Annotated in this window: 51 protein-coding genes and 2 pseudogenes (2 of these 53 cut by a window edge); 25 read left to right on the top strand and 28 right to left on the bottom strand. The window is 71.4% G+C overall.

All coding sequences use genetic code 11. The features are described from left to right. Together abc-f and ACZ49J_RS34210 are read left to right on the top strand one after the other, a co-directional pair. A protein-coding gene (gene abc-f, locus ACZ49J_RS34215; RefSeq protein WP_467454404.1) for a ribosomal protection-like ABC-F family protein crosses the window boundary here: on the top strand, positions 1-1,564 show its 3' portion. The gene continues 176 nt to the left of window position 1, outside the view; 1,564 of the gene's 1,740 nt are visible here — the last part of the coding sequence; its start codon lies beyond the left edge, outside the window; the stop codon is at positions 1,562-1,564. Beyond that, positions 1,557-2,507 (top strand): phosphotransferase, encoded by a 951-nt coding sequence (locus tag ACZ49J_RS34210; RefSeq protein WP_467454402.1) that lies wholly within the window; start codon positions 1,557-1,559, stop codon positions 2,505-2,507. The genes abc-f and ACZ49J_RS34210 overlap by 8 nt, the downstream gene beginning before the upstream one ends. Positions 2,508-2,638: 131 nt before the next feature. On the opposite strand, the gene ACZ49J_RS34205 is transcribed toward ACZ49J_RS34210, so the two are convergent. Beyond that, a complete protein-coding gene (locus ACZ49J_RS34205; protein ID WP_467454401.1) occupies positions 2,639-2,845 on the bottom strand; it encodes a hypothetical protein in 207 nt (68 codons plus the stop codon). Between the two features lie 40 nt (positions 2,846-2,885). Continuing rightward, positions 2,886-3,212: a hypothetical protein gene (locus tag ACZ49J_RS34200; RefSeq protein ID WP_467454475.1), complete on the bottom strand. Its 327-nt coding sequence runs from the start codon at positions 3,210-3,212 to the stop codon at positions 2,886-2,888. A gap of 146 nt (positions 3,213-3,358) precedes the next feature. Here ACZ49J_RS34200 and ACZ49J_RS34195 point away from each other — a divergent pair, with 146 nt between their 5' ends. The 7 genes from ACZ49J_RS34195 (at position 3,359) to ACZ49J_RS34165 (ending at position 10,485) form a co-directional block, all read left to right on the top strand. Continuing rightward, the gene (locus tag ACZ49J_RS34195; protein ID WP_467454400.1) at positions 3,359-3,592 is read left to right on the top strand and encodes a GntR family transcriptional regulator; all 234 of its coding nucleotides are present in this window, start codon (positions 3,359-3,361) and stop codon (positions 3,590-3,592) included. Between the two features lie 181 nt (positions 3,593-3,773). After that, the gene (locus tag ACZ49J_RS34190) at positions 3,774-4,784 is read left to right on the top strand and encodes a questin oxidase family protein (RefSeq protein WP_467454399.1); all 1,011 of its coding nucleotides are present in this window, start codon (positions 3,774-3,776) and stop codon (positions 4,782-4,784) included. A gap of 105 nt (positions 4,785-4,889) precedes the next feature. Then, positions 4,890-5,666, top strand: a complete 777-nt coding sequence (locus ACZ49J_RS34185) for an SDR family NAD(P)-dependent oxidoreductase (protein ID WP_467454398.1) — start codon at positions 4,890-4,892, stop codon at positions 5,664-5,666. Between the two features lie 124 nt (positions 5,667-5,790). Then, positions 5,791-6,909 carry an LLM class flavin-dependent oxidoreductase gene (locus tag ACZ49J_RS34180; RefSeq protein WP_467454396.1) on the top strand — a complete coding sequence of 373 codons (1,119 nt, stop codon included), beginning with the start codon at positions 5,791-5,793 and terminating at the stop codon, positions 6,907-6,909. A 135-nt stretch (positions 6,910-7,044) separates the two neighbouring features. Beyond that, positions 7,045-8,778 (top strand): N-acyl-D-amino-acid deacylase family protein, encoded by a 1,734-nt coding sequence (locus ACZ49J_RS34175; protein ID WP_467454394.1) that lies wholly within the window; start codon positions 7,045-7,047, stop codon positions 8,776-8,778. Further along, positions 8,775-10,232, top strand: coding sequence for an aldehyde dehydrogenase family protein (locus ACZ49J_RS34170; RefSeq protein ID WP_467454393.1), 1,458 nt, complete (start codon positions 8,775-8,777; stop codon positions 10,230-10,232). Before ACZ49J_RS34175 ends, ACZ49J_RS34170 begins: the two co-directional genes overlap by 4 nt. A gap of 49 nt (positions 10,233-10,281) precedes the next feature. Next, complete coding sequence (locus tag ACZ49J_RS34165) at positions 10,282-10,485, top strand: DUF1737 domain-containing protein (RefSeq protein WP_467454392.1); 204 nt, start codon at positions 10,282-10,284, stop codon at positions 10,483-10,485. Positions 10,486-10,515: 30 nt separating this feature from the next. Here ACZ49J_RS34165 and ACZ49J_RS34160 read toward each other — a convergent pair whose 3' ends face one another. Beyond that, positions 10,516-11,271 carry an SAM-dependent methyltransferase gene (locus ACZ49J_RS34160; protein ID WP_467454391.1) on the bottom strand — a complete coding sequence of 252 codons (756 nt, stop codon included), beginning with the start codon at positions 11,269-11,271 and terminating at the stop codon, positions 10,516-10,518. Between the two features lie 100 nt (positions 11,272-11,371). Here ACZ49J_RS34160 and ACZ49J_RS34155 point away from each other — a divergent pair, with 100 nt between their 5' ends. Then, positions 11,372-11,917, top strand: a complete 546-nt coding sequence (locus tag ACZ49J_RS34155; protein WP_467454473.1) for a P-loop nucleotide/nucleoside kinase family protein — start codon at positions 11,372-11,374, stop codon at positions 11,915-11,917. A 23-nt stretch (positions 11,918-11,940) separates the two neighbouring features. Here ACZ49J_RS34155 and ACZ49J_RS34150 read toward each other — a convergent pair whose 3' ends face one another. Genes ACZ49J_RS34150 through ACZ49J_RS34140 form a run of 3 tightly spaced genes read right to left on the bottom strand, consistent with a single transcriptional unit; the run spans position 11,941 to position 12,992 of the window. Continuing rightward, positions 11,941-12,123 (bottom strand): DUF397 domain-containing protein, encoded by a 183-nt coding sequence (locus ACZ49J_RS34150; protein WP_467454390.1) that lies wholly within the window; start codon positions 12,121-12,123, stop codon positions 11,941-11,943. A 10-nt stretch (positions 12,124-12,133) separates the two neighbouring features. After that, a complete protein-coding gene (locus ACZ49J_RS34145; RefSeq protein ID WP_467454472.1) occupies positions 12,134-12,409 on the bottom strand; it encodes a Scr1 family TA system antitoxin-like transcriptional regulator in 276 nt (91 codons plus the stop codon). Then, positions 12,354-12,992 (bottom strand): TetR/AcrR family transcriptional regulator, encoded by a 639-nt coding sequence (locus ACZ49J_RS34140; protein ID WP_468351386.1) that lies wholly within the window; start codon positions 12,990-12,992, stop codon positions 12,354-12,356. The genes ACZ49J_RS34145 and ACZ49J_RS34140 overlap by 56 nt, the downstream gene beginning before the upstream one ends. A gap of 64 nt (positions 12,993-13,056) precedes the next feature. Here ACZ49J_RS34140 and ACZ49J_RS34135 point away from each other — a divergent pair, with 64 nt between their 5' ends. The 3 genes and pseudogenes from ACZ49J_RS34135 to ACZ49J_RS34125 all read left to right on the top strand — a co-directional run bounded on the left by ACZ49J_RS34135 (position 13,057) and on the right by ACZ49J_RS34125 (position 14,336). Beyond that, positions 13,057-13,803, top strand: a complete 747-nt coding sequence (locus ACZ49J_RS34135; RefSeq protein ID WP_467454388.1) for an SDR family NAD(P)-dependent oxidoreductase — start codon at positions 13,057-13,059, stop codon at positions 13,801-13,803. A 162-nt stretch (positions 13,804-13,965) separates the two neighbouring features. Next, positions 13,966-14,195 (top strand): annotated as a pseudogene (locus ACZ49J_RS34130) (GntR family transcriptional regulator); the annotation flags it as partial. Further along, positions 14,196-14,336, top strand: a complete 141-nt coding sequence (locus ACZ49J_RS34125; protein ID WP_467454481.1) for a hypothetical protein — start codon at positions 14,196-14,198, stop codon at positions 14,334-14,336. Here the strand turns inward: ACZ49J_RS34125 and ACZ49J_RS34120 are convergent. After that, positions 14,337-14,683: pseudogene (locus ACZ49J_RS34120) on the bottom strand (CGNR zinc finger domain-containing protein); the annotation flags it as partial. It abuts the gene before it with no gap. Positions 14,684-14,714: 31 nt separating this feature from the next. Continuing rightward, positions 14,715-15,110: a nitroreductase/quinone reductase family protein gene (locus ACZ49J_RS34115; protein ID WP_467454387.1), complete on the bottom strand. Its 396-nt coding sequence runs from the start codon at positions 15,108-15,110 to the stop codon at positions 14,715-14,717. 105 nt (positions 15,111-15,215) lie between these two features. On the opposite strand from ACZ49J_RS34115, the gene ACZ49J_RS34110 reads away from it, so the two are divergent. Then, a complete protein-coding gene (locus ACZ49J_RS34110) occupies positions 15,216-16,037 on the top strand; it encodes an endonuclease/exonuclease/phosphatase family protein (protein WP_467454386.1) in 822 nt (273 codons plus the stop codon). Positions 16,038-16,052: 15 nt separating this feature from the next. On the opposite strand, the gene ACZ49J_RS34105 is transcribed toward ACZ49J_RS34110, so the two are convergent. Continuing rightward, positions 16,053-17,594, bottom strand: coding sequence for a CehA/McbA family metallohydrolase (locus tag ACZ49J_RS34105; RefSeq protein WP_467454385.1), 1,542 nt, complete (start codon positions 17,592-17,594; stop codon positions 16,053-16,055). A 409-nt stretch (positions 17,595-18,003) separates the two neighbouring features. Here ACZ49J_RS34105 and ACZ49J_RS34100 point away from each other — a divergent pair, with 409 nt between their 5' ends. After that, positions 18,004-20,589 carry a bifunctional FO biosynthesis protein CofGH gene (locus ACZ49J_RS34100; protein WP_467454384.1) on the top strand — a complete coding sequence of 862 codons (2,586 nt, stop codon included), beginning with the start codon at positions 18,004-18,006 and terminating at the stop codon, positions 20,587-20,589. Between the two features lie 212 nt (positions 20,590-20,801). Here the strand turns inward: ACZ49J_RS34100 and ACZ49J_RS34095 are convergent, their stop codons facing one another. Next, positions 20,802-21,347 carry a DUF2165 domain-containing protein gene (locus ACZ49J_RS34095; RefSeq protein ID WP_467454383.1) on the bottom strand — a complete coding sequence of 182 codons (546 nt, stop codon included), beginning with the start codon at positions 21,345-21,347 and terminating at the stop codon, positions 20,802-20,804. A gap of 122 nt (positions 21,348-21,469) precedes the next feature. Here ACZ49J_RS34095 and ACZ49J_RS34090 point away from each other — a divergent pair, with 122 nt between their 5' ends. Continuing rightward, the gene (locus tag ACZ49J_RS34090) at positions 21,470-24,076 is read left to right on the top strand and encodes a tetratricopeptide repeat protein (protein ID WP_467454382.1); all 2,607 of its coding nucleotides are present in this window, start codon (positions 21,470-21,472) and stop codon (positions 24,074-24,076) included. A gap of 42 nt (positions 24,077-24,118) precedes the next feature. On the opposite strand, the gene ACZ49J_RS34085 is transcribed toward ACZ49J_RS34090, so the two are convergent. The 3 genes from ACZ49J_RS34085 to ACZ49J_RS34075 all read right to left on the bottom strand — a co-directional run bounded on the left by ACZ49J_RS34085 (position 24,119) and on the right by ACZ49J_RS34075 (position 27,374). Next, entirely contained in the window at positions 24,119-25,420 is a 1,302-nt protein-coding gene (locus ACZ49J_RS34085) for a GNAT family N-acetyltransferase (protein WP_467454380.1), read from the bottom strand. Between the two features lie 119 nt (positions 25,421-25,539). Beyond that, positions 25,540-26,394, bottom strand: a complete 855-nt coding sequence (locus tag ACZ49J_RS34080; RefSeq protein WP_467454379.1) for an alpha/beta hydrolase — start codon at positions 26,392-26,394, stop codon at positions 25,540-25,542. Between the two features lie 140 nt (positions 26,395-26,534). Continuing rightward, positions 26,535-27,374 (bottom strand): hypothetical protein, encoded by an 840-nt coding sequence (locus ACZ49J_RS34075; protein WP_467454378.1) that lies wholly within the window; start codon positions 27,372-27,374, stop codon positions 26,535-26,537. Between the two features lie 94 nt (positions 27,375-27,468). On the opposite strand from ACZ49J_RS34075, the gene ACZ49J_RS34070 reads away from it, so the two are divergent. The 3 genes from ACZ49J_RS34070 to ACZ49J_RS34060 all read left to right on the top strand — a co-directional run bounded on the left by ACZ49J_RS34070 (position 27,469) and on the right by ACZ49J_RS34060 (position 32,775). Next, on the top strand, positions 27,469-28,254 hold the full coding sequence (locus ACZ49J_RS34070; RefSeq protein WP_467454377.1) for an SDR family oxidoreductase: 786 nt from the start codon (positions 27,469-27,471) through the stop codon (positions 28,252-28,254). A 278-nt stretch (positions 28,255-28,532) separates the two neighbouring features. Beyond that, a complete protein-coding gene (locus tag ACZ49J_RS34065; RefSeq protein ID WP_467454376.1) occupies positions 28,533-30,107 on the top strand; it encodes a sodium:solute symporter family protein in 1,575 nt (524 codons plus the stop codon). 106 nt (positions 30,108-30,213) lie between these two features. Beyond that, a complete protein-coding gene (locus ACZ49J_RS34060; protein ID WP_467454375.1) occupies positions 30,214-32,775 on the top strand; it encodes a hypothetical protein in 2,562 nt (853 codons plus the stop codon). Positions 32,776-32,792: 17 nt separating this feature from the next. Here ACZ49J_RS34060 and ACZ49J_RS34055 read toward each other — a convergent pair whose 3' ends face one another. The 4 genes from ACZ49J_RS34055 to ACZ49J_RS34040 form a co-directional block, all read right to left on the bottom strand. Next, positions 32,793-33,911, bottom strand: coding sequence for an ADP-ribosylglycohydrolase family protein (locus tag ACZ49J_RS34055; RefSeq protein WP_467454374.1), 1,119 nt, complete (start codon positions 33,909-33,911; stop codon positions 32,793-32,795). Between the two features lie 183 nt (positions 33,912-34,094). Then, positions 34,095-34,295 (bottom strand): DUF397 domain-containing protein, encoded by a 201-nt coding sequence (locus ACZ49J_RS34050; RefSeq protein ID WP_467454373.1) that lies wholly within the window; start codon positions 34,293-34,295, stop codon positions 34,095-34,097. 257 nt (positions 34,296-34,552) lie between these two features. Further along, positions 34,553-35,407 (bottom strand): helix-turn-helix domain-containing protein, encoded by an 855-nt coding sequence (locus ACZ49J_RS34045; protein ID WP_467454372.1) that lies wholly within the window; start codon positions 35,405-35,407, stop codon positions 34,553-34,555. A gap of 514 nt (positions 35,408-35,921) precedes the next feature. Further along, positions 35,922-36,677: a GOLPH3/VPS74 family protein gene (locus ACZ49J_RS34040; RefSeq protein ID WP_467454370.1), complete on the bottom strand. Its 756-nt coding sequence runs from the start codon at positions 36,675-36,677 to the stop codon at positions 35,922-35,924. A 240-nt stretch (positions 36,678-36,917) separates the two neighbouring features. Between ACZ49J_RS34040 and ACZ49J_RS34035 the strand changes: the two genes are divergently transcribed. Together ACZ49J_RS34035 and ACZ49J_RS34030 are read left to right on the top strand one after the other, a co-directional pair. After that, positions 36,918-39,293, top strand: a complete 2,376-nt coding sequence (locus ACZ49J_RS34035; RefSeq protein WP_467454369.1) for a serine hydrolase — start codon at positions 36,918-36,920, stop codon at positions 39,291-39,293. Between the two features lie 173 nt (positions 39,294-39,466). Then, positions 39,467-41,299 carry an MFS transporter gene (locus ACZ49J_RS34030; protein WP_467454368.1) on the top strand — a complete coding sequence of 611 codons (1,833 nt, stop codon included), beginning with the start codon at positions 39,467-39,469 and terminating at the stop codon, positions 41,297-41,299. Positions 41,300-41,609: 310 nt separating this feature from the next. Here the strand turns inward: ACZ49J_RS34030 and ACZ49J_RS34025 are convergent, their stop codons facing one another. The 3 genes from ACZ49J_RS34025 to ACZ49J_RS34015 form a co-directional block, all read right to left on the bottom strand. After that, the gene (locus ACZ49J_RS34025; RefSeq protein WP_467454367.1) at positions 41,610-42,503 is read right to left on the bottom strand and encodes a MerR family transcriptional regulator; all 894 of its coding nucleotides are present in this window, start codon (positions 42,501-42,503) and stop codon (positions 41,610-41,612) included. A 149-nt stretch (positions 42,504-42,652) separates the two neighbouring features. Beyond that, complete coding sequence (locus ACZ49J_RS34020; protein ID WP_467454365.1) at positions 42,653-43,180, bottom strand: glutathione peroxidase; 528 nt, start codon at positions 43,178-43,180, stop codon at positions 42,653-42,655. A 46-nt stretch (positions 43,181-43,226) separates the two neighbouring features. Beyond that, positions 43,227-44,198: an ArsR family transcriptional regulator gene (locus tag ACZ49J_RS34015; RefSeq protein WP_467454363.1), complete on the bottom strand. Its 972-nt coding sequence runs from the start codon at positions 44,196-44,198 to the stop codon at positions 43,227-43,229. A 77-nt stretch (positions 44,199-44,275) separates the two neighbouring features. Here ACZ49J_RS34015 and ACZ49J_RS34010 point away from each other — a divergent pair, with 77 nt between their 5' ends. Then, a complete protein-coding gene (locus ACZ49J_RS34010) occupies positions 44,276-45,481 on the top strand; it encodes an MFS transporter (RefSeq protein ID WP_467454362.1) in 1,206 nt (401 codons plus the stop codon). Positions 45,482-45,485: 4 nt separating this feature from the next. Here ACZ49J_RS34010 and ACZ49J_RS34005 read toward each other — a convergent pair whose 3' ends face one another. Then, a complete protein-coding gene (locus ACZ49J_RS34005; RefSeq protein ID WP_467454360.1) occupies positions 45,486-46,763 on the bottom strand; it encodes a DUF2235 domain-containing protein in 1,278 nt (425 codons plus the stop codon). Positions 46,764-46,980: 217 nt separating this feature from the next. Beyond that, positions 46,981-47,412 (bottom strand): SRPBCC family protein, encoded by a 432-nt coding sequence (locus ACZ49J_RS34000; protein ID WP_467454359.1) that lies wholly within the window; start codon positions 47,410-47,412, stop codon positions 46,981-46,983. Between the two features lie 242 nt (positions 47,413-47,654). On the opposite strand from ACZ49J_RS34000, the gene ACZ49J_RS33995 reads away from it, so the two are divergent. From ACZ49J_RS33995 to ACZ49J_RS33985, 3 genes are all read left to right on the top strand, one after another. Beyond that, entirely contained in the window at positions 47,655-47,939 is a 285-nt protein-coding gene (locus ACZ49J_RS33995) for a hypothetical protein (protein WP_467454358.1), read from the top strand. A 193-nt stretch (positions 47,940-48,132) separates the two neighbouring features. Next, the gene (locus tag ACZ49J_RS33990; RefSeq protein ID WP_467454357.1) at positions 48,133-48,534 is read left to right on the top strand and encodes a DUF4234 domain-containing protein; all 402 of its coding nucleotides are present in this window, start codon (positions 48,133-48,135) and stop codon (positions 48,532-48,534) included. 104 nt (positions 48,535-48,638) lie between these two features. Then, positions 48,639-48,776 (top strand): hypothetical protein, encoded by a 138-nt coding sequence (locus ACZ49J_RS33985; protein WP_467454356.1) that lies wholly within the window; start codon positions 48,639-48,641, stop codon positions 48,774-48,776. Positions 48,777-48,926: 150 nt separating this feature from the next. Here ACZ49J_RS33985 and ACZ49J_RS33980 read toward each other — a convergent pair whose 3' ends face one another. The 6 genes from ACZ49J_RS33980 to ACZ49J_RS33955 all read right to left on the bottom strand — a co-directional run. Further along, positions 48,927-49,820 (bottom strand): Vgb family protein, encoded by an 894-nt coding sequence (locus tag ACZ49J_RS33980; RefSeq protein WP_467454355.1) that lies wholly within the window; start codon positions 49,818-49,820, stop codon positions 48,927-48,929. 32 nt (positions 49,821-49,852) lie between these two features. Continuing rightward, complete coding sequence (locus tag ACZ49J_RS33975; protein WP_467454354.1) at positions 49,853-50,761, bottom strand: alpha/beta fold hydrolase; 909 nt, start codon at positions 50,759-50,761, stop codon at positions 49,853-49,855. A gap of 794 nt (positions 50,762-51,555) precedes the next feature. Further along, a complete protein-coding gene (locus ACZ49J_RS33970) occupies positions 51,556-54,129 on the bottom strand; it encodes an ABC transporter permease (RefSeq protein ID WP_467454353.1) in 2,574 nt (857 codons plus the stop codon). Beyond that, positions 54,126-54,905 (bottom strand): ABC transporter ATP-binding protein, encoded by a 780-nt coding sequence (locus ACZ49J_RS33965; protein WP_467454352.1) that lies wholly within the window; start codon positions 54,903-54,905, stop codon positions 54,126-54,128. Before ACZ49J_RS33965 ends, ACZ49J_RS33970 begins: the two co-directional genes overlap by 4 nt. Positions 54,906-54,956: 51 nt before the next feature. Beyond that, positions 54,957-55,376 carry a hypothetical protein gene (locus tag ACZ49J_RS33960; protein ID WP_467454351.1) on the bottom strand — a complete coding sequence of 140 codons (420 nt, stop codon included), beginning with the start codon at positions 55,374-55,376 and terminating at the stop codon, positions 54,957-54,959. 178 nt (positions 55,377-55,554) lie between these two features. Continuing rightward, positions 55,555-56,090: the 3' portion of a response regulator gene (locus ACZ49J_RS33955; RefSeq protein ID WP_467454350.1), read on the bottom strand. Its footprint extends 139 nt past the window's final position; the window shows 536 of its 675 coding nt (coding positions 140-675); its start codon lies off the right edge, out of view; its stop codon occupies positions 55,555-55,557.

Here is a 56,090-nt window from a genome sequence, read left to right as displayed (position 1 = left end):
GCTGCTGGCGGGAGTCGAGGTGCCGGACGCCGGGGACATCGCCGTCCGTTTCCCCGGTGGCGTCGGTCACCTCACCCAGACCCTCGACCTCGACCCGGACCGCACCGTGCAGGACGCAGTCGACCTCGCCCTCACCGAACTGCGCGACATGGAGCGACGGCTGCGTACGGCCGAGGAGCGCCTCGGTGAGGTGTCGGAGCACGAACTCGCCGCGTACGGCGAGCTGCTGACCGCGTACGAGGAACGCGGCGGGTACGAGGCGGACGCCCGCGTCGACGCCGCCCTGCACGGGCTCGGACTCGCAGGGATCACCCGCGACCGGGTGCTCGGCTCGCTCTCCGGCGGCGAGCAGGGGCGGCTCGCGCTCGCCTGTGTGCTGGCCGCCGCCCCCGAGCTGCTGCTCCTCGACGAGCCGACGAACCACCTCGACGCGGCGGCCGTGCGCTGGCTGGAGGAGCACCTGCGTGCGCACCGTGGCACCGTCGTCGCCGTCACCCACGACCGCGGCTTCCTGGAGCGCGTCGCCACCACGATCCTCGAAGTGGACCGGGATACGCGCACGGTACACCGGTACGGCGACGGCTGGGCCGGATACCGCACGGCGAAGGCCACTGCCCGGCGCCGCGCGGAGCAGCGGTACGCGGACTGGCTCGAGGAGGTGGCCCGTACCGAGGCACTGGTCGAGGCCGCCGGGAAACGACTGGCCACCACCGGCAAGGACCCGCGGCAGGGCTTCGGCAAGCACCGCCGCTCGCACGAGGCGAAACTCGGCGGGCAGGTGCGGGCGGCCCGGGAGCGGATGGCCCACCTGCGGCGCAACCCGGTGGCGGCGCCGCCGGAGCCGCTGCGGTTCACAGCGGCGCTGTCGGCGGCGGGCGGCGAGCATCCTGTCGGGCTCCCGCTCGCTGAACTCGACGGCGTGGCGGTCGGCGAACGGCTGCGTCTGGACGGGCTGCTGGCCGTCACGCCGGGTCAGCGTCTGCTGGTCACGGGCGAGAACGGGGCGGGCAAGACGACGCTGCTGCGCGTCGTGGCGGGCGACCTGGAGCCGGATGCGGGGACGGTGCGCCGTCCTGTCCGGGATCGCATCGGGTACCTGGCGCAGGAGCTGCCCGCGCGTTCCACGCGGCTACCGCTGCTGGCCGCCTTCGCGGACGGCAGGCCGGGGTCACCGGAGGAGTACGCCGAACAGCTGCTGGCGCTCGGCCTGTTCCGTGAAGAGGATCTACAGGTCCCGGTGGCGGCGCTGTCGGCGGGACAGCAGCGGCGGCTGCAGATCGCGCGCCTGGTGACCCGGCCCGCGGACCTTCTCGTCCTCGACGAGCCGACGAACCACATCGCGCTCGACCTGGTCGAGGACCTGGAGGCGGCGCTCGCGGCGTACCCGGGAGCGGTGGTCGTGGTCTCCCACGACCGCGGCTTCCGTGAGCGGTTCGAGGGGGAACGGCTGGAGCTGCGCGGGGGCCGCAGTGCTGACCGGTTCATTCCCTCGACGACACCCACTCGACGAGACCTCTCGACGACACCCGACCACGACGTGGAACGAAAGGCGAGCCATGACTGATTTCCTCACACCGCGACATATCGCCCGCCGCACCTCCGCCGCAGTTGACGCGGCTGTCGGAGCGGGGCGCGAGCTCGGGCTCACGGTGACGGACGCCAGGGTGCTCTATGAGCTGTTCTCCGTCGTCGTTCACCTCGCGCCCTCACCGGTCGTGGCCCGGATCCCCACCGTCCTGCCGCCCTCCGCGGACCTCGATTCCCAGGCGCGCCGCCAACGGGCGGAACTGGACGTGACACGGTGGCTCGCGGACCAGGGAACCCCTGTGATCCCTCCGAGCCCTCTCGTGCCGCGGGAACCCGTTCAACGCGACGGATTCTCGATGACTTTCTGGCCGTACGTCGAGTTGGAACGGGGCAAGGAGGCCGACTACGTGGCGAACTCCGAAAGCGTTGCCGACCTGCACGCCGCGATGCGCGCGTACCCGGGCCGGCTGTCGTTTCTGTCCGCAGCCGAACCGCGGTTCGTCACGGAGAGCCTCGCTCTCCTCGAACAGCGCCCCGACCTCATCGGTCCGGGCGACCTGGACCGCGCACGCCGCGAGTGGCAGGTCCTGGAGCCTCTCGTGCGCTCACGCGGGGCGTTCGAAGCAGCCTTCCCGGGGATCGATCTCCAGCCCATCCACGGCGACTCCCCGCCCGCGAACATCTTCTCCGGGGCGGACGGGGACCTCTACGCCGACTTCGAGCTGGTCACGTTGGGGCCCGTCGAGTGGGACCTGGCCGCTCTCGGGCCCGACCTCGAATCCGCCTACAACCGCGGCGCGCGGCGCAACGGCATGCGGCCGTTGAACGAGGAGGTCCTGAGCTTCGTGAACGCCGTGGGGATGCTGCGGGCCATCGCCTCCCTCACGCTCGTACCGCAACTGCCCGTGCTGATGGAGTACTTGAAGCCGGCCCTCGACCAATGGCGGACGATGCCGTTCGCCGGCGGATCGGGGGACTGACAACCGGGGAGTGGAGAGCGAGAGCCAAGTGGGCGCTGAGTCCCGGCGACACGCCGAATTCACGGTGTGTCGCCGGGACTGCGGAGCCACTTGGGGCTCTGGCGGGGGAGGGGGCGGCGGTCGTGGGTGGTTCAGTTGGGCGCCGGGCCCTGTCCGGTCCGGCAGCGGGGGCAGCGGCACGGCGGCCACGGGAGTGACTGGGGCAGCCGCTCGGGGTCGTGCTCGCTGGTGACGGTGCGGTCCCGTGCGTGGCCGAGGCGTTCGCCGTCGGGGCCGACGCGGTAGGTGCGGATGGTCAGCTGCGACACCCCGGCCTCGGGGTACCGTCCGGCCCTCACCGACCACCTCGCGTCACGGGCCCGGCCGGGCGCGGCCCCCTCACGCCGCGGCCTCCGCGCCGACGACGTGGCGGTCGAGGTCGACACCGAAGTCGGCGGCGAGCACCAGGGCGAGCCGCCGCCGGTACTGCCGCCCTCGCTCCCGCTCGACGGCGACGAGGTACGGGCGGACCAGGGCGGACGCGGTTCCGTCGAGGGGGCCGTCGAGGCCGTACGGGGAACGGGGCGCGGGGCGCCACGGTGCGGCAGCGGTACCGGGCGTCTCCGGCGCGGGTGCGGCGGCGGGTGCGGCGGCGCGGGAAACGGCCCGCCGCTTGCCGGTGCCGGGCACGCACATGTCCAGGGCCCAGCGCAGTAGCGCGTGGATAATGCTCACTGTCGTCAGCTCCTCTTCAGCTGGTGGCCACGCCCCGGGGCCGGTCGCACGGTCGCCGGGGCCCTTCACAAACTGAGCATGCGCGTATTCGCGCATTCGCGGTCGCCCGATTACGCGAAGACGCATACGTTCGAGCCATGGACCTTGACCGTGGCAAGCCTGTGTGGCCCCAGATTGCGGACGAGCTGCGCCGTCGCATGAGGACGGGCGCTTATCCCCCAGGCTCTCGGTTTCCCGCCGTGGTGGATCTCGCGTCGGAGTTCGACGTAGCCGCGTCAACGATCCAGAAGGCCGTGGCCGCTCTCCGCGCGGAGGGCAAGCTCCGTACCGTCCTGGGGCAAGGCTCGTTCGTCGCTGATCAGGAGAAGTGACGCGAGGGTTTTTCGGTGCCGCAACCGGGTCGTGGAGTGACATGAGCCCCCGGCCTGCAGCCACGGCGAGAGGCGCGTCCCCCGGGCATCAACTCGATCGCAGGACCTAGGTCCGATGCAGGTCGGGTCCTGAGTCCGTGGCCCGTTACGCCGCCGTGGCGCCCCGCCTACCGTCCTGGTCATGGATAGGACCGGGACTCTGGAGGAGGCACTGCAGCGACTGCACGGCTCGGGGCCCGAGCGGCTCGGGCGGCTGACCAATCACGCGCCGATGGCCGTCGAGGCGCTCGCCGCGCACGGGCAGGGACGTTCGGTGCATCGCTGGCTCGACTTGTACGCACGCAAGCTCGAGGAGTTCCCGTCCGGCGTCGAGCCGGTCACGGACGCCAACTGGCGCTCAGCACTCGGTGATCCGCGCCGCGTCGCCGACTGGATCGGCTACTTCGAGCGTGAGATCGCCGAACGTCCCTGGCGCGAGGTGCTCACGCAGTGGTGGCCCCGTCTTCTGCCCGGTATGTACGGCGGCTCGACGCACCCGGTGATCCGCGTGGGTCATGCCGTGCGCACCCTTCTGGCCGGCGAGAGCACCGAACCCCGTCTGGTCGAACTCGCCCACGGCCTCGGCTACTGGGCCGCCCGTCACCGGCCCCTCGCGGACCTCGACCCGCTGCCCGGCGCCGACAGCGCGGCCGCCGCTCTCGACGCGGTGACGCCCGTCGCCGTGCGGGACGGTGGCTTCCCCACCCGGCTCGGCCGCGTCACGGGCCTGCCGGTGTGGGCGGCCACGGCCACGGATCCGAGCGCGGCGCGCCGCCGCCTCACCGAACTGGTGCGGGCGGCCACCCACCGGTACGCCACCCACGGCCACGGCGAGGAGACCATGCTGGTCCACGCGGCAACGGCGCCCAATGCCGTCCTGCGCACCCTGCCCGCACTCCCGCACGCCCTGTGGGTACCGAGTCTGCGGGCCGCCTGGACGGCCTCCGCGGCGGTGACCGCGATGTACGCACCGGACGCCCCGATCATCTACACCGCACCGGGCACCTTCACCGCCGACGAGGTCTTCGAACGGGCTCTGGCGCACGGCGACGAACACGTCATCAAGCTGACCGACACGGCCCTCGACGTCGCTGACGAACCGGCCCTGGCGGCGGCTCCGCGCTCCATCGAGCTGAGCGAACCACTGGCGTAGGCGACTGTCCCCATCCGCTACCTGACGACCTGTCAGATATGGCGCTACGATACCGGCTCACTCATCCGAAGGGCTCGCCCGCCGGGCCCGTGCGAAGGGGGCCCCATGGGCAAGCTGGACGGGCGTGTCGTCATCGTCACCGGGGCGGCCCGCGGGCAGGGCGAGCAGGAGGCGAGGCTGTTCGCCGAGGAAGGCGCCAAGGTCGTCGTGGCCGACGTGCTCGACGACCAGGGGGAGGCGCTCGCGAAGGAGCTGGGCGCGCTCTACGCGCACCTGGACGTGAGCCGTGAGGACGACTGGCGGGCCGCCGTGGCCGCCGCGAAGAGTGCGTACGGGCGGATCGACGGGCTCGTCAACAACGCCGGCATCCTGCGCTTCAACAAGCTGGTCAACACGCCCCTGGAGGAGTTCCAGCAGGTCGTGCAGGTGAACCAGGTGGGGGTCTTCCTGGGGATCAGGAACGTCGCTCCCGAGATCGCGGCGGCGGGCGGCGGCACGATCGTCAACACCGCCTCGTACACGGGAGTGACCGGCATGGCGTACGTGGGCGCCTACAGCGCGACCAAGCACGCGATCGTCGGGCTGACGAGGGTGGCCGCGCTGGAGCTGGCCGGGAAGGGGATACGGGTCAACGCGGTCTGTCCGGGCGCCATCGACACCGCCATGACCAACCCGGCGCAGCTCGACCCGGCCGCCGACTCCGGGAGCGCGGCCGAGGCCCTCGACGAGTACTACCGCAAGCTCGTGCCGCTGGGGCGGGTCGGGAAGCCCGAGGAGGTGGCCCGGCTCGCGCTGTTCCTCAGCTGCGACGACTCCTCCTACATCACCGGGCAGCCGTTCGTGATCGACGGGGGGTGGCTGGCGGGTGTCAGTGTCGTCTGACCGTCCCACCCCAGGGATCTGACTGACCGTCAGCTATTGACGGTGCAGGGGCGCGGTGCCACAGTCGGCGGCAGACCGCCGATCTGACGACACGTCAGAAATAGACTGGGGACGGTGAACCTCCTTGGAATTCGGGCTCTTTGTACAGGGATACGTGGGCAAGCGGGCCGAGACCGACCCGCTCGCGGAGCACAAGGCGCTGATGGAGGAGACCGAGTACGTCATCCAGGCGGACAAGTCCGGCTTCAAGTACGCCTGGGCGTCCGAGCACCACTTCCTGGAGGAGTACTCCCACCTCTCCGCCAACGACGTCTTCCTGGGGTACCTGGCGCACGCCACCGAGCGGATCCACCTCGGGTCGGGCATCTTCAACCCCCTCGCCCAGGTCAACCACCCGGTGAAGGTCGCCGAGAAGGTGGCCATGCTGGACCATCTGAGCGAGAACCGCTTCGAGTTCGGCAGCGGCCGGGGCGCGGGCAGCCACGAGATCCTCGGCTTCATCCCCGGCGTCACCGACATGAACCACACCAAGGAGATCTGGGAAGAGACCATCGCCGAGTTCCCGAAGATGTGGCTCCAGGAGGAGTACCCCGGGTTCCAGGGCAAGCACTGGTCGCTCCCGCCGCGCAAGGTCCTGCCGAAGCCGTACGGGAAGTCGCACCCGGCGATGTGGTACGCGGCCGGCTCCCCGCCCTCGTACGCCATGGCCGCGAAGAAGGGCCTGGGCGTGCTCGGCTTCAGCGTGCAGAAGGTCTCCGACATGGAGTGGGTGCTGGAGCAGTACAAGACGGCGGTCGTGGACGCCGAACCGATCGGTGACTTCGTCAACGACAACGTGATGGTGACCTCCACGGCCATCTGCGCGCCCACGCACGCGGAGGCCGTGCGGATCGCCGCGCGTGGCGGGCTGCACTATCTGCCCTCGCTCGTCTTCCGGTACCACGACACGTTCCCGCGGCCCGAGGGGTTCCCCGAGTGGCCCGAGACGCTGCCCGAGTACACCGAGGAGGTCATCGAGATGCTGATCGCCGAGGAGTTGCTGATCTGCGGCGATCCGGACGAGGTGCTCACGCAGTGCAAGCGGTGGGAGCAGGCCGGGGCCGATCAGCTGAGCTTCGGGTTGCCCGCGGGGATCTCGCGGGAGGACACGCTGCAGACGATTCGGCTGGTGGGGGAGCACGTGATTCCGAAGATCGACACGGATCCCGTGCACAGGACGTCCCGTTTCCGGCAGGGCGCCTGAGCGTCTGCCTTGCGGGCGCCGTCGCGCGGCTGCGGGGCCGTCGTGGCTTGTCGCGCCCACGCGGCGCAGCCGCCTATCGACACTGCCCCGCGCCCCTTTCGGGGCGCCTCCACTCGCCATAGGAGGACTGTTCTCATGCTCGACCACGTCATCAAAGGTGCGACCGTCGTCGACGGCACCGGTGCGCCCGCCTTCACCGCCGACGTGGGCATACGTGACGGGCGGATCGCCGTCGTCGGACCCTCGGTCACCGAGGAGTCCCGCACCACCGAGGACGCCACCGGACTCGTCCTCGCCCCCGGCTTCGTCGACCCGCACACCCACTACGACGCCCAGCTGTTCTGGGACCCGTACGCGACGCCCTCCCTGAACCACGGCGTGACCACCGTCGCGGGCGGCAACTGCGGCTTCACGCTCGCGCCGCTCAACCCCGCTCGCCCCGAGGACGCCGACTACACCCGCCGCATGATGTCCAAGGTCGAGGGCATGTCCCTGGTCGCCCTTGAGGAGGGCGCGCCCTGGAACTGGCACAGCTTCGGGGAGTACCTGGACGCCCTGGAGGGCCGTATCGCGGTCAACGCGGGCTTCATGGTGGGGCACTGCGCGCTGCGACGGTACGTCATGGGGCCGGACGCGGTGGGCGGGCAGCCCACGCGGGAGCAACTCGACGCGATGGTGGGGCTGTTGAGGGAGGCGATGGAGGCGGGGGCCTGGGGACTGTCCACCACCCAGTCGCGCTCGCACTCCGACGGCGACGGCAAGCCGGTCGCGTCCCGGCACGCCAAGCCGGCCGAACTGCTCGCGCTCTCACGGGCCGTCGGCGAGCACGAGGGCACCCAGATCGAGGCCATCGTGGCGGGCTGCCTGGACCAGTTCAGCGACGAGGAGATCGACCTCTTCGTGGAGATGACCGCGTCCGCGGGCCGCCCCCTGAACTGGAACGTGCTGACGATCGACGCGGCGGTCCCCGAGCGCGTACCCCGCCAGCTCCTCGCCAGCGAGCGCGCCCGCAAGTCCGGCGGCCGGATCGTCGCGCTGACCATGCCGATCCTCACACCCATGAACATGTCGCTGGGCACGTTCTGCGCGCTGAACCTCATCCCCGGGTGGGGGCCGGTCCTCGCCCTGCCCGTCCCGGAGAGGATCGCGAAGCTGCGCGACCCCGACACGCGGGCCGAGATGCTGCGGCGCGCCCGGTCCAAGGAGGCGGGCGTCCTGCGGCGCCTGACCAACTTCGGCCGCTACGTCATCGGCGACACCTACAGCGCGGCCAACGAGGGCCTGACCGGCCGTGTCGTACGGGACATCGCGGCCGAACGCGGTCAGGAACCCTTCGAGTGCCTGGTGGAGATCTGCGCGGCCGACGAACTCCGTACGGTCCTGTGGCCCATGCCCAGCGACAACGACCCCGACTCCTGGGCGCTGCGCGCCGAGACCTGGCGGCACGAGGACGTCATGCTGGGCGGCTCGGACGCGGGCGCGCACCTGGACCGCATGTGCGGCGCCCCGTACACCACGCGCTTCATCGGTGACTGTCTGCGCGGGCGGAAGCTGGTGCCGCTGGAGCAGGCGGTGAAGATGCTGACGGACGACCCGGCGCAGCTCTTCGGCCTGCGGGAGCGGGGGCAGGTGCGGGAGGGCTTCCACGCGGACCTGGTCCTCTTCGACCCGGAGCGCATCGACGCCGGAAAGGCCACGCTGGTGCACGACCTGCCGGGGGACAGCCCGCGGCTGGACTCCAAGGCCATCGGCGTACGGGCCGTCTGGGTCAACGGCGTCGAGGCCATCCGGGACGACGTCGTGACCGGTGCGGTGCCGGGAAGGGTACTGCGCTCGGGGCGGGACACGCGGACGGTGAGCACCCGGTGACGTCCGGCGGGAAGCTGTTCATCGGCGGCGCGTGGGTCGAGCCGGACGGCGGGCACTACGAGGTGATCGACCCGGCGACCGAGCGTGTCGTCGGGCTGGCGCCGGAGGCCTCCCGGGACCAGGTGCACGCGGCCGCCGCCGCTGCCCGCGAGGCCTTCGGGCCGTGGTCGCGCACGCCGGCGGAGGAACGCGCTGCGGTCCTGGCCCGCACGGCGGAGCACATCCAGCGCAACCTCGTGCCGTACGCCGACCTCGCGCAGGCGGAGAGCGGCGCGACGACGGGGACGGCGCGGGGGATGCAGGTGGCGGTGGGGTCCTCCCGTTTCAAGCGGTACGCGAAAGGCGCGCTGGAACCGGTCGAACAGCCCCTGCCCCCGCAGATCAACGAGGCCGGCCCGTTCGGAAGGGCCGCCGTCATGGGCGCCCTGGCGATACGCCAGCCCGTCGGCGTGGTCACCTGCGTCACCTCGTACAACAACCCCTGGGCGAACCCGGCCGGCAAGATCGCCCCCGCGCTGGCCATGGGCAACACGGTGGTCGTGAAACCCGCTCCCCAGGATCCGCTCTCCGTCTACCGCATGGCCGAGGCGCTTCAGGCCGCGGGCGCCCCGCCGGGTGTCGTGAACGTGGTCAGCGGCTCGGGGGCGGAGGCGGGGGAGGCGGCCGTCGACTCGCCCGACGTCGACATGGTGAGCTTCACCGGCTCCACGGCTGTGGGGCAGCGCATCGCCGAGGTGTGCGGACGGGGCATGAAGCGGCAGCTGATGGAGCTGGGCGGCAAGGGCGCGGCCGTCGTCTTCGACGACGCGGACCTCGGCTCGGCGGTGGCCGGCATCGGCACGACGTTCTCGTTCTACAGCGGCCAGATCTGCACGGCCCCGACACGGGTGCTCGCCCAGCGCGGCGTGTACGACGCCCTGGTCGCCCAACTCGGCGCCTACGCCGGCCGGTTGCCGGTGGGCGACCCGCGCGAGCCGGGCACGGTCGTCGGCCCGGTGATCTCGGCCGCCCACCGGGACCGCGTGGAGTCGTACGTCGAACTGGGCCGCAAGGAGGGCGCGAGGGTCGTCACGGGCGGCGAACGGCCGCCCCTGGAGCACGGCTTCTACGTCACCCCGACCCTCCTCGCGGACTGCACCCCCGACATGCGGGTGGTCCGCGAGGAGATCTTCGGGCCGGTCGTCGTGGTCCTCCCCTTCGACGACGAGGAGGAGGCGGTCGCCCTGGCCAACGACTCCGACTACGGCCTCATCGACTACGTCTGGTCCGGCGACGTCGCCCGCGCCTTCCGCGTGGCCCGCCGTCTGCGGGCCGGCGGCGTCGGCGTCAACACCGTCGGCCGCAACATGGAGGCCCCGTTCGGCGGCTTCAAGAGGAGCGGCGTCGGCCGTGACGTCGGCTCGTACGCGCTGCACGCCTACAGCGAGGTGCAGGCGATCGTGTGGCCGGGGTGAGAAGGCGCTCCGCGGACATCAGCGGCCGGGCGCGTGACACGCTCGGCGCATGACGACACCACCGGACGGTCTGCCCGTCTACCGGGTGCTGGCCGGACCTGACGACGCGGCGTTCTGCCATCGCGTGAGCGAGGTCCTGGCGAGGGGATTCCGGCTTCACGAGGGGCCGTCGATCGCGTTCGACGGAGAGCGGGTGATCGTCGCGCAGGCGGTTGTCCGGTCCGGGAGCCAGGGGGCTGGGGCTGACACCTGAGCTGTGCGGGGCGGTGAGGGGGCCCGGCGATCAGAGCAGCTGCTCCGGCGTCCGTCGCAGCAGCAGCGTGGCGAAGCCGAGGGTGCGGCGGTAGCCGTGCAGCCAGCCGGCGCGGTGCTCTGCGGCCGCCTTGAGCACCTGGCCGCTGTCCGGGTCGTCGGGACGGTCCAGGGCCCAGCGGGACAGGGCCCCGGTCCACGACCACTCGTACTCGTCCCACTCCTCGGTGGTGCTGATGTGCCCGTACACGGGGGTCCACCCGAACGCGACGATCCGGTCGACGGTCGTGCCGAGGTCGGTGAAGTCGTCGGCCGCGAACCCGGCGTCGAGGGTGCGCTGATCCGGTTCGCGTTCCCAGAAGGCGTCGCCGATCAGGGCCGTACCGCCGGGGGCGAGGTGACGGCGTACCGCTTCGAGCGTCGGCAGCAGTCCGCCGAAGGCGTGGGTGGCGCCGACGCAGAGGACGAGGCCGAAGGGCTCCTCGGCGCTGAACTCGCGGGCGTCCTGGGCGTGCAGGACGACCCGGTCACCGAGTCCGCGCGCCGCGATGCCGTCGCGGGCCTCGGCGACGGTCTCGGCGTCGACGTCGATCCCGACGGCCCTGACCTTCGGCCGGCCCTCCACAACCCGCACCAGCCACTCCCCCTCCCCGCATCCGAGGTCCAGCACGCGCTCGGCTCCGTCCCGCAGGGCGTGATCGAGTAAGCGGGCCACGGAGGCGTCGCTCAGGGGCGCGGCGACGGGGTGGTCGGCGTGGGCGAGGGCGCTGACGCGTCTGCGGTTCATGGGGGCATCCTCGCGCGGACGGGGCGGGAGTGTCCGCCGGTTTTCGCTCCGTTCCAAGGGCAGGCTGGGTAGCGTTGCCCGGATGACGAGCGACGGCGCGGTGATCGTGTGGGTGAACGGGGCGTTCGGCAGCGGCAAGACCACCCTGGTGGACGAGTTACGGCCACGCTGGCCCGAAGCCCTCGTCTACGACCCGGAGTTGGTCGGCTACGTACTGCGAGAGGTCGTGGACGTACCGACCGGCGACTTCCAGGACCTCCGGTTGTGGCGGCGGCAGGTCGCGGAGCTGGGGGTGGGCCTGGTCGAGGAGTACGGGCGCCCGCTGCTGGTCCCCATGACGCTGGTCGATCCCCTGTATCTGGAGGAGGTGTTCGGCGCGCTGAGGAAGGCCGGCATCACGGTGTACCACTTCTTCCTCCAGGTCCCGCCCGAGGTCCTGGAGCAACGGATCGACGGCCGCAGTTTCACCCCCGACGACCCGGAGCAGGACGAACGCGTCCGCCGCTGGTGCAAGTCGAAGATCCGGCCCTGCACGGAGGCCGTGGCCACGCTGCCGCCCGACACGGTGTTGCTGAATGGTGAGCTTGCCCCGGGCGCACTGGCTGACCAGGTGCTCGCCACATGCCGTGGCGCAGAGGACCAATAGCGAGTGGAGGTGCCCGGACGGGCTCAGCTGTGGCTTTGCTTGAGAGCCCGAAGGAGGGCGCCGAAGGCGTCGGGGGTGGCCGAGAGCACGGCTGGGGTGGGGTCGGCGCTTTCGGTGAGGTGGATTTCTTCCGGGGCGGCGGATACGTGGACGCAGGATTCGCCCTGGGCGCAGTTGGACGACTTCTGCCATGCGTAGGCGGTCATGCGGGTCCTCTCATGGTTCGGTGGTCAGGTTGTGAATGAAGTCGCGTGTCTTCTCCGGGGAAAGCGCCACGGATTCCATACGACGGAGCAGGTTGCGGTACGTCTCAAGCTCGGCCTCGGCATCGACCAGTGCGGGTCCGTGCGGCTGGTCCAGGGAGACCGTGTCGAGCTGTGGCACAGTGCCCAGGTTGGCGAGGCTCAGTGCGAACGGTCCGTTCGCGGCTGTCGGTTCAGTCGCCGGAGTGGTCCGGCAGGAGTTGAGCCGCGAGCGATCGTGCTGTGGCAGTGAGTGTGGCCGTGTCCAACCCGGTCCGGCTCATGAACACCAGCCCTTGCTGCGCGGCCAGGAGGGCCCGCGCCAGTGCGATCGGATCCGCTCCGGCCGGTAGGTCGCCCTCGCGTTGGGCGCGGGCGACGCAGTCACCGATCAGCGCGGTGGACGTCTCGTAGGTGCGGTGGGCGTGGTCGAGGACTTCCGGATCGGCGTTACCGAGTTCGCAGGTGCTGTTGGCCATCAGGCAGCCACGCCGCGTGCCGGCGCCGGTCGGGTCGTCGATCGGTGCCTCGAGGAGCATCCGTAGTGCGTCCAGGGCCCGTGGAGCCTCGGTGAGGGCTTCCCGAAGACGGCCATGGCTTTCCTCGGTGTAGCTGTGCAGCGCCCGGAGGAAGAGCTGACGCTTGTCGCCGAACGCCGCATACAGGCTGCCTTTGCCCAGCCCGCTGACCCGCATCAGGTCTTCCAGCGAGGTCGCGGCGTAACCGGCGTCCCAGAACTGATCACGGACTGCGTTCAGCACCTGCTTTTCGTCAAACGATCGCGGACGTGCCATGCGAACAGGATACGGATTCTTGACCGTGCGGTCCACCATGCTTATGGTGGACCGCACGGTCAAGAACTCCGTGGCACGTTGCGCCTAGGGAAGTGGGAAGCACATGGGAAAGCTGGACAACAAGGTGGCGATCGTCACCGGCGGGTCGCGGGGGATCGGGGCGGCGTCGGCGCTGGCGCTGGCTGACGAGGGAGCCGATGTCGCGATCAGCTACTCGTCCTCGGCGGATCGGGCCAAGGCCGTGGTCGCGGAGCTGGAGGCGAAGGGGGTGCGTGCGGCGGCTTTCCAGGCCGACCAGGCGGACGCGACGCAGGCGGCGGGCCTGATCCGGCGCGTGGTCGAGCAGTTCGGGAAGCTGGACATTCTGGTCAACAACGCGGCCGCGGGTGGTGGCGGCCTGGTCGACAGCGAGCTCGTCGACCAGGCCGCCATCGAGCGGCAGCTCGCCGTCAACTACACCAGCGTGGTGGCCGGGATCCAGGCGGCGGTGCCGTTGCTGCCCGATGGCGGGCGGATCGTCAGCATCAGCTCGGGTGTGGCTACTCGGGCGGGTTTCCAGGGGATGGCGTACTACACGGGCACAAAGTCCGCCCTCGAAGGCTTCAGCCGGGGCGCAGCCCGCGATCTGGCGCACCGGGGCATCACGGTCAACGTCATCCAGCCCGGGTTCATCGACACCGAAGGAAACCCCGCCGACGGCCCGGCCGCATCCATGTTCCTTCCGACCACGGCGATGGGGCGGTACGGCAGGCCGGAGGAGATCGCCGCAGGCGTCGTCTTCCTCGCCAGCCCGCAGGCCTCCTACGTCACCGGCGCAGTGCTGAGGATCGACGGCGGATACGGCGCATAGCCCGACCGCGCAGCTGACAGCGGGCGGCCACGGACGGCGGTGGCGGCACGAGGACGGTCCCCCTCCACGGCAGATTCCCGGGCCACTTCTGTCACGCAGCCGTCGGTGGCCGGCGTCGCCCCGCATCTGGAACTGAGCGGACCCGGATTGCGCACCGGGCTCATGGACGCGTTACGGGAGGCCGCGCCCACCGGGCGGCTCGTGTCGGGCACCCGGCTGCCCTCGGCCCGATCCCTTGCCGCTGATCTGGGCAAAGCCCGTAACACCGTGGCCGACGCCTACGCAGAACTGGACGCCGAGGGCGACTCACCGCACAGCAGGGGTCCGGGAGCCGGGTGGCCATGCGGGCCGAGCCGCGCAGAGCTGCGCCCGCTCCTCCCCGCCCAATAGACGTGAACGAAGCCCCCGCCCGCCGCCGCGGACCCGGCGAGCGGGTCAACGCCGAACTGAAGAACTGGAAGATCCGCTCCAGCCCCAACAACGCCGACAAGGTCATCGCCGCAGTCCAGACCCTCATGATCGCCAGCGCGTGATCAGGTCGGCAAAGGCTCACTGGCTCGGATTGCTCCAGCAGCGTTTGGCGCTGGAGCCGGTGGGGCCACGTGCTGACGCCGGTAGTGGCGGGCTGCCCGGGCGCGGTTCCCGCATGACGGCTTGCACCATTCCCGCCGCCCATGGCTCTTGACGAAGTACGCACGCAGCGCGGTGCGGTGCAGGCGCGCAACTGCTCGCGCTGCGGGCCGCTCAGGAAGTCGATCGCGCCGCGGGCCAGGGCCGCCAGGAGGCGAACTCTCGGATCGTTCTCCGCTGACAGCAGACGGGCCGTGGGGGCGCCTTCCGGCGGCCAGCTCAGTTGCGGGACGACCGGTTCACCCGCGGCAACCAAACCCTTGAGAACCCGGCGCCGGATGTCAAGGCGTCAGATCCACCCGCACCGTCAGCAGATCCGTCCCCACCAGCCGCACCACGGCACTGTTGGACCGCGGCAGGGTGCGCAGGCGGGCCACCGGGTCGTCGTCGGGGAGGATGTGGGCCGTTCCCTCGTGCCAGCGGCCGCCGATCCGTAGCCGCACGCGTGGGTTCGCGCGGATGTTGCGGACGTACTGGGACCTCTCCCCGTACTCCGAGACCAGCCAGAACGAGTTGCCGACGCGGCGGCCGCCCACGGGGGTGCGGCGGGGGAGGCCGGAGGTGCGGCCCGTGGTCTCCAGTGCCGTCTGGAAGGGGATCCGGCGCATGACCGGGTTGAGGATCCGGCGTTGGAAGGCGGTGACGGCTCGGTGTTTGCGGTCGTCGTAAGGGGCCATCGGCTGCACGCTCCTCTGTGGGTGCGGTGGGCGCGGTTGTGGTTCCTGTGCACGTTGAGCAAGGTGTAGCAGACGGGACGGAACAGCGGGACAAGGCGGTGGCCGATGAGGGTCGTGACCTGGAACCTGTGGTGGCGCTTCGGGCCCTGGGAGGCGCGGCAGAAGGCGATCCTCGCCACGCTGCGGGAACTGCGGCCGGATGTCGTGGGACTGCAGGAGGTGTGGGAGCAGGGCTCGGACAACCTCGCCGAGTGGCTCGCCGGTGAGCTCGGGATGCACTGGACCTGGGCCGCCTCCGACGACCCCGGGCACTGGCAGCGCAGGATCGGGGACACCGGCGTAGGCGTCGGCAACGCCGTACTGAGCCGGTGGCCCGTCCTGGAGCGGGCGGTGCTGCCGTTGCCCGCCGAGGAGGGACGCAGCGGCCGGCTCGCGCTGTACGCGCGGCTGGAAGCGCCCGGACGGCACGTGCCCTTCTTCACCACGCATCTCACGTCCGCCCCGTCGGCGTCCGCCGTCCGCTGCCAACAGGTCACCGCACTCGCCGGGTTCGTCGCCCGGCACAAGGGCGGCACCGACTTCCCGCCCGTGGTCACCGGGGACTTCAACGCCTGGCCCGACTCCGACGAGATGCGGCTGTTCGGCGGCTGCAGGACGGCTTCACCCGTGCCCGGCCAGTACTTCTTCGACGCCTGGACGTACGCGGACCCCGGGGCTCCGTCGGCCACGTGGGACCGCGGGAACCCGTACGTCGCGGCGACCTTCTCGCCGAGCGCGCGGATCGACTACATCCACGTGGGGCCCGGGCCCGGCGGTCTCGGCGCCGTACGGGCGGTCCGGCGGGCGGGGGACCGGCCCGTCGACGGCGTGTGGCCCTCCGACCACGCGGCCGTGGTCGCCGACCTGGCGCCGGGCACCACGCCGTGACGCCGGGCGATACAGCTAGCGCCCCAGGAAGATCGGGTTCGTGAACGCCGCCAGTGGCCCCGGGAAGGACGTGACCACGGCCTCGTGCCGCAGCTCCGCCCGTACGTAGGCCGCGTACTGTGCCGTCGTACGCCACTCGACCGTGCCCGTACCCGACGCCGGCAGGGGCTCGCTGGTGTGGAGGACGCCCTGGTCGGTGACGAAGCGGACCGTGCAGCGGGGGGCGCCCGTGGCCTCCAGGCGGACCGTGACCGGGTCGTCGCGGTCCACGTCGAGCCGCTCGCCGATGCCCGCGTGCTCGCCCCGCCCGCCGGCCGCGGTGAAGGACAGCGACACGGTCTTGGACTCCGCCACGTAGGAGCGGCCCGCCCTCAGACCCTCCTGGATGGCCTCGCGGGTCAGGTCGTCGGCGAGGACGACCGTCTGCGGACGGCCCACGGGGTCGGGGTCGCGGTGGGCGTCGCTGTTGCCCATCGCCGGGATCCAGGACCGGCCGCCGTTCGACCGCACCGAGGCGACCAGCATGCCGTCCCAGCCGGCGAGGGCCACCTCGTCGTCCGGGGTGTACGCGCCGTTCCACACCTCGATCACGTCGGCCTCGCCGAAGCCGAACTTCCAGTTGCAGCCGATGCACGTGGCGTGCGGGTGGGCGGGCACGACCAGGCCGCCGGCGTCGCGGATCTCGCGCGCGTACTTGCCGAAGCGGTTGTCCCGGGCCCGGTAGCGCCAGTCGATGAACGTGCCGGGGTCCGTGCCGAGCGCCACCACGTGACCGTTGCGCGTGGTGACCTCCTCGCCGAGCAGGATCAGCAGTTCGCCGTCGGGATGGGGGCCCGCCTGGTCGGCCCAGTGGGCGTGCGCGGCATGGGTGTTGTGCTCGGAGGTGTTGATGAAGTCGAGTCCCGCGGCACGGGCGAGCGCCGCGATCTCGGCCGGGGTGCGGCGGCCGTCGGAGTACCAGGAGTGCAGATGGCAGTCGCCGCGGTACCAGGCCCGGCCGCGGCCCTTCGCCCGGGACGGCGGGTACACCGGCTTCACGGTCTTCCCCGGCGCGCCGTACGTGAGGGTGATCGTGATCTCGTACGCCAGGCCCTGCGGCGCCACCGTGTACGGGCCGAGCGCGATGTTCCAGGTGCCGGGGCGGACCGGGCCGGGAATGTAGCCCGGCGTCGCCTCGTCGGCCCGGATGAAGAACTCCGTGCGGGCCCCGCCCGACCAGCCGCGGAAGCCCCGGCCCCCGAGGCCGGTGCCGCGCTCGTCGAAGACGCCGATGTCGAGGGCGTTGCCCACGGTGCCGGCGGGGACGGACGGCTTGTCGTAGGTGTACGCGACGCGCAGTTCACGTACGCCCGCCGGCACGTCGACGGGGAGGTACACGAAGTCGGGGGAGCCGGTGGGCAGCGTGCCGCGCACCGTCTTCGTCTCCTGGTTGCCCGCCGCCTCGGCGACCGGCCCGTTGTCGAAGCTCACACTCCCCAACGTAAGCGCGGCGGCGGCGCCCGTCACGAACAGGGCGCGTCTGCCGAGTCCTGCGCCGCGGTCCTCGTCCTCGCACATGCTGCTGCTCCCAACGCGTCGGATCGTCACACGGGTGTCGTCACAGGGGCACATGGGTGGTGCGGGTGGGGCGAGTACTACCTTGCCGCTCAGCCGTGAACTTCCGTGCAAGGGAAGAGGATCGGCACGTGGCGCGCAAGCGGCGTGGTCGCCTTCCGGACGCGCGCCGGGGCCTCGTGTGCCGGGGGTCGGGCGGGTGGCCCGGTGCGGGTCGTGCGGGGCTGGTCGCGCAGTCCCCGGCGCCCCGAAAACCCCCGGGGGGCGCGCTCACGCTCTCAAGGGGCGCGGGGCTGTGTCTCTGTGCGGCGCGTGGGCGCGACCAACCACGACGAGCCCACAGGAGGCGACCGGCACCGACCAGGCACCGTGGGGGCCCTGGCGCTGATCACGCCGATCGTATGCTCGAAGGATGACGACTTCCGCGACCCCAGGGACCGGCCCGACCGAGAACTCCATGCGTCGCGCCCTCAAACGCGCCCGCGACGGCGTCGCCCTCGACGTCACCGAGGCGGCCGTGCTCCTCCAGGCCCGTGGCAAGGACCTGGAGGACCTGGCCGCGTCGGCGGCCCGCGTGCGCGACGCGGGGCTGGCGGCGGCCGGCCGGCCCGGCGTCATCACCTACTCGAAGAGCGTCTTCATCCCCCTCACGCGGCTGTGCCGCGACAAGTGCCACTACTGCACCTTCGTCACCGTCCCCGGCAAGCTGCGCCGCGCCGGACACGGCATGTTCATGTCCCCGGACGAGGTCCTCGACATCGCCCGCAAGGGCGCCGCACTCGGCTGCAAGGAAGCGCTGATCACCCTCGGCGACAAGCCCGAGGACCGCTGGCCCGAGGCCCGCGAGTGGCTGGACGCGCACGGGTACGACGACACCATCGCCTATGTCCGCGCCATCTCCGTCCGCATCCTGGAGGAGACCGGCCTGCTGCCCCACCTCAACCCGGGTGTGATGTCCTGGACCGACTTCCAGCGGCTCAAGCCGGTCGCCCCCTCCATGGGCATGATGCTGGAGACCACCGCCACCCGGCTGTGGTCCGAGCCGGGCGGACCCCACTACGGCTCCCCGGACAAGGAACCGGCCGTACGGCTGCGCGTCCTGGAGGACGCCGGCCGCTCCTCCGTGCCCTTCACCAGCGGCATCCTCATCGGCATCGGCGAGACGTACGAGGAGCGGGCCGAGTCCCTCTTCGCCCTGCGCCGCGTCTCCCGCGCCTACCACGGCATCCAGGAACTGATCATCCAGAACTTCCGCGCCAAGCCCGACACCGCGATGCGCGGCATGCCGGACGCGGAACTGGACGAGCTCGTCGCCACGGTCGCCGTCGCCCGCCACATCATGGGCCCGGCCGGCTGCATCCAGGCGCCCCCCAACCTCGTCGACTCCGAGTACGCGCGCCTCATCGGCGCCGGAATCGACGACTGGGGCGGCGTCTCCCCGCTCACCATCGACCACGTCAACCCCGAGCGCCCCTGGCCGCAGATCGAGGAACTCGCCGAGAAGTCGTCGGCCGCGGGCTTCGAGCTGAGGGAACGTCTCTGCGTCTACCCGGAGTTCGTGACCCGCGGCGAACCCTGGCTCGACCCCCGGCTCCTTCCGCACGTGCGCGCACTGGCGGACCCGGAGACGGGGCTGGCCCGCGAGGACGCGACCGTCGAGGGCCACCCGTGGCAGGAACCCGAGGAGGCCTTCCAGCCCTCGGGCCGCACCGACCTCCACACCACCATCGACACCGAGGGCCGCACCGCCGACCGGCGCGACGACTTCGACGCGGTGTACGGCGACTGGGACGCCCTGCGCGAGGCGGCCGCCCCAGGCATGGCCCCGCAGCGCATCGACACCGACATACGCGAGGCCCTGCGCACCGCGGCCGACGACCCGACGAAGCTGACCGACGACGAGGCCCTCGCCCTGCTGCACGCGGACGGCCCGGCGCTGGACGCCCTCACGCGCATCGCCGACGACGTCCGCAGGTCGGCGGTCGGCGACGACGTCACCTACATCGTCACCCGCAACATCAACTTCACCAACGTCTGCTACACCGGCTGCCGCTTCTGCGCCTTCGCGCAGCGCCGGACGGACGCCGACGCGTACACCCTCTCCCTGGACCAGGTCGCGGACCGCGCCCAGCAGGCCTGGGACGTGGGCGCGGTCGAGGTGTGCATGCAGGGCGGCATCCACCCGGACCTGCCCGGCACGGCGTACTTCGACATCGCGAAGGCGGTCAAGTCCCGCGTCCCCGGCATGCACGTGCACGCCTTCTCCCCGATGGAAGTGGTGAACGGCGCCACCCGCACCGGCATGTCGATCCGCGAGTGGCTGACGGCGGCGAAGGAGGCGGGCCTCGACACCATCCCCGGCACGGCGGCGGAGATCCTCGACGACGAGGTGCGGTGGGTCCTCACCAAGGGCAAGCTGCCCACGGCCACCTGGATCGAGGTGGTGACGACGGCCCACGAGCTGGGCATCCGTTCCTCCTCCACGATGATGTACGGGCACGTCGACCAGCCCCGCCACTGGCTCGGCCACCTGCGCACCCTGGCCCGCATCCAGCAACAGACGGGCGGCTTCACGGAGTTCGTGACGCTCCCGTTCATCCACACGAACGCACCGGTCTACCTGGCGGGCATCGCGCGCCCCGGCCCCACCACCCGCGACAACCGCGCGGTCACGGCCATGGCCCGCCTCCTCCTGCACCCCCACATCCCCAACATCCAGACCAGCTGGGTCAAGCTCGGCACCGAGGGCGCCGCCGAAATGCTCCGCTCCGGCGCCAACGACCTCGGCGGCACGCTGATGGAGGAGACCATCTCCCGCATGGCGGGGTCGAGTTACGGCTCGTACAAGTCCGTCAAGGACCTGATCGCGGTGGCGAAGGCGGCGGGCCGCCCGGCGAAGCCGCGTACGACGCTGTACGGGGAGGTCCCGGAGGAACGGCAGCGGGCGGCGGCGGTGTCGGACGGCCACCTCCCGGACCTCCTACCGGTCCTGGACTGACAGCGGGGGGCCCAAAAAGGGGCGCGGGGAACTGCGCGCCCAGCCACGAAGACCGCAGCCCGAAAAGAAACACAGGGCGGCTACCCCTGCCCGGGGGGTCTGGGGGCGCAGCCCCCAGGGACGGGACGGGTAGGGGCGGCGGGGGCGAAGAACCCTCACCGCCCCGCGCCGCGGGTATCGCCGGGAAAAGGCCCCGGGCGGGCACCGCTCGACTACCGCTCGTCCGTACTCGCGCCGGAGGCGGCCGCCCGGCCGTCCATCGGAAGATGAATGACCAGGAGGACGATCCCGCTCAGCGTGAAGACCCGCGTCGCCGCGTCGAGCCCGTTCCAGTCCCCCGACTGCCACATCACGAACCACTCACCGCCGATCCCGATGAACCCGGCGCCGAACAGCAGCATCAGCATCAGCAGCCCGAGCGTGGACACGCGCCGGGCACGGTGGTGGTCCCGGCGCGCCCAGAGGTACGTGCCCCCGATGAGAACGATCGCGGCGACGGTCTCCCACACGATGATGGCGACGTACGCGGCGTTCTGCAGCGTCCGCGACTCGATGGCCCGCCACATCAGGTCCTCGTCCTTGAACGTGGTGTCCATCGCGAGGACGTGCTGGACGAACGCCTGATTGGTCCCGAAGTCGGTGATGTTGCTGAAGGCGACGAGGGTTATGTAGAGGGCGACCGTGGCGGTGAGGAGGGTCGCGGCGAGGGGAAGCAGCGTGGAAGAACGCGTGGACTGTGGTCTCGTGTTGGTGGTCATGGTTCGATCATGTCCCGGTGGGGCCAGTCAATCCCAGGTGGATTCCGCCGAGTTGGGCAAGACTGGGGTCGGTGGGCCGAGGGACCGGGCGACGGCGGAGAAGCGAAGACGCGGAGGGACACATGGCGCGGGTGCGGCCGTCGAGACAGGAGCTGATCCGGCAGCGCAGACGGCAGGCCTTCGTCGGGCGGGACGCCGAGCGCGCCGCGTTCCGGGACAACCTCGATCTCGCCCCCGACGCCGTGCCCGCCCGTTTCCTGTTCCACGTGCACGGCAACGCCGGGGTCGGCAAGACCTTCCTGGTCAGGGAGTTGGAGCAGATCGCCCGGGAGCGCGGGGCGTTGACCGTGTACGCCGACGAGGCCGTGGGCAGCGTGCCCGACGTCCTCACCGCGATCAGCGCCCAGTGCGCGGCGCAGGGGCACCGGCTCAAGGAACTGGAGCGGCAACTGGCCGCGTACCGTGAACGCCGGTTCGAGGCCGAGGTCGCCGCGCTCACCGCCGTACCCGATCCGCAGGCACCCTCCCTGGGCAGTACGGCCGTCGCACGGGTGGCCACGGCGGCGCTGGGGTACGTGCCGGTCGTCGGCCCGCTGGCCAGTGCCGGCGTCGATCCCGCCCAACTCGCCCGGGGCGTGGACCAGATGCGCACCGGCATCGGCTCCCGCTTCCGCAACCAGGAGGACGTCCGGCTCGTCCGGGAACCCGAGCAGGTGCTGACGCCGGTGCTGCTGAGGGAGGTGCGGGACGTCGCCGCCGACGTCCCGTGGATCGTCTTCTTCTTCGACACCTACGAAAGGACCGGACCGCTTCTGGACCGCTGGCTGCACGACGTCATGGCGACCGACCGGTACGGGGAGGTCCCCGGCAACCTGGTGGTGGTCACCTCCGGCCAGTACCCCCTCGACGCGGCCCGCTGGAGTGACGTCGCCGGCTTCGTGGCCGACGTGCCGCTGGAGCCCTTCACGGAGGCGGAGGCACGCGCGCTGCTCGCGGACAACGGAGTCGTGGCCGAGCCGGTCGTGGCGGAGGTGCTCCGGCTCACGGACGGGCTGCCGGTCCTCGTGTCGACGCTCGCCCAGGCCCGGCCCGCGGACGTGGCGGACATCGGCGACCCGGGCGCGACCGCCGTGGACCGGTTCCTGAAGTGGGAGGAGGACCCGGTGCGCCGGGCCGCAGCCCTGGCCTGCGCGTTCCCCCGGCAGCTGGACGCCGACGTGGTGCGGGTCGCCGTGCCGTGCGCGGAGGACGAGACGGAGACGTTCTTCCAGTGGCTGCGCGGGCTGCCGTTCGTGAGCGACCGCGGGGACCGGGTGCGGTACCACGACCTCGTACGGGCACCGATGCTGCGGTTGCAGCGGTACCGCTCCCCGCGCCAGTGGACCGACCGGCACCGCCGCCTCGCCGAGGCGCTTCAGCAGTGGCGGGCCGAGGTCGAGGCGGAGCTGGGCGGCGAAGAGGCGGCCTGGGCGGACGAGTGGTGGCGCCGACTGCGCCTGGAGGAGTCGTACCACCGGTTGTGCGCCGGGCCACGCACCGCGCTCCCGGACGTGCTGCGGGACTTCGTGACGGCCTGCGACCAGGAGGAGGCGGTCGCCCGGCGGTGGGCGGAGCTGCTGGGGGAAGCCGGGGAGGACACGGGAGACCCCGCACTGCGGGAGTGGGGGCGAGGGCTGGCCGGGGCGCTCGAACGGGGGCGGCAGTCCGCCGCACTCGATCTACTGTTGGACCGGGCCGACGGACCGCATCTGGTACAGGGTCCGCCCGCGCCCGGCAGCAGCGGCGCCCCCGGAAGCACGGAACTCCTGGCAGGCGGTGCGTCCCCGGCCGGCCTCGACAGCCGCACCCTTGCCCTCGCCCACACCGCGCGCGGCAAGGTGCTGCGGAACTCCGGCGCGTCCAGGCAGGCACTCGCGGCGTACGGGATGGCCATCGCCCTCGCCCCGGACCTGGCCCGCGCCCACCGGGGCCGCGCCCTGGCCCACGCCGACCTGGGCGACTATCGCGCGGCGATCACCGACCTGGACCGCGCGCTCGAACGGGAGCCGGACCACGCGCGAAGCCTCTCCGCACGGGGCGAGTACCACCGCATCGTGGAGCAGTACGAGGAGGCGCTCGCGGACCTCGACCGGGCGATCCGGCTCGACCCGGGCCGGGAGTTCGCCTGGGCCTCCCGCGGAGCGACCTGGCTCCGCCTGGGCGACCTGGACCGGGCGCTCACGGACCTGGACCGGGCGCTGGAGCTGCAGCCCGACTACGCGTGGGCGCTGATGCGCAGGGCGCGCGTGCTGCGCGACCTCGGGCAGACCACACGGCAGATGGAGGACCTGGACCGGGCCGTCGTCCTGCAGCCGGACTGGGCCTGGGGCCTGTGCGAGCGCGGCGACGCCCTCCGCGTCGCCGGCCACCACCGGGCCGCCCTCACCGACTACGACCGCGCCCTGGAACTCGACCCCGCCTACGCCTCGGCCTACGCCAGCCGCGCCGCCTCACGGGCCGCCCTGGGCCGCCACGAGGAGGCGCTCGCGGATCTGGACCTGGCCGTGGAGCTCAAGCCGCACTACGCCTGGGCCCTGAGCCGACGCGCACTCGTCCACCTCGAACTGGGCGATCCCGCCCGCGCACTGACCGACGCCACCGAGGCCCTCGCACTGCGCCCCGACGACCAGGCGATCCAGGAGATCCACCACAGGGCGACGGAGGCGGCCGAAGCACGGGGCGAGCAGTGACGTATCGGGCGGCGAGCCATGGACTGATCACGGCGGTACACGCTAGAAGCCGAAGGAGTTGTGCGGTTCGGGGTCGACGCGGAACAGACGGGCCAGCCGCCTGATCACGCCGTCCGCGTGCGGAGTGATGTGGCCCGCGTACGCCAGGTCGTGCGCCGACATGCCACCGAAGTAGAGCGAACTGAGCGCCGGGACCGTGATGGTCAGGTCCGCCTCCCGGTCGGTGGCGACGCATGTCACCGAGGCGCCGTCCGCACGGAGCAGCCATGTCCCGTTGTTCGCAGGGCACATGCGGTCGTCATCGATGGTGAACGCCAGTTCGCCGACCGTGTCGGTGTCATAGGCACGTTGCGTCAGGGCGAGGGGAACGTCGAGAAGGCGCGCCCACAGGTTGTCCGTCTGGCGGGTGACGCGCATCGCGCGTGGGTTCGCGAGCATCCACCGCAGTGGTTCGTCGCGCGGACGGCCGGCCGCCACGATGGTCTTGGTGAGGTCGAAGTCGACCAGCACCCCCCACAGGGCGCGATAGGCCACCGGGTTCGTCGCTTCCAACGCGTGAACAACGAGCGTTCCCGCATGGTCGGCCGTCGGGGACCACGGCAGTCCGAAGTTGGCCACGCCGTCCACATCGCCGTGCTGGTCACGGTGGACGAGATACCGCAGTGGCCCGTTCGTGCCGTCCGCGACGTCGGACAGCCTGTCCCAGCGTCCGGGCAACGGGCTGAGCTCACCGACGCGGTGGGCACGCACCTCCGTATGCACTGTGGGCCAGTACTGCTTCGCCTGTGCGGCGTCGACCAGTTCCAGCGAACCCGGATCGGGTGCTGCCGGGAGCAGTGCGGCTTGGTGACGGGCCAGTTCCCAGCGCGTGCGGTAGGTCGACGGGGAGAAACCGAATCGTCCGTAGATGCTGCCTTCGCTTGCGCTGAGCATCGCCAACGGCTCGCCCCGGTCCAAGGCCCCGTCGAACATGGCCTGCATCATCCGCCGCAGGTAACCGCGCCGCCGGTGTGTGGCGATCACCGCGGTGGCGGTGACGCCGGCCATCTTGAGCGTCCCGCCTCCGGGGACCGTCACGTCGAAAGAGATGGTGGCCGAAGCCCCGACGCACGCGCCGTCGACGAATGTGGCGATCGGATGGAAGGACTCGTCCTTGAAGTCGGCCTCTGCCCACTCCTCCAGCTGCTCGGCGGTTGCCGGAGTGCGCTGCGGAGGCCACGGCTCCGGTCCCCCGTGCCACGCGGCATCGGCGGGCTCCCAGTGCGGCAACCCGTTCGCGTAGGGCAAGGCCCGGTAGTACGCGTGCATCTCGTCTCGCCGTGGCGGGCGCACCTGAGCAACCATGCCGCGTATTGCACCCGGCACCATGGCCGACAGACAACCGGATATTCGCCGGCCGCGGGCCCTCACCCAGGTCACGCCCGTTGATCGCGACGCGATACGTGCCCCTCAGGGCAGAACACCTAGCGCTCTGCGAGGCGTGCGAGCAGCTCGGCGGCGGGCTTCGGGTGGACGAGCCAGCCGAGGTGGCTCCCCTGGAGCGTCGCGACGTCGAAGGGGTTGTCGGGGGTGAGCGCGTCGGCTTCGCGGATCAGCCGGTCCTGCATGGCGGGCGGAATGCTGGCATCGTCGGCCAGACGCACGAAGGTCTTGGGAATCCGTCCCCAGCTCGCGGCCTGGGCCCGGTCGGCGGACGTACCGACGTCGAGGTTCTCGTCGGGCTGGAAGGTGCTCAGGAACGTCCGGAACTCGTCGTCGCTGAGGTCGGCGGCGATGGCCCGCTTGAGCGCGGTGAGCGCCACCGGGTCGGCGGTCCGGAAGTTGGCCCGGATCAGACCGAGCTCGGCGGGGTTCCCGGCGGACACCCCCGCGAAGGCACCCGGGTCGACGTCCGCCATCTCCGGCTCGCCGTAGTAGTCGCCGACGTCCAGGTTGACGGGGCACCAGGCGGCGACGTAGCAGATCCGGTCGATCAGATCGGGCCGGGCGTTGCCTGCCGCGGTGATCGTGACACCGCCTCTGCTGTGGCCGACGAGGACGACCGGCCCGTTCCGCTTCGCCCGTTCGAGGACGCCGATCAGGTGGGCGGCGTTGTCGGCGAGGGTGACGCCCTTGATGCCCCCGGGTTCCGAGGCGAACGCGCCGAGATCCTGAGGGGCCTGGTAGGCCGCGGGGAACGTCGCCCGGAACCCGTGACCGGGAAGATCGACCGCGACGGAGCGATGCCCGAGCAGCGCGAGCTCGGCCTGCAGTGGTGCGAAGGAGAACGAGTTCGCGAAGGCGCCGTGGACGAAGACGAACGTCGGTGAGTTCTGCATGCCCCGAGACTCCGGCGCGGCGGCGGTCGAGGCAAGATCAAGTCAGGTTGTTCTGCGGCGACATCCAGCCACCGGCCGTGGATGAGCCGATGCGCCGCGGCCCGGACGGCCGTCATGCCGCCCGGGGCCTCACCCCTCCCTCAGCGAAGCAGATCCACATACCGGTCCGTCCCCGGCACCGTCGGAATGAACGGCGCCACCAACTCGACCCTCCCGAGGCCCGCATCGGCCACGGCCTCGTCGAGCCCCGTGAAGTGCCCCTCCCAGCACTCCCGCGGATCCGCCTCCAGAAACCACAGCAGTGTGAGTCGCGTGTCCACGCCCTCCACCTGCTTGACGTACGACATGCGGTCGAGGGGGAGCGGGGTCGGGCGGAAGACCGTGACCATGGCGGCGGGGGAGCCCGCGAGGCGCTTCGGGAGGTGGCGGGTGCGCAGCCACTCCAGCAACTCGGCCCGTTCCGCCGGGCCCTCCGCGTCGACGACCTCCACCACCAGGCCCGCGTACGGGTGGTCGAGGGCGTGGAAGTCGCGGGGGCCCGCGGCGCCGTCGCGGTAGACCGTCGCTTCGTGGTCCTGGAACGCCGTGAAGACGTGGGTACGGTCCTGGTAGACGCGGGCGTCGCGGTTGAGCCGCTTGTTGATGGCGACCGTCCACTTCATGTGGTCGTCGTGGCGGCCCGCGGTCACCCAGTAGACCGTGATGTAGCAGCCCGCTGTCACCGGCCTGGCCACCGCCGACTTCTCCGGGTAGCGCAGGAGCTGGAGGTCCCTGGTCGCCACCCAGCGGCGGCCCGCGTACATCCAGGGCATCGCCATGGCGCCCGCGTAGTAGTGATCGTCCTCATACCAGCGGTTGTACGCGTACTCGTGGCCCGGGTGCGGCTCCACCATGGTGATCAGGGCGTGGCCGGGACGGATGCCGTACGGGCCGACGGCCGCCAGTTCCGCGTACACGTCGCTGCGGGTCTCCTGGGACATGCTGTTCCCCTTCCGTTCCAAGCCTTCCGTGCACAGCGGTGCCCACTTAATCTGACGGACCGTCAGTAAATCCGCCAGGGCCGGGGAGGCGTCCATGTCACTGCTGGAGGGAAAGACCGTCGTGGTCTCAGGGGTCGGCGCCGGGCTCGGGCACCGGGTCGCGGCGGCCGTCGTGCGGGACGGGGGCAACGCCGTGCTGGGTGCGCGGACGGAGGCGAACCTCGCGAAGGTCGCGGCCGAGGTCGATCCGGACGGCGCCCACACGGCGTACCGGGCCACCGACATCACCGACGAGGCGCAGTGCGAGGCGCTGGCGGGGCTCGCGCGGGAGCGGTTCGGGGGGATCGACGCGGTGGTGCACGTGGCGGCCTGGGACAGCTACTTCGGCGGGGTGGAGGACGCCGACTTCACGACCTGGCGGTCGGTCGTGGACGTGAACCTGCTGGGGACGCTGCGGATGACGCGGGCCTGCCTCCCGGCGCTCAAGGAGCGCGGCGGCTCGGTCGTGATCATCGGTACGCAGTCGTCGGTGGCCGCTCCCTCGCAGGTGCGGCAGGCGGCGTACGCGGCGTCGAAGGGGGCGCTGACCAGTGCCATGTACTCGCTGGCGCGGGAGGTGGGGCCGTATCGGATACGGGTCAACACCGTGCAGCCCGGGTGGATGTGGGGGCCGCCCGTGGAGGCGTACGTCCAGTTCACCGCGCATACCGAGGGCGTCCCGGAGGCGGAGGTGCTGGAGCGGCTCACCGAGCGGGTGGCGCTTCCGGAGCTGGCTACGGACGGGGATGTCGCGGATGCGGTGGTATTCCTGGCGTCCGACCGGTCCCGGGCCATCACCGGGCAGTCGTTGCTGGTCAACGCGGGTGAGGTGATGCGGTAGACCGTGACCGGACTCACGTTTCGCTGGTCAAGGATGTGAACCGAGGTCACCTCATAGAACATCTTTACTCCCTCTTGACCCTACGGGCCGTTGCCGCCGCAGTGCCGCCGCTTTCAGGATGAGCGGGCACTTCGCGGCCGCCTTGGCATGCACGCGGCTGGTGTGGCCTTGCTTCGGCCTGCCTGTGTGGCCTGCTCCGGCCCGCGTATGTGGCCTGTTCCGGCGGAGTGCCGTGCACAACAGGACAGTTGGCAGGGCGGATTCCCGGGAGGGAGCACATGAACGGTCTCGACTGGGCCGTGCTCATCGGCTACTTCGGCGTGATGGTCGCGATCGGCATCTGGTCGCACAAACGGGTCGACAACGTCAGTGACTTCTTCACCGCCGGCGGGAAGATGCCCTGGTGGCTGTCCGGCATCTCGCACCACATGTCGGGCTACAGCGCGGTCATGTTCACCGGGTACGCGGGCATCGCCTACACCTACGGCGTCACGTCCTTCGTCACCTGGTCCTTCCCCATCGCGCTCGGCATCGCGATCGGGTCGAAGCTGTTCGCGCCGCGCATCAACCGGTTACGTTCCCGGCTGCACGTGGCGTCCCCGCTCGAGTACCTGAAGAACCGTTACAACCTGCCCACGCAGCAGGCGCTCGCCTGGTCCGGGATGCTGCTGAAGATCGTGGACGTGGGCGCGAAGTGGGCGGCGATCGCCACCCTGCTGTCGGTCTTCACCGGCATCTCGCTCAACCAGGGCATCCTCATCACCGGCGGCATCACGGCGATCTACTGCACGATCGGCGGCCTGTGGGCGGACGCGCTGACGGAGCTGGGCCAGTTCGTGATCCAGCTCCTCGCCGGTGTCGCGATGTTCGTGGCGGTCGTCATGGAGCTGAACGACAAGGGCATCGGTTTCTTCGGCGCCTGGGACGAGCCGGAGCTGCGGGGCCACGGGGAGCCGCTGGTCGGCCCGTACGGCACCGTCTTCCTCCTCGCCTTCCTCTTCATCAAGCTCTTCGAGTACAACGGCGGCATGCTCAACCAGGCCCAGCGCTACATGGCCACGCCCAGCGCGTACGAGGCCGAGCGCTCGGCACGTCTGTCGGCGATCCTCTGGCTGGTGTGGCCGGTGGTCCTGTTCTTCCCCATGTGGATGTCGCCCCTGCTGGTCGAGTCGCAGAAGCCGGACGGCTCGGACTCCTACGGCCTGATGACAGAACAGCTGCTCCCGCACGGACTGTTGGGCCTGGTCATCGTCGGCTTCTTCTCCCACACCATGGCGATGTGCTCCTCCGACGCCAACGCGATCGCGGCGGTCTTCACCCGGGACTGCGCGCCGGTGATCTGGCGCAGGGCGCGGACCTGGACGCAGGGGCAGGGCCTTCGCGTCGCCCGCGTCACGACCGTCGTCTTCCTGGGCCTGTCCATGGCGGCGGCCACGCAGGTCAACTCACCCACGTTCAAGGACATCATCACCGTCGTGATCAAGTGGGTGGCCGGCCTGATGGGCCCGATGGCGATCCCGATGATGCTGGGCCTGCTGCGCGCCTTCCGCCGCTCCGGACCGACGGCGGCCCTCACCAGCTGGGCGATGGGCCTGCTGGCCTTCTGGCTGGTCAACTACCCGATCAGCTGGCAGATCGAGGGCGGGGTCCCGCTCCAGTACCAGGTCTCGATCCCGCTGGCCGTCTCCCTCGTCCTCTACGTCCTGATCGGCTACCTGAAGCCGGAGGACACCCCGGAGCGCCTGGCGATCATCGAGAAGATCAACACGGACGGCGACGGAGCGGCGGCCGCGATCCCGGCACCGGCCGGTGGGGTGGAGGACGCGGTGGGTACGACGGTGAAGGACCGATGAGCTGAGCCGGGCTCAACTCTCTTGGTTCTCACGGGGCATGACCTTTGCCCGATCATTGCCACCTGCTCACTCAAATGTTCAAGTAATGGCTGTGTGATCAGGTGGTATGAGAATCCCCCACTCCCCACGGGGCGCGCGGGCGACCGCACTGGCCGCCTGCGCCCTGCTCCTGGTGGCGGGCCGCGCCGACGCGGCGTCGCCCGCCACACCTGGCGACCACCCCAGACCCGGCGCGGTATCGCCCTCGGCGGACACCGTGCCCCACGCCCTGACCGCGACCGACGACGGTGACGGTGGCGGCGGTGACGACGATGGCACCGACCGGGACGACCCCACCGCCGCCTTCGCCCAGCAGAACCGCATGAAGACGGCCCCCGGCGGCACGGTGGGGCCCGGCGCGCTGGCCGACGCCCGTCGGCAGGCCGGACGGCTGCCGACCGTACCGGCCCGGTGGTCGGAGGTCACGAACGCCCCGCTGCAACCGGAGGACAAGCAGTACGCCGACCCGGTCGCGTCGAACTTCGGAGCCGGATTCGGGCTGAACAGCGGCCGGGTCGCCGCACTCGCCGTGGACGGGCACACGGTGTACGAGGGCGCCGCCGACGGCGGGCTGTGGCGCTCGGACGACGACGGCCGGCACTGGAAGCCCCTGTCCGACCACCAGCAGACGCTCGCCGTGGGTGCCCTGGCCGTGAACCCCGCCGACCACTCCCTGTGGATCGGCACCGGCGAGCCCAGCAACTCCGGCGACTCCTACACCGGCCTCGGCATCTACCGCTCCACCGACCGCGGCGTCACCTGGCGTCAGGTGGGCAGGCGGATCGACGGCAGTGTCGTCCCCCGGATCACCTTCGACGGCCGGGGGCACGTCTACGCCGCCACCAACGAGGGCGTCCTGCGCCGCGCCGCCGCCGACATCACCTCCGACTGGACTCTCGCCCTCGCCCCCGGAGACCCGGACAGCACCTGGTCCTCGGCGGCCACCGACGTCGCCGTACGCCCGGGAACCGGCGGCCGGCAGGTGACCGCCGTGGTCGCGCGTTCGTTCTCCGCCGACGGCGACGCGAACGGCGTCTACCAGTCCGACGACTCCGGAAAGCCCGGCACCTGGCACAGGGTCACCCCGACCGGCGACCTGGCGGGCGTCGTCCCCGGCCGTTCGTCCCTCTCCTACTCGGCCGACGGCCGCGAGCTGTTCGCCGTCGTAGGCGACGCCACGAACTCCAGCAGCGACGGAGACGTCCTCCGCTCGGCCACCGGCGACGCGGCCGGACCCTGGACGACGGTCGCCGACGAGGACGTCCTCAAGGCGGCGGGCGCGCAGAACAGCGAGCCGACCGGCGCCGCCTGGTACAACCAGTACGTCGCCGTGGACCCCGCCGACCCGGACCACGTCTACGCGGCCTTCTCCGAGGTCTTCGAGAGCTGGGACGCCGGAAGGACCTGGGCGACGATCGGCCCGTACTGGAACTTCGGCCTGAAGTGCTGGACGCAGGGCCCGGTCGCGGGCGGCTGCCCCATGACGACCCACCCCGACCAGCACGCCATCGCCTTCGGCCCGGACCACCGCGTCTACTTCGGCAACGACGGCGGCGTCTACGAGCGTTCGGCGACCCTGCGCCCGGACCCGGTGCTGCCCTCCGAGGGCTGGACCAACCTCAACCAGGGCCTGCGCACCCTGCAGTACTACGACGCCGCCTACGGCCGCGACCCTGCGACCGGCGCCCTGTCCACGTGGGGCGGCACTCAGGACAACGGCAACGTGCTGAGCCTGCCCGGCGCACGTGAGCTGTACCAGCCCTCGGGCGGCGACGGCGGCTTCGTCCTCGTCGACCCGGCGAACGCCGACCGGGCCGTCAACGAGTACGTCGACCTGGACCTGCAGCTGACGACCAACGGCGGCCGCTCCGACGGCACGACGCCCTCCTTCACCAACATCTCGCCGGCCTGCGACTGGAACGCCGACCTCAAGGGATGCGACCCGGGCCCCGAGTTCATCGCCCCCTACACCTCCGACACCGGCGACCTGAACCACTGGGTGGCGGGCGGCCGGTACGTGTGGGACAACGGCGGCAAGGGCTGGGACACCCGCTGCACGGCGGACGCCTGCGACTGGCGCAGCGTCCACGACACCGGCGAGAACCACTCCGTCACGGCCCTCGCGGCGAACGGCTCCGTCACGTACGCGGGCTGGGAGGACTGGAGCGGCCCCGAGTACGCCAGCGGCATCGACACCGACGCCGGTGGCACCTGGCACCGGCTGACGGCCCCCCTGCCGAACCGCTACGTCACGTCGCTCACCGTCGACCCGCACGACGCCGACCACGTGTGGGCCACATACGGCGGCTTCACCCGCAGCTACGTCTCCGGGGCCGGCGAGGGCCACGTCTTCGAGAGCACCGACGGCGGCACCACCTGGACGGACCGCACCGGCGACCTGCCGGACGCACCCGCCGGGGCACTCGCCCTATGGAACGGTCATGTCGTCGTGGGCACGGACGTGGGCGTCTTCGCGGCCACACCCACCGCGCACGGCGGCTACAGCTGGTACCGGCTCTCCGGTGCCCTGCCCAGCGCCGGGATCGTCTCCCTGGACGTCTCACCCGACGGCGGACGGCTGCTGGTGGCGACGCACGGGCGCGGTCTGTGGTCGACAGGGGCCTGGTAGCTCCGGCAACGGGAGTACTAGGCACCCCGCGGATATCTGGCGATCCACGCGGGCGAGGACCCCGCCGGACCGTGCAGCGCGGGCCCCTGGGTCATCTCCATCGAGAAGTCGTCCGCCAGGGCGAGCAGGGTGGGGCGGCCCTCCAGTTCGGCCAGCCAGGCCGGCGGGAGGGCCGTCTCGCCGTGGAGGGCGCCGAGGAGCCCGCCCGTGAGCGCTCCCGCCGCCCCGGAGGGCCCGCCGTGGTTCACCGCGAGACACAGCCCGTGCCGTACGTCCTCCCCGACCAGCGCGCAGTAGACGGCCACGGCGAGCGCCCCGTCCGCCGTACCGTCCCCGGCGAGCTCCTCCATCCGCGTCGGCGACGGCATGCCCTGCCGCACGGCACCGAGCGCCTGCTGCAGGGCCGCGGTGACCGGCTCGTGCCCGGGCCGCGCGGCGAGGAGCACCAGCGCCTGCTGGACGGCCGCGTCGAGGGTGTCCCCGCGCGCCAGGGCGTGCACGATCGAGGCGTACGCGCCCGCCGCGAGATAGGCCCTCGGATGGCCGTGGGTCTGCGCGGCGCACTCCACGGACAGCTGCACCACGAGCTGTGACTCCCAGCCGACGAGGAGCCCGAAGGGGGCGCTGCGGGCGGCGGCCTCGGGCCCCGGCTCACCGGGGTTCTTGGGTGCGTCCAGCGTGCCCATGGTCTCGTCGCCGAAGCCGAGCAGGCAGGCGCGGGAGGGATCGCGGCGGGCGTACAGCCACTCCTCGCGGGCCAGCCATCCGTCGTCCTTGCGTCTCTCGTCGGGCCCCCAGTCCCGTTGTGTCGCCGCCCATCTCAGGTACGCGCGGTGCAGGTCCGTCGGCGGGTGCCAGGCGCCCGTGTCCCGGCGCACCTGGGCCCGTATCAGCCCGTCGACGGTGAAGAGGGTGAGCTGGGTGATGTCGGTGACCGCACCGCGCCTGCCGTACGCGGACGCCAGGTCGACGAGCCCCTGGGGCCCGTGCGTCGCGCGGATCTCCTCCAGGGTCAGCCCGTCGACGGGGGAGCCCAGCGCGTCCCCGACCGCCGCCCCGAGCAGGGTGCCCCGCACTCGGCTCCGGAAGTCCTGCTGTTCGGCCCGTCCCCACACGGCCCCGGCGTTCGCGACCACCGACCCACCTCCCACCACCGCCTCGCTCAGGCACTGTAATCGAACGAGGACGGTCGGTTGTCGGCGCGAGCGGAATACGGCGTGCGCGGCCAAGGCCGAACCCCCTCGGCCGGGACGGCGGGCCAGTCGAGAGGGCTCAATCGGTGTTGCCTGTGAAGTTGTCGGTCGTGCGGTGGACGAGGGTCAGAACGCTCCCCGGTCCACGCCCGCCACGAAGGCGCTCCAGGCGTTCGCGGGGAACGCCAGCGCGGGGCCCTCGGGAACCTTGGAGTCGCGGACGGCGAGCGTGGTCGTGACGGGGGACTTGACCTCCACGCAGGCACCGTTGCCCGCGGAGTACGAGGACTTGGTCCACTTGAATGTGGCTCCCTGACGGATTGCCATGTTCGCTCCGGTAAGCAGTGGGTCGAGTTGCTGTCACCGTCCCGCGGGCTCCGGTCGGACCCCGCTGTTCGGTTTGCGCCAACGTTGTTGCTCGGTGGCGTGATCGACGCTACTCGCCAACATCGGCTGCTGAAGCGACTATTCACTCGACCGGATGGCATATACCCCTGGGGTCTTCCGCTTTGCTGGGGCCAGGGTGTAGGGTCTCGCCCTTTTGTTCACTGGCTCGTACGGGCCTCAGCGCGCTCGTACGGACCTCAGTGGGCGTACTCCTTCGCGATGTCCGCGATGAACTGGCGTGAGTGTTCCGCGTTCAGGGCCTGGGCGCGGAGGTGTTCGTACATGACGCTGTACTTCTGGACGTCGTGGGCCTTCTCCAGATAGAGGTCACTGGTGACGCCCTCGATGTAGACCACGCTCGAGTCCGCCGCGTCGGGGAACTCCAGGATCGCGTACTGGCCGTTGAGGCCGGGATGCGCCCCCATGTCGAACGGCAGGATCTGGACGGTGACGTGCGGGAGCTGGGACTGTTCGACGAGCCGCTCCAGCTGCTCACGCATGATCAGACGGCTGCCCACGACCCGGCGGAGGGCGGCCTCGTCGACCACCGCCCACAGGCGCAGGGGCTCGTCGGCGGAGATTCGCTCCTGCCTGCGCAGCCGCACCTGCACCCGTTTCTCCACGTCGGTCGTCGGGGTCTCCGGCAGGGCACCCTGGATGAGGGCCTCGGCGTAGGCCGGGGTCTGCAGGAGGCCGGGGACGACCTGCGGCTCGTACACCCTGAGCGAGGCGGCGTCCGTCTCCAGGCCGATGTACACGCTGTAGGGGATGTCGCCGAAGGCGTGCCACCAGCCCTGCTGGCGCGAGTCCTTGGCCATCTGCATCAGCGAGTCGACGATCCGGTGGTCCTCGACCTCGTACACCCCGCACAGGTCGCGGACGTCGCGCTGGCTGATACTGCGGCGTCCGTTCTCCAGGCGGCTGATCTTCGACTGCGAGACCAGCAGACGCTCGGCGACCTCCTCGGCCGTCATGCCCTTGAGCTCGCGGAGCCGGCGCAGCTCCTGGCCCAGGCGGCGCCGCCTGACAGTGGGATTGACATTGGACGCCACGGGACGTGCACCTCCGGCTGCGGGCCTGACACTTTGAGTATCTGCTGCTGAGCAGATTGCCACCAAGGTGCTTACTACCGCTGGGAAACGGCGGATATGCGCCGTGCGACGCCGGTTCGGGGGATGCGCGCTCGCCGGGGGCGATATCCGGCCGAACTCGGGCGGCGTTCCGCCGGGCATGCGGTCGCGCGGGACGTGTGAGACCGCGGCGCCGTCCCGGACGAACTGATCGTTCGTCCGGGACGGACCGCGTACGGCCTCACACGCCCCGCGCGAACCGGCGGCTCCCGAACCGGGTCCTCAGGCCCACGGACGGCTCGTCGCGGCGCTGTGGCGCCGCGGTACCGCGTGACGGTGCGGTACCGCTTGGCGGTGCGGTACTGCGCCGCGGCACCCGCGAGTGCGTTTCCGTACCCGTCCGTGCGTGGTGCTGCTCGTAACGCTCTGGTGCTGGTGGTGCTTTCCGGGACGCCGGTGTGGCTGTCGTGGACCCCTGGATCAGTGGATCTGTGGATCAGTGGGCCACGACACGCGCCATGGAGCCGCGACGCGGCTGCATCGGAACGCCCCTTGAGGGTTCCGGCGCGGTCCTGCCCCCGGCGCCCGCCGGACGGCCGGCCGGTGCCGGGCTACGGCGTGGCTGCGCCGCCACACCGTTCTGGACGTCCATCACGGCGTGTGCCACGAGGCCGCCCATGGGGTCGTGCCGGATCAGATCCCGGAGGCGGGAGCGGGAGGACCGCCCCTCGTTCCCGGGATACAGGTGCTTGCCGAGACCGACCGCGTGGGCCAGTGCGGCGAGCGCGGCCGTCCGTGGGTCCGGCGGCACGCCGGTACGGATCGCGGAATCCAGCCGGGACCTGATCTCCCGGCTGATGGCCGTGTCCGTCGCCTGGTAGCGCGTCGTCGGCAGCACCCCGCACATCTGGCCCGCCACGGCATGCACCATGCCGCACCGCTCCAGATGCGAAAGGTAGGTTTGGCGCAGCCCCAGCCGGGGTCCGCCAATCCAGTGGACCGCCCGTACGGGAGCGCCACGCCTTCGCAGCAACTCCAACGCGCAGTCCAGAGTTGGATCTCCTGTCGGCCGTGGTACCACCACGGCGATACGATCCCCGTCTGGGGCTATCCGTCCGGCCAGCGCCAGCTCCACTAGCTGTGCTCCGGCCAGACCGAGGTCGAGCGACTGCGGCTGCGCAGTGGTACCCGTGGCCGGGTCCAGTGCCAGCAGCAGAAGCTCCTCCGGAATTGTTCTGCGGCTCCTGCCCATCCATGCCTCCCCGCGTGGATGAATGACAGGGTGACCCCTCTCACATTGGTCTGTCGAGGGTGCGTGACCCTTTCGTAGTGGAACCAGTAGGTATGTCGTTCTCGTCTACGGCTTGGGTTAGGCCCGCACACAGGACACTGGTACATGGTTCGGACAGCGGTACAGGGCGGTGTCCGGGCGGGGTTCACGGTTCGGTAGGACGCTCGTCCCGGCAGCGGGGCGGCGCAGGAGGAGGCATCGGTGGCGGGCGAGTCCCCCGACAGGTCGAAGCGGTACGAGTCGTCGAAGGGGTCGACGCCGGGGAGCGGGCCCGCGGTTCCGAAGCCGGGAGCCACGAGCGCGTCGGGCGCGGGCGCTGGTGCGTCCTCGGCCGATCCGCGGCTGGCCGTGGCCCAGGAGAAGGTTTCGGTGCCGGGGGCGTCCGCCCCCGCCACGGTGGGTGTGGACCAGGCGACCGCGGTGTTCTCGCGCCGGGCCCTGGAGGAGGCCGAGCGCGCGCTGGGTTCGTCGGGAGGTTCGGCGTCGGGGAGTGACTCCGGGGCGGACGTGCAGGACGACGAGGGCTCCGCCGACGGGGACGTCACGGGCCCGGAGGCCACCGAGGCCACCGACGCGGGCTCCGGGGACTCGGTGGACGCCGGAGGTGACAGCCGGTCGGAGGACGACGGCGAGGGCGAGGCCGGGGCCGACGAGGCGGACGCACCGGCCCCGGACGCCGACCCCGATGCCGAAGACGACTCCGACGACTCCGACGACTCCGAGGCCGACAGCGCGTCCGACGCCGACGCGGGCTCCGACGACAAGTCCGAGGCCAAGTCCGAGCCCGAGTCCGCTCCGGACGCGGAATCCGACACGGACAAAACAGATAAGGACGGTAAGGAAGGCAAGGCAGGCGAGGAAGGCAAGGCGGGCGAGGCGGACAAGGCCGCCCCCAAGCCCCAGGTCGACCAGCCCACCGCCGTCTTCAAGGTGCGCCCGCCCGCCGTGGACCAGCCCACGACCATGCTCAAACTGGACGGCGGCGCCAAGCCGGAGGACGCGAAGGACGCGAGGGACGCGAAGGGCGACGAGCCCGCGGACAAGCCGGCCGCGAAGGACGAGCCCGCCGTCAGGGTCACCGACAAGCCCGAGCCGGAGTCCGAGCCGGAGTCCGAGCGCACCAGCAGGTTCGTTGCCCTCAAGCCTCTCGACGAGCCGAGGGTCCCGAAGCCCGCCAAGCCCGTCACGGCACCGCCGGAGCCGCCGAGGACCGCCCCCGCGGCGCCCGCGGACGCCACCGCCGCCATCCCGCAGGTCGGACCCGAGCGCACCGCGCAGCAGCCCCTGCCGCCGAAGCCGCCGCTCGACCTGCTGGCCGAGCTGACGAACACCCCGCCGCCCCCGCCGACCCCGGTCCGCACGCTCGTCCGGCGGGTCAAGATCTGGACCCCGCTGGTCGTCCTGCTGGTGATCATCTTTGCGGTCGTACAGGCCGTACGCCCGCTGCCGACGCCCGCCCTGACGTTGACGGCGGACAAGACCTACGCCTTCGAGGGCGGCAAGCTCTCCCTGCCGTGGCCGAAGGAGGGCCAGGGCGCGATGGACGTGACCGGCATCGGCACGATGGACGGCTTCGGCGAGCAGAAGGCCGTGCCGATCGGGTCGGTCGCCAAGGCCATGACCGCGTACGTCGTCCTCAAGGACCACCCCTTGAAGGAGGGCGCCAAGGGCCCGTCCATCCCGGTCGACGCGCTCGCCGAGAAGGAGGGCGGCTACGACGCCGACGGCGAGTCGACGCTCAACACGATCAAGGAGGGCGACAAGCTCTCCCTGCAGGACGCCATCGCGGCCATCATGATTCCGTCCGCGAACAACGTGGCACGCCTCCTGGCCCGTTGGGACACCAATGGTTCCGAGGCGGAGTTCGTCAAGAAGATGAACGCCGCCGCCAAGGACCTCGGCATGACCAACACCAAGTACACCGACCCGTCCGGGCTGAAGGAGACGACCGTCTCCACCGCCGAGGACCAGGTCAAGCTCGGCAACGAGCTGGTGAAGATGAAGGCCCTGACGGACATCACCCGGCTGCCCAGCTGGAAGGACCCCTCCGGCAGGGAGTGGCGCAACTACAACACGCTCGTCCCCTACGACAACGCCATCGGCATCAAGACCGGCTCCACCACCAAGGCCGGCGGCAACCTGCTGTTCGCGGCCACCAAGGAGGTCGGCGGCGAGAACGTCGTCATCGTCGGCGCGATCCTCGGCCAGCACACGGCGCCGATCATCGACACCGTCAACGCGGTCAGCAAGACGGCGATGATCGCCGCGCAGGACGCGCTGACGAGCGAGAAGATCCTGAAGAAGGGTGATGTCGTCGGGTACGTCGACGACGGCCTCGGCGGTCACACGCCGGTCGTCGCCACCAAGGACGTCTCCGCGGTGGGCTGGGCCGGGCAGACCGTCAAGCTGGCGCTGACGGACGACGGTACGACCGTTCCGAACGAGGCCAAGGCCGGAACCAAGGTGGGTTCCCTCACCGTTGGAGACGGTAAGGGCGACACCGTCGAGGTGCCCGTCGCGCTCCAGTCGGACCTCGCCGAGCCCGGTTTCGGCAGCAAGCTCACGCGCGTGGGCTGACCGCCGCCGCGTCACCCACGGCACCCCGTCGGCGGAGCGCCACCCGGTCACCACCGGGCACCCGCCGGCGGGGCGCGTGCTAGCGTCGCGAGACCGGTCGGGCCGTGGGCCGCGTCACCGGCCGGAGCACGAGAAACGGGACACGTACAGAGGGACACGGGGAGTGCGTTCAGGTGGCGACAGCGGAGCGGACATACGCCGACGACGCCGATCCGGAACCGGGCACGCACCCGCGAATAGCAGAACCCTCCGGTGCCGGCACCGGTGAGCGGCCCGCATCCCGGAAGACCACGACCCGGCTGACGCGCTTCCTCCGTCACCCGGTCACCCTCGTCACGGCTCTCTCGGGCCTCCTCCACCTGGTCTGGTTCTTCACGTTCGCGAACAGCGGTGGGGATCTGGCGGCGCAGGACGCGTGGGCGGAGTTCGTCGGCCGGCACCCGGACTCCGCGTACAACCTGGCCTGGTACGGCGGGATGCACCCGGTCTCGTACAGCGTCGTGTCCCCGTATCTGATGTCGGTCCTCGGGGTCCGTACGACGATGATGATCGCGGGGACGGCTTCCGCGGGCCTGCTGACGATGATCCTGATGCGCAGCAGGGCGGTGCGGCAGCCGCTGTGGCCCGCGCTGGCCGGGGTGTTCGCGCTGTTGTGCAACGCGGCGTCCGGGCGGGTCACCTTCGGTCTGGGCACGGTCTTCGCGCTGGGCGCGACCGCGGTCGTGTTCTGCTGGCCGTACCGCTGGCGCTACAAGCGCTGGGCGAAGGCGCTGTGCGCGGCGCCGCTGGCCGCGCTGGCGACCATGGCGTCACCGGTGGCGGGCCTGTTCGTGGGGCTGGTGGCGGTGGCGCTGTTCCTGCAGAAGCGCCGTCCGGGTGCGTGGGCGCTGGGTCTGGCGCCCGCGGCGGTGGTGGCGCTGTCGGCCTGGCTGTTCCCGTTCTCGGGCACACAGCCGATGTCGATCGGATCGGCGTCCCTGCCGGTGATCTACTCGGTGTTCGTCTACGTCCTGGTCCCCAGGGAGTGGACGACGGTCCGGATCACGGCGGCGGTGTACGGGCTCTCCGTGCTCCTCGTCTGGCTGATCAGCTCGCAGATCGGGTCCAACATCACGCGTCTGCCGATGCTGTTCGCGGGTGTGACGCTGCTGGCCGCGCTGCCGTTCACGGTGCCGCGTTCCCGCAAGTGGTACGCCACGGTGATCGCCTTCCTCGGCTTCACGGCGTGGATCGGCTTCAAGGCGGTGGACGACGTCATCAACACGACACCGGCGGCGTCGTGGGCGCGTGAGCTGGCGCCCCTGGTGAACCAGCTGCAGGTGGTGGGTGCCGAGAAGGGCCGCGTGGAGGTGGTCCCGGCCCGTTCGCACCGTGAGGCGTCGGCCCTGGCGCCGTACGTGAACCTGGCGCGGGGCTGGAACCGGCAGGCCGACATGGAGCGCAACCCGCTCTTCTACGACGACACGCTCAACTCCGCGAACTACCACGAGTGGCTGAAGCGGTGGGCCGTGCACTACGTCGTCCTTCCCAAGGACGAGCCGGACGGGGACGGCGGTGAGCGGGAGCGGGAGCTGGTTCAGCGGGGCATGCCGTATCTGAAGCAGATCTGGGGCGACGCGAACTGGCAGTTGTTCGCGGTGACGGACCCGACGCCGATGGCCGAGCCGGACGCCGTGGTCGACCGCGCCGCCCAGGGGGAGATGACCCTGCGGGTCCGCAAGGCGGGGCGCGTCCTGATCCGGATCCCGTACTCGCCGTGGCTGAGCCTGGTCGACGAGGAGGGCAAGAGCCTGCGGGCGCCGCAGGAGACGGAGGAGTCGAAGCGGCGGGAGGGCGAGGACGTGCCGAAGACGTACGACAACGTCAACGGCTGCCTCATGGAGGCGGAGAAGGACGCCTTCGGCGACGAGTGGACCGAGCTTCTGGCCCCCCGGGCGGGCACGTACCGCCTCGCGGCGCCGTACCAGCTGCCGCGGGGGACGCCGTGCCCGGAGGAACTCCGCTGAGGCGTCGCGCACAGGGGGGGCGCCCCCGCCGCCCCTACCGTCCCCTCTCCAGGGACGCTGCCCCTTCGACCCCGCTCGGGGCTCCGCCCCGGACCCCGCTCCTCAAACTCCCCCAGCTACCGCTGGGAGGTGCCCCCAAGGGGCTGGATTTCCGCGGCCGGGGCTTGGTTTTTCAGCCCGTCCGGCGATTGAGGACGAGGCCGCAAGGCCGACAGCGGGGGTCTGGGGGCGCAGCCCCCAGGGACAGGATGGGACGGGTAGGGGCGGCGGGGGCGAGGAAACGTTCGCGTACCCCCACCGGCAGGAGCTGTCACCTCACCGGAAACGCCACATCGCACACCGGATCCTCGGGCCCCGCCGCGTCCCAGTCGGCGAAGTACACCTCACGGCACGGCCCCACGACCTCCAGCCCCTCCCGCGCGATCCACGCCTCCACCGCCTCGAACGCCGCGTGGATCTGCGGATTGGCGACCTGCGCCTTGCGGATACGGGTGAACACCAGCCGCCGCGCGGGTTCCCGGCGCGCCTGCGTCTCCCACGCCCGCCCCCGCCCCGCCGCCCAAGCCCGCGCGGCGACCTCGTCGGCGACCGGTACGCACGCCTCCGCGGGCCCGTCGCTCTCCATGGAGACCTCGGAGTAGTACACGACGAACGGCGCGCCGGTGATGCCTCCGCACTCGCGCGCGCCCTCCTCCAGCCGCCCCAGCGACGCCCCGATCCAGGTGGGTATCTCGTCGGCGAGCACATGCCGCCGCTGCGTGAGCACCCACTGCTCGGGCACGTCCACCGTCTCGATGTCGAACTTGCCGTACAACTCGGAACTCCTCCCTGAAAGGCGTGCACGGAGGTAGTCCACGAGCGCCCGCTGCCCGGCCAGCCGCGCCTCGACGTCCGCCCAGTACGCGGCGACCGCGTCCGAGGCCCGCTCCCCGTCCTCCTGCTCCTCCAGCCCGACGACCTCGGCGATCCGCGCGAGCGGCATGTCGAGCCGGCGGAGCAGGGCCACGAGACGGGCACGTTCGGCCTGGTGGGCGCGGTAGTAGCGGTAACCGGTCACGTCGTCGACGTACGCCGGCGCGAGCAGTCCCTGCCGGTCGTACAGCCGCAGGGCCTTCGCCGACAGCCGCGTCCGCGCGGCGAACGCGCCGATGGTCAGCAGGTCCTCGACCGGCGGTCTCCCGGCCGGCGGTTCCTCGCCCGCCATGTCCATCGCCTTCCTCCCGCCTCCCGGCCCACCATGCCGCCCTCCGTCGCCGGGCGACCACCGCCCGGCGACGGGCACGCTGCCCCTTGCCCCAGGGGCAAGGTCAACGGCATCGAACGGGAAGGAGAGTGAGCCGGAGAGCGGACGCGTCAGCCGACCGCCTTCTCCACCGCCGCCACGACCTCCGCCGCCTCCGGCTCGGTCTGCGGCGAGAAGCGGGCGACGACCGCGCCGTCCCGGCCGATCAGGAACTTCTCGAAGTTCCAGCGGATGTCACCGGTGTGGCCCTCGGCGTCGGCGTGGTCCACCAGCCGTGCGTACAGCGGGTGCCGTCCCTCCCCGTTCACCTCGACCTTCTCGGTCATCGGGAAGGTCACCCCGTACGTCGCTGAGCAGAACTCCGCGATCTCCTCCGACGTACCCGGTTCCTGGCCGAGGAACTGGTTGCACGGCACCCCCAGCACGGTGAAGCCCTGGTCCGCGTACCGCTCGTGCAGCCGCTCCAGGCCTGCGTACTGCGGGGTCAGCCCGCACTTGGAGGCCACGTTCACGACGAGGACGGCCTTGCCACGGTACTGCGTGAGGTCGGCGGAGCCGCCCTGCAGCGCACCGATCTCGACATCGAGCACGGAGTTCCCGGAGTTCCCGGCGTTCCCAGCAGTGTTGTCAGCAGTCATGAGCGGATGCTAACTCCGGCGGGTGACGGGCGGGCGGCGGGCCGGCTCACCCCCGCTGCGCTGTGACGAGCACCTCACCCGCCGCGGTCCGGTAGTACAGCACCGACCGCCCGGCGCGCCGCCTGCGCACCAGCCGCGCGTCCAGCAGCACCCGCAGATGCCGCCCGACGGACCCGAGCCCCTGCCCGGTGAGGGCCACCAACTGGGTCGTGCTCATGGGGGAGTCCAGCAGTACGAGCACCCGGGCCCGGGCCTCGCCCAGGAGCGCGCCGAGCGCGGCGGGCACGGACGGGGCCGCCTGTCCCTCGGTGAGCACTCCCGCGCACGGGTACACGACGGCGTACCGCTCGCCCTCGTCCCACGACACCCATCCGTGCCGCTGCGGAGTGACCGGCACGAAGAGCAGCTCCGCGCCGGAGATCTCGCGCGGCGGGTACTCGTGCAGGTTCACCTGCAGCCGGTCCCCGCCCAGCCACCGCATGCCCGGCCGCAGCGCGTCGAGTACCGAGGCCCATCCGCCCTGGCCCAACTGCGCGGTGCGGGCGAGTACATCGGCTTCGAGCACGCGCCGCCGACGCCGCTCCCAGTACGGCCGTACGGTCTCCTCCCACACGAACTCCAGCAGGTCGGCGGCGCGTTGGGGGAGATCGTCGCGGCGGAGGAGGTCGGGGAGAGGGCCGCGGAGGGAGACGGTCAGGTGGTGGCGCGCTGCCGCGGGGTCGGCGTCCCGTACCCGGGCGACCTCCTGAGCGAATCCGGCGCTCTGCCCGGGGGTGGGTGTGAGGAAGTCGGCGATCCACTCCCGCCCGAGGCCGGCCCGTACGAGCAGCGCGGTCACCGGGTCACGGGACAACCGCCGCCGGTACGCGGGCAGATGCTCGGCGAGCCAGGCCAGCTCCCCCGGGTGCGCCCCGGTCCCGGCGTGCAGCACCTTCAGGCTCGCGAACGTCTCGGCGAGCGGTGAGACGACGAACCGGCTGCCGGCGAGGGTGTCGGCGTTGACCTGCCACCAGCCCATGCGCGCACCCCCGGCTCACGTTTCGCTCACCCGCGAAACAGTAACGGCGCTCGACGGCACCGTCCGATCCTCCCTCCATGCGCAGCTACCAAGACCTCCTCCGTACCCGCGAGTTCACCCCCCTCTTCCTCTCCTCGGCCCTCCAGGTGGCGGCATCGACGGTGAGCGGCCTGGCCCTGGGCACGCTTGTGTACGAGGCGACGGAATCGCCCCTGCTGTCGGCCCTCAGCATGTTCGGGCCGTCCCTGGCCCAGGTGGTGGGCGCGACGACGCTGCTCTCGGGGGCCGATCGTCTTCCGCCGAGGGCGACGCTGTCGGGCATGGCGGCGGCGTTCGCGGCCGGTACGGCGCTGCTCGCGCTGCCGGGCCTGCCGCTGGGGGCCGTCTTCGCCGTGATCCTCGTGCTGGGGCTGGTCTCGTCGCTGGGCGGGGGAGTCCGCTGGGGCCTGCTGAGCGAGATCCTTCCCAATGACGGCTACCTGCTGGGCCGTTCGGTCTTCAACATGATGAACGGCATCACGCAGATCACGGGGTACGCGACCGGCGGCGTCCTGGTGGCGGTCCTGTCCCCGACGGCCACGCTCCTGCTGGCGGCGGCCCTGCACGCGACCTCGGCCGCCGTCGCGTTCCTCGGCCTGACCCGCCGCGCCCCCAGGGCCTCCGGGCGTCTCTCGGTCTCCGGGACCTGGCGGACGAACGCCGAGCTGTGGTCGTCCGCGCCCCGCCGCACCGTCTACCTGGGCCTGTGGGTCCCCAACGGCCTGGTGGTCGGCTGCGAGTCCCTGTTCGTGTCGTACGCGCCCGACCGCGCCGGCCTCCTCTTCGCCTGCGCGGCGGCCGGGATGCTGGCCGGGGACGTGACGGCGGGCCGCTTCCTCCCGCCCGCGGCGCGCCCCCGCCTGGTACGTCCGTTGCTGCTCCTCCTGGCCGCCCCGTACGTGCTCCTCGCCCTGCGCCCGCCGCTCGCCGTGGCCGCGGTCTGCGTGACCCTGGCCTCCGTCGGCTTCGCCGCGAGCCTCCTCCAGCAGGAACACCTGCTCGCCCTGACCCCGTCCCGCCTCACCGGCCACGCCCTGGGCCTGGACTCCGCGGGCAGGCTCACCCTGCAGGGCGTGAGCGCGGCCCTGGCGGGTGCGGTGGCCCAACTGACCTCGCCAGGAGCTGCGATGGCCGTGATGGCGGGGACGTCGATCGCCGTGACGCTGACGCTCGCGGCGGTGGAGTCCCGGGGGCACACCGGGGCGGCCCGCGCGCGGGTCCAGGAGCCGACGGACCCGGCCTAGGGGATCAGGAGGTCCGGCCGACCGGCCCCGGCCCCGTCCGGTCCCTGGCCTCGGGCGTCGTCCGGTCCCTGGCCTCGGGCGTCGTCCGGTCCCTCGCGTCGGGCGTCGTCCGGCCCGCCCCGTCGGGCGACGGCAGGACGGACGCGGCGCTCGACAGGTCCCCGCCGCGAGGGTCGAGGAGCACGGGTTCGAGTCGTACGTTCGCCTCGTCGGCGAGGTACCGGGCGAGCTCCGGTGGCCGGTAGGCCGCGTCCCCGTCGTGGCGTTCCCTGGCGGGGACGGCCAGGTACTGGCTGCTGTCGAGGGCGCCGTCCGCCGTGCGGCCGATCGGCCGGTGCAGCGGCCCGGCCAGCCGGTACAGTCCCGTGCGCGAGTCGTGCAGCTCGCCCATGACGAGGGGACGCACCCTGAACTCGGTGCTCCGGTCCGGAGTCATCTCACGCGGGCCGGCTGGGCTCAGCGCTCCCGTGCTGAACTCCAGCCCGTATCTGCGGGCCTGACGCACCATCCACAGCAGGGCGATGTCGGACAGGGACGTCTCCGGGTAGCCGCCGCCGATGTCGCTGTGCACCCCGGCGAACCACACCTGCCTCAGTTCCTGCTCGCCGTCGGCGGTGCCGGGCCGGCGGCTCCACAGCGTAGGACGGAACGCCGTGCGCTGCTCGTCGATGGCCAGCGCGTGGAAGGCGCCCTTCACATGGCTGCCGAGCTCGGTGTCGTGGAAGGCCCAGCGGCGGTTGACCACGTTCACGACCGGCTTGAGCCAACGCGGCCCCGGAACCGGGATGCCCAGGGCGCCGACCGTGTCCCACACGCCGATGAAGCGGATCTCCGGCTCGTACGAGAACGCCCGGCGGAACAGGGTGGAGGCCGTACCGCTCGGCTTCTCGACCCGGTCGCGGTACAGGGCCCACGCCTGCCTGACCCGGTCGGCGTTCTCGCGGCGCAGGATGCCGGAGTTGCGCACCAGGCCCGCCAGGCTGCGCGCGGTGAACGCGCCCCGGCTGAACCCGAACAGGAACAGCTCGTCACCGGGCTCGTAGTTGTGGACGAGGAAGCGGTAGGAGGCGATGACGTTACGGGACAGGCCCATCCCGAACGCCCCTCCCCGCAGCCGTTCCAGACGGCGCGTGCCGACCCCGCTGTGGTAGAAGACGCGCTGCTCCACGCCGTCGGCGGACCGCGGACGCACGGCCAGGGCGACCTTGGTGACGTTGGTCCTGCTCGGCTGGTCGGCGAGGTTCCACGTTCCGTCACAGCAGACGATCAGACGCTTGGCCATGACACCCATTCCTCCACCACAACGCTCACCCGGACCCGGAGGGGGAGAGCCACCCGGAGGGGGAGATCCGTCCGCATCCTCCCCAGTTCTCCGCGTCAGGTCGCCACGTCGCTGAGAGTGATGCGCTCCACCCCGATGTGATGATCGCACTGCGGGGCGGGTCTGGCCATTCATGTGGGGCTGGGTTCCGGGGCGGCGCCCGCAGGCGTCCCCTCGCTCACCGCTCCTGTTCCACGTACTCCTTGAAATGCTCCAGATCACTGCGGACGAGCCGCTCGATCGCGTTCGCCTGGGCGAATCCCTTCGGCCCGCCGAAGGCCTCCCTGATCGTGTCGGGGTCGTACTCGATCCGTGCCTGAACCCGCGTGTGGCCCTGGTCGATCGGCTGCAGGGAGAAGGAACCCGCGAGATCGGGGGCGCCCGTGGTCTGCCACTCCATCACGCGCTCCCCCGCGCGGTCGGACACCTCGGCCTCGACCCTCCGGGCCCGGTCGCCGGTGCCGACCTCCAGCCGTGCCCGGTCTTCCGCCTCCGTACGGGCGTCGCGCACTCCTTCCACGAAGCGTGGATAGTCCTCCAGCCGGTGAAGGCTGTCCCAGGCTCTGTCGAGGGGGACTGAGACGTCGACGTGTTCTTCGAGGGTGCTCATGGCTCACCTCCACGTTCGCGCATGACGCACGGACCTCTGCTTCCAGTGTGCGCCCGGAAGCGGCCGGCCGACCGGTCGAGCCCCGCGGCCGGGCCCAGGCCGCCGTTCGGCTCACCGCAGGCGGCCCTTCCGGTGATCGCCGGACACCTCACGAGCGACGGGACCGTCGCAGCGGGTAACGCCACTCAGCAGCGACACACCCGGAACGCACGGAACCCACGGAACCCCCGAGGAGAACAGTCATGTACGCAGTCGTCCGACGGTACGAAGGCGTGGCCGACCCGGTCGAGGCAGGACGCCTGGTGAACGAGGGGTTCGTGCCGCTGGTGCGCGAGATCCCCGGCTTCGTGGCCTACTACTGGCTCGACGCCGGAAACGGGGTCATGGTCTCGACCAGTGTCTTTCAGGACGAGACCGGTGCCGCGGAATCGGTCTCGCGAGCGGCGGACTTCGTACGCGACAACCTCGCGTCCCTGCTCCCCAACCCTCCCCAGGTCACGTCCGGGGAGGTCGTCGCTTCCGCGTAGCGACCAAGTCAGCCGCTGTTCCCGGTCATTGGGGCCGCATGGGGTCAACTCCGCATCAGTGGGCCGCGACGCGTAGCAGCAGGTGCGTCACGCCGCCCCTCTGGAGGCACCGCCCGCCCTCCCCGGCGGCGGCACGCGCACGACGCGCGTGCTGCCGCCGTCCGTGATGCACTGGGTTGATGGGAGGTGGGACATGTCAGGTCGTGCGGGCAAGACCCGCAACATCTTTCTCGTGTGGTTGATCTGGCCCCTGATCACGCTGGGCATCTACCACCTGGTCTGGTACTACAAGATCAACCGTGAGGCCCGGGACTTCGACGAGCGGATCGAGGTCAACCCGGTGCTCGCCCTTCTGGCCGTCACTCTCGGCTGGCTGGTGATCGTTCCCCCCTTCGTCTCGATCTACAACACGGGGGTACGCATCGCCCGGATGCAGCGGTCGGCCGGGATGCAGTCCACCTGCAACCCCTGGATCGGGCTCATCCTGTTGATCGTCGCCGGTCTGTACCCGCTGTACTACCAGCACGAGCTGAACCAGATCTGGGCCCACTACCGGCAGCCCGTGGAGGGCGAACAGGTGCCTCTCGCCGCGTGACGCGGGCGTGGACGACGGGCCTCCGGGCCCCCGGAATCCCGTACAACGCGTACTGTTCGCCCGGCAGCCGCCGACGCGCCCCGGTGAGCGGGGCAACGCCCTGGGTGATCGAACAGGTCCGCGCGGACGACGCGCTCCTACGGGTCCGCGTCTGTGGAGCGGACCTCCCGCTGCCCCTGGGCAACGAGCTGTCCCACCGGGTCGTCCACACGTTCGCGCATCGTCTGCCCATCGCCGCGTAGGGGAGACCGCGCACCGCTCCTGCTCCCCACCGGCTCTCTACCGGCCGGGAGCACGGAAGTTCACCTGCCGGTGGGTGGCCTCGTCGATCTCGTCGACGGTGAGAAGAGGAGTGGCCCGCATGGCCGACCTGGGCGGTTCTCCGTCCCGAGCTACGGTTCCAACCGCGCGACCCCTCCCGTCTCAAGCGCCACCCACACAGCGCCGTCGGGCCCTATGGTGATGCCGTGCGGCTCGGACGACGGTGACGGCAGGCCGTACTCGGCGATCTCGCCGCTGTCGGTGATGTGGCCAATGCGGTTGGCCCCCCATTCGGTGAACCAGCAGTCCCCGGTGGAGGCCGCGACGATGGCGTGGGGCTTGGCCGTGCGGTCAGGGAGCGGGAACTCCTTGATCGCGCCATCCACCGAGATCCTGCCAATCTGGCCCGCTGCGATCTCAACGAACCACAAGGCGGTGCCGTCACTGGTGATGCCCACGGGTGCAGCGCCGGCGGTGGGGAGTGGGTGTATGACGATGTCCCCGTGGACAGTGATGCGGCCGATTGCGTTCGCCTGGTTCAGGGTGAACCACAGGGCCCCATCAGGGCCTGCGGTGATTGCCGAGGGATAAGCGCCCGTATGGGGAAGGACGAACTCGGTGATCTCTCCCTTGCAGGTGATGCGGCCGATACGGTCGGTGTTCATCTCCGTGAACCACACCGCACCGTCGGGACCGGCCGTGATACCGAAGGGTCCGCTGTCGGGCGTCGGCACGGGGAAGGATTCCGTTTCGCCGTCGGCGGTGACGCGGCCGATCCGGTGGTCCTGGAACCGGGTGAACCACAGTGCTCCGTCGGGCCCAGGGGTAATGACCGTAGGGCGGCACTCAGAGGAGTCCAGGGGGTATTCGCTGAGTTCGCCGTCGACGGTGAGACGTGCGATGCGGCCACTGTGCACGAAGGTCACCCACAGCGCGCCGTCAGGTCCGGCCGCGATGCCGTAAGGCCCAGCACCCTTGTCTGCCACGGAGATCTCCCTGGCGGCCGGGGCATCAGAGTGGTGCACAGCAACTCCTTGTAGGGGTGGTGGGGTGGGGATCAATCGAGGTTCCTGGCCGATGTCGCAGCTCGGTCTCGCACCAGGCCAAGGATGATCGCGGCGAGGTCAGCGGGCCGGGTCATGGGGACGTTGTGGTTCGAGCTGATGTCGATCAGTCGGCGGCCAGGGGCGGCATCGACGACGGCACGCACCTCGTCGCGCCGTGAGGCGTAAAAGCCGTCCTCGGCCAGCACGATCGTGATCGGACAGGTGAGGCGGCCGTACAGATCGACGGCTGGGAAGACTTCTGCACCGGGCTCTACAGCAGTGACAGTGGCGACCTCCTCGATGGCCGGCCGCCGTACCCACCAGTGGCCGCGGCGCATGAAGGAGCGCCGCGTAACCTCCTCGACAAGTCCAGGCCGTGCCCCGGCGTTGAGCCAGTCCCCTCCGGCCTCCCGTACGCACTGCTCGACACAGGCACGCATCTGGTCGTCGTCGGCTTTCCAGCCGTAGCGGAACATCGTCCGCAAGCGGTCCGCCGCCTCGGTGGTCCGCACGTCAGCATGCTCGGCGAGTGACGCGTTACGGTCATCGAGCACCACGCCGTCCACGATGCAGAGGGCGGCCGGCTCCACAAGTCCACTGGCAGTGGCGGCCGTCACCGCGTACCCGCCGGTGGAATGGCCGACCAACACGGGGCGGTCCCAGTCCAGCGCGGTGACGACGCCACCGATGTCTCGCCAGTACTGCTCGGGATCGGTGGAGTCGAGCCGAGTCTGCCCATGGCCACGCAGGTCGAGGGCAATCGGATGGCACTCGCTCACCAGATGGGACGCCACATCCGTCCAGGCCGCAGCGTTGTGTCCGCTGCCGTGGACAAGCAGCACACCCTCACCTTGACCGCCGAAGTCCACACCGGACAGGACCCCATCCACGACGGGGAGTTCGATCTCTGTTCCGGTCACCACCGCACCCTCTCTGCGAGAAGACAGCCAGTGCAACCGCTTTTCTCACAGGGAGTCAGGGCCGGGTGCGGATTCGCCGTCGTCGTACACCGCGGCGGTCGAGTGGTATCTCACCGGTGCGGGCATCGCGAAGTCCTCCGCGCGGATCTACCGGATCTCTCTGACGTGGGGGTGGATGCTCGCCGGGGAACCAGCGCCGACCGGTCCGGCCCGCCGGGGCGCGAAGCCTCCCGTCTTCCCCCTCGCGGCGATCGACGACCCGGGGCTGCCGGAGGTCCTGGCGGAGCCGGCGGCAGCACGGGCGGGCGCGATGGACTCCGACACCGTCAACCGGGAGCTGTCGATCGCGCGCAAGGCGATCGGCTGTGGCAGCGCCAGGGCTGGGTCGTCGGCGATCCGACGATCGGCATCGAGCGGCGGCCGGCGCCGCCGGACCGCACCAAGGCCCTGGCCGAGAACCAGATCGCCGCGCTGTGGCGTCTGGACGTCGCCCTGCGACACATGATGCCGAGGACGGCACATCCACCCCGATGCTGCCGGCCCGCTCCCGGCACGCCTCCATCCGCTCCCTGGAACGCTACGCCCGGCGGAGCCGACGCGGTCGCCCGGCATGTCGCGGAACGCGACCCCGCCGCACGTCGCCCCCCTCGTTCGCGGCTCGTGACAGCGTTCTCCCCGGTACCCCCGTGACGCCAGGACCTGTCAGACAGACCCTGGGCCTCGGGCGCCGGCGCGGTCACGAACACCGCCGGGGCCCGAGCCGAGTCACCGCCCGAACCATGTCCATCGCCGCTTCACTCGGCGTCGCCCAGGGCGGTCATCGGGGCGACGCGGGTGGCGCGGCGGGCGGGGAGGAGACCGGCCAGGGCCGTGATGACCGCCAGGCCGGCGAAGACCACCAGCAGGTGCCCGCCGGGCAGCCGCAGGGGTGCCTCGCTCACGGCGGTGCGGATAAGCAGCCAGGCGTAGGGGACGCCGAGTGCCAGGCCGAGGACGCCGCCGAGGACGCCGTACAGACCGGCTTCCATGGCGATGGTCCGGCGCAGCGCGCCGCCGCCCAGTCCCAGAGCGCGCAGCAGTCCGAACTCCCGGGTGCGTTCGATCGTGGTCAGGCTGGTGGTCGAGGTGACGCCGACGACCGCGATGAGGACGGTCAGGGCGACGAGCCCGAGGGCGGTGGTGCCCATGATCTGGACCGTGCCCTGGTTGCTGTCGCGGGCTTCCGCCAGGACCTGCAGGCCGATGTCGTCCGGGTCGGAGACGTGCGCACGGACCAAGGCCTCCAGCGCCCGGCGTGCGTCGCCACGGCCGGCGAGGCCCTCGTCGGCGGCGTCGGCGAGGACGCCGCTCGCGTTCCTGGGCGCGCCCATCCGGTCGAGGTCGCCGGGTGCGACGAGTACGTCCGCGAGCGGGCCGGGACCGGGCAGCGTGGCGGCGACGGTCAGCCGGACCTCACCGCTGGGGGCCGGGAGGGTGAGGGTGTCGCCCGCCTTCACCCCGAGCAGCTCGGCCGGGCCGGACGCGACGACCGCCCTGCCCGGGCCCAGGTCGTCGAGGGAGCCGGTGGCGGTGTCGATGTCCTCGCCGGTGGGCAGGGTGCCCGGATCCAGGTCCGACACACCGAACTCCCTGCCGCTGACGGTGACCGGGAGGGTGCGATAGCCGGTGACATGGGTCAGCCGGGGCGACGCGGCGAACCGCCGTACCAGGGCGGCGTCCAGTCCCCTGCCGTCTGCCGTGACCGAGAAGTCGGCGGGCGCTTCGACGGCGGCGGAGCGTTCCATGTAGCCGCTCAGGCAGGCGACGCCGACGAGGGCGCCGGAGACCAGGGCGACCCCGAGCGCGACGACGACGGATACGGCCGCGGCACGGCGCGGTGTGCCTCCCACTCCGCTGACGGCCAGCCTCCCGGTGGTGTCCAGCCGCCGCAGCGGCCACCCGGCCACGGCCAGCACGGGGCGGACCAGCAGCGGACCCAGGGTGATCAGCGCCAGGAAGGCGAAGCCCGCCGAGGCGACGGCGACCATCATGCCGAAGTCGCGGTCGTAGTCCTGCTGCCCCGGCTGGGGCAGCTCGCCCAGGAGCAGCGCGGCGAGCCCCAGGGCCGTGGCGGCGAACAGGACTCCGGCACCGAGCCGGACGGGGTGGACACGGGCTTCGCCCGGGACGGTTCCCGCGGCCCGCAGTGCCTGCAGCGGTGACACTCCGGCCGCCGACAGGGCGGGGGCGAGGACCGCGCAGACCGTCACCAGCACGGTTCCCGCGACCACCAGCAGCGCGTGCGGCACGGGAATGCCCGGTGCGGACAGTTCCTGGCCCGCGAGGACGCGGGCGGCCGGCGGAGCGAGGTGCCCGGCGCCCAGCGCCGCCGCCACCCCGAGCGTGCCCGCGATCCCACCCACCAGGGCGCCCTCCACAGAGAGGGCTGTCACCAGCCTGCGCTGCGGGGCGCCGATGGCACGCAGGAGCGCCAACTGCCGCAGTCGCTGGGCGAAGACGATACGGAAGGTCGAGGTGGCGACCAGGGCCGCGGCTCCCACCGCCACGGCCAGGAACACGGAGATCAGCTGGAAGACCTCACGCAGGTCCCCGCCCACGGCCTCGCGCTCCTCCTGGGCCCGCACGGCGTCGCCGGACCGGAGCGACGCGCCGGGCGACGCCTTGCCGAGCGCGGCGCGCACCAGCCGGGCCAGCTCGCCCTCCGGGACACCGTTCCCGGCCCGGATGTCCACCCGTGGATAGCCCGCCGACTGCGCGTAGGGCGCGAGGTGCGCGTCGGTGGCGTAGCCTCCGGCTGCCTGCCCGGCGGACGTGGTGCTCCTGACCACGCCGGTGACGGTGAAGTCGACCTTGACGGGTTTCTCCGGGTTCCCGGGGTCGGGGACGAGCAGAGGGACTCGGCTGCCGGGGGCGAGCCGCAGTTCCTCGGCGGCCGGACGGTTGACCGCGATCTCCCGGGCTCCGTCGGGGTAGCTTCCCCTGACGAGCCGGACCTGGGACATCGGTCCGGTACCGGGGTCGGAGTTGAGCACCAGGTAGCGCTCGAACCCACCGGCGACCGCAGCGCCGGCGTCCACCCGCCCGACGGCCTCGGCCACACCGGGCACCGAGCGGATCCGCCGCAGCGCGGCGGCGCTGATGTTGGTCCCCGAGTCGTCGTCGGGCGTCACGACCAGGCTGACCGCCTCAGGTGTGCCACGGAAGCGGTCGAGGGTGGTGTTCACGGCGATCTGCTGGGCCATGACGGCGGCGAACACCACGAAGGCGGCCACCAGCACCGACAGGCCCGTGGTCAGCAGCCGGCCGGGCCGCCGGGACAGCTCGGCCAGCTGCGAACCCAGGACACTCGCCCGCCAGGAGGGGGTCATCGGGTCCTCCCCAGGGTCAGGCTCGCCGCGCTCGCCGTATCCCCCACACCCCGCAGCGCCCGGCTGACATCGGCCCCCGCCGTCACGTCGACGTCGTCGACGACACGTCCGTCGGTGAGGACGAGCACACGGTCGGCACAGGCGGCCGCACGGGGGTCGTGCGTCACCATGACCACGGTCTGGCCGAGGTCGCGCACGGAGCGCCGCAGGAAGTCGAGGACCTCCGTGCCCGACCGCGAGTCCAGGTTGCCGGTGGGCTCGTCGGCGAAGACCACGGCGGGCCGGGCCACCAGGGCCCGGGCCAGCGCCACCCGCTGCTGCTGGCCGCCGGACAGTTCGCCCGGCCGGTGGGACATCCGGTCCCCGATGCCGAGCACGCCGACGAGGTGGTCGAGCAGGTCGTGGTCCAGGCGCCGGCCGGACATGGTGACCGGCAGCGCGATGTTCTCCAGAGCGGTCAGCTGGGGCAACAGGTTGAACGACTGGAAGACGAAGCCGACCTTGTCCCGCCGGACGCGGGTCAGCTCCCGGTCGGACAGACCGGTCAACTCCGTACCGTCCAGCACCACCTGGCCCGAGGTGACCGAGTCGAGCCCGGCGAGGCAGTGCATCAGCGTCGACTTGCCCGAGCCCGACGGACCCGCGATGGCCGTGAACCGCGCGCGGGCGAAGCCGACGGTCACTCCGTCCAGGGCCCTGATCCGCGTCTCGCCCTGCTGATGGACCCTGACCAGATCCGTCGCCGCGGCGATGTACTCACCAGCGGCGGCGGACATTTCTGTTCCCTGTTTCCTGGCCATGAGATGAATACTCATTTCTGCGAAAGGTCAGGAGGAAAGCGGAGGGAATGTGATCACGACAAGCGCGTCCGCGCAGTGCTCGTTGGCCTTGTCCGACACTTGCGTCAGCTTCTTTTTGGTCGGAGTTCCCTCGCCCCTCGCGTTCGTGGCCGCCATGCCGTGGTAGTTCGAGATGTTGGAGGCGAGGTATCCGTCCTTGAGCTGCTTCCTGCCCTGCTGGAGGGTCTTCTCCCACTTGTCGATGCCGGCCCTGTCGCTGGGGATTTCCTTCGCGGCGTCGACGAGCTGCTGCGCCAGCGCGCAGTCGGCCCTGGACGCCTGGCTGGGCCTCTTGTGCTCCGTCCACCAGTAGTTTCCGGCGACCGCTGCCGCCACGAGAACCACCGCCGCGATGGCGCCGAACAGTACGGCGTTCTTCGTCCGGTTCGACGCGGAAACAGTGCTCATGATGCCCTCCGAGAATCATTCCGAAGCTGTTTTTCGATCAGCGGGATTGATTCTCGAAGAACTGGCGTCGCGGCACATCGGTTCAGAACCTGATCTCCGCGTCCCGCGCTTGCGACCAGGAGGGGAGGGCGGGACTACGACCACAGTCGCAGTCCGGCCTCCTCCGGCTGACGGCCGGTCAGCCCGCGGGGGCCACGAGCCCCGAGTCGTAGGCGAAGATGACGGCCTGCACCCGGTCCCGCAGGTCCAGTTTGGTGAGGATCTTCCCGAAGTGCGTCTTCACGGTCGCCTCCGCGATGAACAGACGGGAGGCGATCTCGGCGTTGGACAGCCCTTCGGCGACCAGCTCCAGCACCTCTCGCTCACGCGTGGTCAACTGGTCCAGCCGCTCGTCATGGCGGGCCGAGGGCGCCAGCCTGCCGGCGAACCGGTCCAGAAGCTGGCGGGTGACGCGCGGGGCCACGACGGACTCACCGGCCGCCACGACACGGATCGCCGTCACGACGTCCTCGGGCGGGGTGTTCTTCAGCAGGAAGCCACTCGCTCCGGCCTGCAGCGCGGCGAAGGCGTCCTCGTCGGTGTCGAAGGTGGTCAGCACCAGAACCCGGGGCGCCCCGGGGAGCCGGCCCAGTCGCTCGGTCGCCTCGACCCCGTCCATGACGGGCATCCGGATGTCCATGATGACGACATCGGCCGCGGTGCCCGCCAGCAACT

The sequence above is a fragment of the Streptomyces sp. NPDC030840 genome (genome assembly GCF_055572015.1).
This window is presented reverse-complemented; position numbering and strand designations above follow the sequence as displayed.

What these genes read in the sequence shown, in the direction of transcription:
- ACZ49J_RS34085 (WP_467454380.1), bottom strand. Translation starts at nt 25,420, where the DNA reads ATGGTTGCTCAGGTGCGCCCGCCACGGCGAGACGAGATGCACGCGTAC.
- ACZ49J_RS34005 (WP_467454360.1), bottom strand. Translation starts at nt 46,763, where the DNA reads ATGGCCAAGCGTCTGATCGTCTGCTGTGACGGAACGTGGAACCTCGCC.
- ACZ49J_RS34190 (WP_467454399.1), top strand. Translation starts at nt 3,774, where the DNA reads ATGGATAGGACCGGGACTCTGGAGGAGGCACTGCAGCGACTGCACGGC.
- ACZ49J_RS34150 (WP_467454390.1), bottom strand. Translation starts at nt 12,123, where the DNA reads ATGACCGCCTACGCATGGCAGAAGTCGTCCAACTGCGCCCAGGGCGAA.
- ACZ49J_RS33990 (WP_467454357.1), top strand. Translation starts at nt 48,133, where the DNA reads ATGTCAGGTCGTGCGGGCAAGACCCGCAACATCTTTCTCGTGTGGTTG.
- ACZ49J_RS34185 (WP_467454398.1), top strand. Translation starts at nt 4,890, where the DNA reads ATGGGCAAGCTGGACGGGCGTGTCGTCATCGTCACCGGGGCGGCCCGC.
- ACZ49J_RS34065 (WP_467454376.1), top strand. Translation starts at nt 28,533, where the DNA reads ATGAACGGTCTCGACTGGGCCGTGCTCATCGGCTACTTCGGCGTGATG.
- ACZ49J_RS34010 (WP_467454362.1), top strand. Translation starts at nt 44,276, where the DNA reads ATGCGCAGCTACCAAGACCTCCTCCGTACCCGCGAGTTCACCCCCCTC.
- ACZ49J_RS34115 (WP_467454387.1), bottom strand. Translation starts at nt 15,110, where the DNA reads ATGGCCCCTTACGACGACCGCAAACACCGAGCCGTCACCGCCTTCCAA.
- ACZ49J_RS33970 (WP_467454353.1), bottom strand. Translation starts at nt 54,129, where the DNA reads ATGACCCCCTCCTGGCGGGCGAGTGTCCTGGGTTCGCAGCTGGCCGAG.
- ACZ49J_RS33995 (WP_467454358.1), top strand. Translation starts at nt 47,655, where the DNA reads ATGTACGCAGTCGTCCGACGGTACGAAGGCGTGGCCGACCCGGTCGAG.
- ACZ49J_RS33965 (WP_467454352.1), bottom strand. Translation starts at nt 54,905, where the DNA reads ATGTCCGCCGCCGCTGGTGAGTACATCGCCGCGGCGACGGATCTGGTC.
- ACZ49J_RS34050 (WP_467454373.1), bottom strand. Translation starts at nt 34,295, where the DNA reads ATGGCAATCCGTCAGGGAGCCACATTCAAGTGGACCAAGTCCTCGTAC.
- ACZ49J_RS33960 (WP_467454351.1), bottom strand. Translation starts at nt 55,376, where the DNA reads ATGAGCACTGTTTCCGCGTCGAACCGGACGAAGAACGCCGTACTGTTC.
- ACZ49J_RS34175 (WP_467454394.1), top strand. Translation starts at nt 7,045, where the DNA reads ATGCTCGACCACGTCATCAAAGGTGCGACCGTCGTCGACGGCACCGGT.
- ACZ49J_RS34195 (WP_467454400.1), top strand. Translation starts at nt 3,359, where the DNA reads ATGGACCTTGACCGTGGCAAGCCTGTGTGGCCCCAGATTGCGGACGAG.
- ACZ49J_RS34020 (WP_467454365.1), bottom strand. Translation starts at nt 43,180, where the DNA reads ATGACTGCTGACAACACTGCTGGGAACGCCGGGAACTCCGGGAACTCC.
- ACZ49J_RS34110 (WP_467454386.1), top strand. Translation starts at nt 15,216, where the DNA reads ATGAGGGTCGTGACCTGGAACCTGTGGTGGCGCTTCGGGCCCTGGGAG.
- ACZ49J_RS34075 (WP_467454378.1), bottom strand. Translation starts at nt 27,374, where the DNA reads ATGTCCCAGGAGACCCGCAGCGACGTGTACGCGGAACTGGCGGCCGTC.
- ACZ49J_RS34165 (WP_467454392.1), top strand. Translation starts at nt 10,282, where the DNA reads ATGACGACACCACCGGACGGTCTGCCCGTCTACCGGGTGCTGGCCGGA.
- ACZ49J_RS34100 (WP_467454384.1), top strand. Translation starts at nt 18,004, where the DNA reads ATGACGACTTCCGCGACCCCAGGGACCGGCCCGACCGAGAACTCCATG.
- ACZ49J_RS34095 (WP_467454383.1), bottom strand. Translation starts at nt 21,347, where the DNA reads ATGACCACCAACACGAGACCACAGTCCACGCGTTCTTCCACGCTGCTT.
- ACZ49J_RS34015 (WP_467454363.1), bottom strand. Translation starts at nt 44,198, where the DNA reads ATGGGCTGGTGGCAGGTCAACGCCGACACCCTCGCCGGCAGCCGGTTC.
- ACZ49J_RS34080 (WP_467454379.1), bottom strand. Translation starts at nt 26,394, where the DNA reads ATGCAGAACTCACCGACGTTCGTCTTCGTCCACGGCGCCTTCGCGAAC.
- ACZ49J_RS34210 (WP_467454402.1), top strand. Translation starts at nt 1,557, where the DNA reads ATGACTGATTTCCTCACACCGCGACATATCGCCCGCCGCACCTCCGCC.
- ACZ49J_RS34090 (WP_467454382.1), top strand. Translation starts at nt 21,470, where the DNA reads ATGGCGCGGGTGCGGCCGTCGAGACAGGAGCTGATCCGGCAGCGCAGA.
- ACZ49J_RS34140 (WP_468351386.1), bottom strand. Translation starts at nt 12,992, where the DNA reads ATGGTGGACCGCACGGTCAAGAATCCGTATCCTGTTCGCATGGCACGT.
- ACZ49J_RS34025 (WP_467454367.1), bottom strand. Translation starts at nt 42,503, where the DNA reads ATGGCGGGCGAGGAACCGCCGGCCGGGAGACCGCCGGTCGAGGACCTG.
- ACZ49J_RS34000 (WP_467454359.1), bottom strand. Translation starts at nt 47,412, where the DNA reads ATGAGCACCCTCGAAGAACACGTCGACGTCTCAGTCCCCCTCGACAGA.
- ACZ49J_RS34060 (WP_467454375.1), top strand. Translation starts at nt 30,214, where the DNA reads ATGAGAATCCCCCACTCCCCACGGGGCGCGCGGGCGACCGCACTGGCC.
- ACZ49J_RS34160 (WP_467454391.1), bottom strand. Translation starts at nt 11,271, where the DNA reads ATGAACCGCAGACGCGTCAGCGCCCTCGCCCACGCCGACCACCCCGTC.
- ACZ49J_RS34040 (WP_467454370.1), bottom strand. Translation starts at nt 36,677, where the DNA reads ATGGGCAGGAGCCGCAGAACAATTCCGGAGGAGCTTCTGCTGCTGGCA.
- ACZ49J_RS34135 (WP_467454388.1), top strand. Translation starts at nt 13,057, where the DNA reads ATGGGAAAGCTGGACAACAAGGTGGCGATCGTCACCGGCGGGTCGCGG.
- ACZ49J_RS34105 (WP_467454385.1), bottom strand. Translation starts at nt 17,594, where the DNA reads ATGTGCGAGGACGAGGACCGCGGCGCAGGACTCGGCAGACGCGCCCTG.
- ACZ49J_RS34070 (WP_467454377.1), top strand. Translation starts at nt 27,469, where the DNA reads ATGTCACTGCTGGAGGGAAAGACCGTCGTGGTCTCAGGGGTCGGCGCC.